Here is a 57450-nt window from a genome sequence, read left to right on the forward strand (position 1 = left end):
CACAAAAATATCAATACAATATCTGGAGATTCATGATGCGCAACGCCACCGGCCCGCTCGCGGCCACTTTCCCTCGTCCATTCATGTTGAAGGCAGCCGTTGCGGCATTGGCCGGTATCGGCTTGCTGAGCACGGCTTCGGTGTGGGCGCAGGAGGCGGTGGCGGCCGATGCCAGTGCCGAGCCTGCGGCGGAAGTGTCGGTCGTGACCGTCAGCGGCGTGCGCCGCTCGGCGCAAAATTCGCAGCAGATCAAGATGCGCTCGGACCAGGTCATCGATTCCATCGTCGCCGACGACATCGGCAAATTCCCCGATAACAACGTGGCCGAGACCCTGGCGCGCATTTCCGGCATCCAGATCCGCCGCGATTCGGGCGAAGCCAGCGCCGTCATGATCCGCGGCTTGCGCGATGTCACGACCCTGCTCAACGGCCGCGAGCTGTTCACCACCACGGGCCGCTATGTCAACCTGGCCGACATTCCCGCCACCATGCTGCAGCGCGTGGACGTGTACAAGTCGCAGGGCGCCGACCAGGTCGAAGGCGGTGTGGCCGGCATCATCGACGTGCGCACCAACCGTCCGTTCGACTTCAAGGAGTTCACGGCCAGCGTGAATACGCGTGCCGTCTACAGCGACAAATCGAAAGCCACGGACCCGAACGTCAGCGGCATGGTGGCGAACCGCTGGAAGACGGGCATCGGCGAGGTGGGCGCGCTGCTGGGCCTGTCGCAGCAGCAACACCGTTACCACGAGGAACGCGCGTTCAATACGGCGCCCGTGGACAAGAGTTATTTTTCGCCCGGCCTGACGGCGCCGGACCAGGTGGGCTTGTTGCCGATCAAGGGCGACCGCCGCCGCACGACCGCCAATGCCGTGTTGCAATGGCGCCCGAACGCCGACGTCGAACTGTATGCCGAAGGCATGGCCACGCGCTTCCTGCTCGATGCCGAGTCCGATTACTTCGTCGGCTTGCCCTGGTGGGGCACGCCCGTGTCGGCGACCAGGATTCCCGGCAGCAACCAACTGCAAACCCTGACCTCGACCAACGTCAACACCATCATGTCGACGCAGGCGAACAAGAACCAGACGAAGACGCACCAGTTTGCCGTGGGCGGCTTGTGGGATATCAACCCGGAATGGCGTTTCACGTCGGAAGTGGCCAGCACCAAAAGCACGTTCACATGGCGCAACCCCATCCTCGATGCCATCACGCAGGTGCCGAATGCCACCATCAATACCAACCAGAACGGTACCCTGCACGTCGACTACACGGGCATCGATTTGCAAGACCCGTCGAATTATTATTTGAAGGGCTTTTTCGACCGTTACGGCAAGGACCAGGGCAGCTCGAACGACCTGCGCGCCGACCTGGCGTACACGCCGAGCGCCGGCGGCATCTTCAAGGAAATCAGCGTCGGCGTGCGCGGCGTCAAGCGCGAAGCCGAATCGATCAAGAGTTTCGAGGGCAATGCGGAAGCACCGGACGTGTCCGGCGCCGCGTTTCCGTTTGGACGCCAGAGCGTGACGTCGATTCCGGGCCTCAATTGCCTGTCGGAATCGATGTCCGGCGGCGGCCCCGACTATGGCTTGAAGCAGTGGTACACGCCGTGCGCCAGCTTCCTGCTCAATAACACAGGCACCGTGCGCCAGGCCGTCACGGGCAGCAGCGCGGCGCGCGCCATGGATCCGGGTTCGTTCTTCAAGGATACGGAAAAAACGTATTCCATCTACACCAAGGCGAAGATCGCTTTTAAACTGGGCACCTACCCCGTCGACGGCACCGTGGGCGTGCGCGTCGTGCGCACGGAGCAAAGCCTGCAAGGCAATACTTCCGAGGATGGGGTCTACACGCCCGTCATCAGCGACACGGCCAGCACCGACGTGCTGCCGAGCGTGGCCCTGAAAATCAAGCTGCGCGCCGACCTGGTCGGCCGCTTCGCCGCGGGCCGCACCATCAGCCGCCCCGGCTTTTCCCAGTTGAACCCGGGCGTGGCCCTGGTCAACTCGACGGAAACGGTGAAGGCGACGGGCGCGGGCGGCAATCCGAACTTGAAGCCGGTAACGGGCGACAATGTCGATGCCGCGCTGGAATGGTATTTCGCGCCGGCCGGGTCCGTGACGGCCACCGTGTTCCACCACAAGTTCGACGGCTATATCCAGCAGCGCATTGCCAGCGAAACCATCGGCGGCAAGACCTACGATGTGGACCGCCCGTACAACACGGCCGCCGGCAAGCTGCAAGGCCTGGAAATCGGCTACCAGCAGTTTTATGACGGCTTGCCCGGCATCCTGAATGGCCTGGGCCTGCAGGCGAACGGCACCTACATGAGCGGCACCACCGACGACGTGACGGGCAGCCATGCCATCACGGGCGTGTCGCGCTATGCCTACAACCTGGTGCTGCTGTACGAAAAAGATGCGTGGTCGGGCCGCCTGGCCTACAACTGGCGCTCGAAATTCATCGACAGCTACAACCAGGGCGGCCCCGGCCTGGACTTGAAAGTGGCGCCGACGGCCCAGCTCGACGGTTCGCTGTCGTACAAGATCAACGAGCAGTTCACGGTGACTCTCGATGGCAATAACTTGCTTGATACCAAGTTCAAGGATTACTGGAACGAGCCGGGCGTGTATGCGCGCGATACGCGGCGTTATGACCGCACGGTAGGGTTATCGCTGCGCTGGAAGATGTAAAACGTCCATGGCTGCGTTGCCTTGCCTCGCCGTACTCCTCGTACTGTCTTCGGCAACGCGCCTTGCCCTGAACGTTTTACATGAGTGAAAAAAGCAGTATCCAAGGGCGTTGCCATGGTTTCGGCCGGCAGCGCCCCTGTCAGTTGGGCAGTCACGCACGATTCATCATCAAAAGAATGGACGGAAAGCATGGAGACGCAAAAATTATCCACCGTTGAAAAGGTCGGCTTCGGCGCCGGCGACATGGCGCTCAACGTCGTCATCTCGTCGATGATGCTGATCATCACCTTTTTCTATACCGATATCTATGGCTTGAAAACCACGGATCTTGCCCTGCTGTTCGTGGCCGTGAAAGTCATCGGCGCCATCGCCGACCTGGTCATGGGCCAGATCACCGACCGCTACAGCTTTGCCTCGGGCCGCTACCGCCCGTATCTGCTGTGGCTGGCCGTGCCGTATGGCGTCAGCGTCTTCTTCGTCTTCAGCACGCCCGAGTGGCAATATGACGCCAAGCTGATCTGGGCATATTCGACGTATATCCTGATGACCATCATGACGGCCGGCGTGGGCATTCCGTATATTTCCCTGATCAGCGGCCTCACCAGCGACCCGCAGGACCGCCTGTCGGCCAACGGCTACCGTTTGTTCTTCGCCAAGATCGGCGCCTTCATGGTGACCATCGTCGTGCCTATCCTGTCGCAACGCTGGGGCGGCGGCAACCCGGCCGTCGGCTACCAGGCGGCCATGGCCGTGATGGCCGTCATGGGCGTGGCCCTGTTCCTGTTCTGCTATTTTTCCACCACCGAGCGTGTCGTGCACGTGGTGGAAAAACAGTCCTTGCTGGAACAGTTGAAAGTGCTGCTGCAGAACGACCAGTGGCTGGTGCTGTGCGGCGTGTGCGTCACGGGCACCATCGGTTATGTGGTGCGCGGCTCCGTCGCCATTTATTACGCGAAATACTATCTGGGTGGCAATACGGAAACGGTGGCCGCCTTTTTGACCACGGGCGTGGTGGCCGCCATCCTGGCCATGATCGCCTCGACCTGGATCACCAAGTTCTACTGCAAGGTAAAGCTGTTCCGCTACACGCAGATCGGCGTCGCACTGATCAGCCTGGCGATCTATTTCTTCGTGAAGCCGAGCGACACCGTGCTGGCCTTCGCCCTGTATTTCCTGCTGTCCTTCGTGGTGGACTTGCATGCGCCCGTGTTCTGGTCGGCCATCGCGGAAACCATCGATTACGGTCAAGTCAAGACGGGCAAGCGCGTCTCCGGCTTCGCCTTTGGCGGCATTTCCGTCTGCCAGAAGGCGGGCATGGCGGTGGCGGGCGGCCTGGTGGGCGTGCTGCTCGCGTATTTCGACTACCAGCCCAACCATGAACAAACGCAATTCGCCCTGAACGGCATCGCCCTGATGCTGTCGGTCATCCCCGGCTTCTTCCACTTGCTGATGGGCTTGCTGATGTTCAAGTACCGCATCAGCGACAGCTATTACACGGGAGTGAAAACCGAAATGCACAAGCGCGGCTACGTGGCTGCGTAAGAATAATTGAATGGAGTAAGCAACATGGCAGACGTCTTGAAACCGCTGATCGAACAGCGCGCCGACCCGCATATCTACCGCCACAGCGACGGCTATTATTACTTTACGGCGTCCGTGCCCCAGTACGACCGCATCGAACTGCGCCGTGCCGCCAGCATCGCCGGCCTGGCCGACGCGCAAACGGTCGACGTGTGGCACAAGCCGGATACGGGGCCGTACAGCGAGCTGGTGTGGGCGCCCGAGCTGCACTTCAACCAGGGCGCCTGGTATGTGTATTTCGCCGCCGCGCCGAGCCGCGAAATCAAGCATAAGCTGTTCCAGCACCGCATGTATGCGATCCGTAACACGAACGCCAACCCGCTCGAAGGCGAATGGGAATTCATGGGACAGATCGACACGGGCATCGACACCTTTTGCCTGGATGCCACCACTTTTACGCACGACGGCGTGCTGTACTACCTGTGGGCGCAGAAGGATGTGGCCATCGAAGGCAATTCCAACCTCTACATCGCGCCGATGGCCACGCCGTGGCAGCTGGCCGGCCCGCCCGTGATGCTGAGCAAGCCGGAATTCGACTGGGAAATCCGCGGCTTCTGGGTCAACGAGGGACCGTCCGTGCTGAAACGCAATGGCAAGATCTTCATCAGCTATTCGGCCAGCGCCACCGATGAAAACTACGCGATGGGCTTGTTGTGGGCCGATGCCACGGCCGACCTGCTCGATCCGGCGGCGTGGACGAAGTCGCCCGCGCCCGTGTTTGCCACCTGCTACGAGCACGGCATCTACGGCCCTGGCCACAACAGCTTTACCACGGCCGCCGATGGCGACGGCGTATTGCTGGTGTACCATGCCCGCACCTACACGGAAATCGTCGGCGATCCCCTGTGGAACCCGGACCGCCATACCTTTGTGAAGCCGCTGCGCTGGGATGCGCAAGGCATGCCCGTGTTTGGCCGCTCATCGACCCTGTAAACCCTGGACCCGACGCCATGACCCCAGTTGATTCTGTTTCAGTGACGCAAGCGCCGTTCGGCGTCCTGCCCGGCGGCGACCACGTCACTGTGTTTACCCTGACGAACCGCCAGGGCATGCAAGTGAAAGTGCTCGACTTTGGCGCCATCATCAGCGAAATCCACGTGCCGGACCGCACTGGTGCCTTTGCCGACGTGGTGCTCGGATTCGAGCGCATCGAGCCGTATCTGCACAACGGCGCTTTCCTGGGCGCCGTCATCGGGCGCTACGGCAACCGCATCGCCGGGGGACGTTTCAGCCTCGACGGCAAGGATTACCAGCTGGCCGTCAACAACGCACCGAATCACTTGCATGGCGGAAACCAGGGCTACCACCAGGTGATGTGGCGGGCCGAACCGTTCACGAAGGAAGACGCCGTGGGCGTCACGTTCACGCGCAGCAGCCCGGACGGCGAAGACGGCTACCCGGGCAAGCTCGACGTCACGTTGACCTATGAACTGGACAACGACAATGCGCTGAGCCTGCGCTACCACGCCGTGACGGACCAGGCCACGCCCGTCAACCTGACCAACCACAGCTATTTCAACCTGGCAGGGCAGGGCCATATCCTCGGCCACGAAGTGTCCATCAATGCGGACCGTTACCTGCCCGTCGATGTCGGTTCGATTCCCACGGGCGAGCTGGCGGACGTCACCGGCACGCCATTCGACTTGCGCCAGAGCACGGTCATCGGCAGCAGCATTGACTTGCCGCACGAGCAAATCCGCATCGGCCGCGGCTACGACCATAACTTTGTGCTGAATCAACAACCCGGTCAGCTGCTGAACCTGGCGGCCACCGTGCGCGATCCGCAATCGGGCCGGGTGATGCAGGTGTACACGCAGGAACCGGGCATCCAGTTTTATTCCGGCAATTTCCTCGACAGCAGCCAGTACGGCAAGCTGCGCGCCATCAGCTACCGCAGCGCGCTGTGCCTGGAAACCCAGCATTTCCCCGATGCGCCGAACCAGGCGCATTTCCCGAACACCATCTTGCGCCCGGGCGAGGAATACCGGACGGAAACCGTCTACCGGTTTTCCGTAGAGTAATCGTCTAACCCCCAATACCTCCACGCCCTGCCGCCACGCGCCCGCAGGGCGTTTTCATTGGTGCATGCCGATATCGTTTTCGATATCGGAACGCATTAAAAATTGATTGGAAAGGCATGGCAGGATTCTTTAGTATTCCAACATCGCTGCCCGGGCCGACGACCTTAGATCCGGCATGGCACAACCAGGAGAATGGCATGTCTGAGACAAAAAAGAAGGTGGCCCTGCGCTCGGCCGAGTGGTTCGGCTCGCAGGACAAGAACGGCTTCATGTACCGCAGCTGGATGAAAAACCAGGGCATACCTGACCACGAATTTCACGGCAAGCCCATCATCGGCATCTGCAATACCTGGTCCGAACTGACCCCCTGCAACGCGCATTTCCGCCAGCTGGCCGAGCACGTCAAGCGCGGCATCCTGGAAGCGGGCGGTTTCCCAGTGGAATTCCCCGTCTTCTCGAACGGCGAATCGAATCTGCGCCCGACAGCCATGCTGACGCGCAACCTGGCGTCGATGGACGTGGAAGAGTCGATCCGCGGCAATCCGATGGACGCCGTCGTGCTGCTGGTCGGCTGCGACAAGACGACACCGGCATTGCTGATGGGCGCGGCCAGCGTCGACATCCCCACCATCGTCGTCAGCGGCGGCCCCATGCTGAACGGCAAGCTGAACGGCAAGGACATCGGTTCCGGCACGGCCGTATGGCAGTTGCACGAGCAGATGAAGGCGGGATCGATCACCTTGCACCAGTTCATGTCGGCCGAATCGGGCATGTCGCGCTCGGCAGGCACCTGCAACACCATGGGTACGGCCTCGACCATGGCCAGCATGGCCGAAGCGCTGGGCACGTCCTTGCCGCACAACGCGGCCATTCCCGCCGTCGATTCGCGCCGCTACGTGCTGGCGCATATGTCGGGCATCCGCATCGTTGAAATGGTGCACGAAGACCTGCGCCTGTCGAAAGTGCTGACGCGCGAGGCGTTTGAAAACGCCATCAAGGTCAATGCGGCCATCGGCGGCTCGACCAATGCCGTGATCCATTTGAAAGCCATTGCTGGGCGCATCGGCGTGCCGCTGGAGCTGGAAGACTGGACGAAAACGGGCCGCGGCACGCCGACCATCGTCGACCTGCTGCCGTCGGGCCGTTTCCTGATGGAAGAGTTTTACTACGCGGGCGGCTTGCCGGCCGTGATACGCCGCCTGGGCGAGGGTGACTTGCTGCCGCACAAGAATGCCTTGACCGTCAACGGCAAGTCGATCTGGGACAACTGCGTCGAAGCGCCGATCTACAACGATGAAGTCGTGCGCACCCTGGACAATCCATTGCTGGCCGATGGCGGCATCTGCGTATTGCGCGGCAACCTGGCGCCGCGCGGCGCCGTCCTGAAACCATCGGCCGCCTCGCCGCATCTGATGCAGCACCGGGGCAAGGCCGTCGTGTTTGAAGACTTTGAACATTACAAGGCGCGCATCGTTGATCCGGATCTCGACGTCGATGCCAATTCCGTGCTGGTGATGAAAAACTGCGGCCCGAAAGGCTATCCGGGCATGGCCGAAGTGGGCAACATGGGCTTGCCGCCGAAACTGCTGGCGCAAGGCATTACCGACATGGTGCGCATTTCGGACGCGCGCATGAGCGGCACCGCCTACGGCACCGTCGTCCTGCACGTGGCGCCGGAAGCCATGGCCGGCGGCCCGCTGGGTATTGTGCGCGATGGCGACATGATCGCCCTCGATTGCCACGCCGGCAGCCTGAACATCGACATCAGCGACGCGGAAATCGCCGAGCGCCTGGCGGCCCGCGAACTGGGCAGTGCGCCCGGACCGAAGAGCGGCTACCAGCAGCTGTACATCGAACACGTGTTGCAAGCCGACGAAGGCTGCGATTTCGACTTCCTGGTCGGCAATCGCGGTTCCGCCGTGCCGCGCCACTCACATTAAGCGGAGAATCCCATGCTGTTGCTGCAATTTACGAATGAACATGGCGGCCGCCTCGTCGGCCTGCTGCAAGACGACGTCATCCGCGTTATCGAAGGCTACAACACGACGTATGCGCTGGCGCAAGACGCCATCCGCAAGAAGGTGAGCCTGGCGGAACTGGTGAACGCCAGCGTCGGCAACGCCACGCATGCGTATGCGGACGTGGCCGCCAGCGGCCGCCTGCTGGCGCCGCTTGACCATGCGGACGAGGCGCATTGCTACGTGACGGGCACGGGCCTGACCCACCTGGGCAGCGCCGGCGCGCGCGACGCCATGCACAAGAAGATCGGCGGCGACGCCGAGTCCCTGAGCGACTCTATGAAAATGTTCCGCCTGGGCGTGGAAGGCGGCAAGCCTGAAGCAGATACGGCGGGCGCCCAGCCCGAGTGGTTCTACAAGGGCGACGGCTCCATCGTGCGCGCTGGCGGCCAGCCCCTGCGCATGCCCGACTTTGCCCTGGACGGCGGCGAAGAGCCGGAAATCGCCGGCCTGTACGTGATCGGCGACGACGGCCAGCCTTACCGGGTCGGCTACGCCATCGGCAATGAGTTCTCGGACCACGTGACGGAACGCCAGAACTATCTGTACCTGGCCCACTCGAAGCTGCGCATGTGCAGCGTGGGTCCGGCCCTGCTGGTAGGCGAATTGCCCGCGCACATCGCCGGCAGCTCGCGTGTGCTCGATGCGGCCGGCAATGTGCGCTGGGAAAAAGCGTTCGTCAGCGGCGAAGACAATATGTCGCACACGATCGCCAACCTCGAGCACCATCACTTCAAGTATCCGCTGTTCAAGCGCCCTGGCGACGTGCACGTGCACTTCTTCGGCACGGCCACCCTGAGCTTTGCCGATGGCGTCAGCGTGGCGCCGGGCGAAACCTTTGAAATCGAAGCGCCGGCCTTTGGCCCTGCCCTGCGCAACCGCCTCGACCTCTTCCCAACCGAATTTGCGAAAGTGAGCACATTATGAGTTTCAATATCACCGGTGAGGCATTGATCGGCGGCGTCGCCGTTAAGGGCAATGGCGGCTCCTTCGAAGCCTGGGATCCGGCCGCGCGCGCGCACATCGCGCCCGCCTTCCACATGGTTGACGTGGCGCAAATCGACGAGGCTTGCCGTCTGGCGCAAGCCGCCTTCGACCCGTTCCGCGCCACCACGGATGCCGAGCGCGCCGACTTTTTAGATACCATCGCCGCGCAAATCGGCGAACTGGGCGATGACTTGATCGTGCGCGCCATGACGGAAAGCGGCTTGCCGCGCGCGCGCCTGGAAGGCGAACGCGGCCGCACCGTGGGTCAATTAAAACTGTTCGCCGGCCTGCTGCGCGAAGGCTCGTGGACCGATGCGCGCATCGATTCGGCCTTGCCCGACCGCGTGCCGCCCCGTCCTGATTTGCGCTTGCGCATGATCGGCCTGGGTCCCGTCGCCGTGTTTGCGGCCAGTAACTTCCCGCTGGCTTTTTCCGTGGCCGGCGGCGATACGGCCTCGGCCCTGGCGGCCGGCTGCCCCGTCGTGCTGAAAGCCCATTCGGCCCATCCGGGCACGTCCGAGCTGGTGGCGCGCGCCATCGTCAAGGCGATTGCCCTCTGCCAGCTGCCGGCCGGCGTGTTCGCCTTGCTGACGGGCACGGGCAATGGCATCGGCCAGGCGCTGGTCGCCCATCCGGCCATCCAGGCCGTCGGTTTCACGGGTTCGCGTTCGGGCGGCATCGCCCTGATGAAGGTGGCGGCCGAACGCCCGCAGCCGATCCCCGTGTATGCGGAAATGAGCAGCATCAACCCCGTGTTTGTGCTGCCGCAAGCTTTGGCCGCTCGTGGCGCGGCGATCGCCAGCGGTTTTGCTGCCTCGCTGACGATGGGCGTGGGCCAGTTCTGCACCAATCCCGGCCTCGTGCTGGGTCTGGAAGGCCCTGACTTCACGGCGTTTGCCGCCGCCGCCGCCGAAGCGCTGGCGCCGGCTCCGGCCGCCACCATGTTGACGGCCGGCATCGCCAGCAGCTATGCCAAGGGCGTGGCCGCGCTGGCGCAGCATGCCGATGTCACGCCGCTGGTGCGAAACACGGGCGACGAAGGCAAGGGCGCCGCGGCCCTGTTCGTCACCTCGGGCGAGGCGTTTTTGGCCAGGCACGATCTGCGCGACGAAGTGTTCGGTCCCGCTTCCCTGCTGGTGGCGTGCCGCGACATGGAGCAAATGCTGGCGATCACGGAAAGCCTGGAAGGCCAGCTGACGGCCACCCTGCAGATGGATGCGGGCGACCTGGAAGACGCGCGCCGCTTGCTGCCCGTGCTGGAACGCCGCGTGGGCCGCATCCTGGCCAACGGTTTCCCGACGGGCGTGGAAGTGTCGACGGCGATGGTGCACGGCGGCCCGTTCCCGGCCACCTCGGACGGCCGCAGCACCTCGGTTGGCACGGCGGCCATCAACCGCTTCCTGCGTCCCGTGTCCTACCAGAACCTGCCGCAGGACTTGCTGCCGGAGTCGCTGCGCGACGATAATCCGCTCAGTATCTGGCGCCGCAAGGATGGCGTGCTGGGCAAGGACTAAAACCTGCTGTGCGGCGGGCCAGCGGGCCTTGCCGCGCCAGTGTGTGTTGCACGTAGTACATAAAAAATAGACAGGTGGAGACAAGATGAAGCAATTGGCGAAATATGGCAGCTTGCAAGGCAAGCGCGTGTTCATCACGGGCGGCGGCAGCGGCATCGGCGAATCCCTGGTGGCGGAGTTTGCCGCCCAGGGCGCCGTAGTGGCGTTTGTCGATATCGCCGTGGAAGCGAGCGAGGCCCTGTGCCGCCGCCTGGCCGAAGCGGGCTGGACGGCGCCCGTGTTCCGTCATTGCGACATCACGGATATTGCCTCCCTGCAAGCCGTCATGGCCGAACTGGCCGATCAACTGGGCGATTTCGATATCCTCGTCAACAATGCGGCCAACGACCAGCGCCACCAGGCGCAGGACGTGACCCTGGAATACTGGAACGAGCGCATTGCGATCAATCAACGTCCCATGTTCTTCACCTGCCAGGCCGTCTTCGAAGGCATGAAGCGCAAGGGCGGCGGTTCCATCATCAACGTCAGCTCGATTTCCTGGCACATGAAGTCGGGCGGCTACCCTGTGTACGCCACCACCAAGGCGGCCGTCGTGGGCCTCACGCGGGGCCTGGCGCGCGACTATGGCGCCCACAATATCCGCGTCAACACGGTCACGCCCGGCTGGGTCATGACGCAGCGCCAGATCGAGCTGTGGGTCGATGACGCGGCGGAAGCGGAAATCAAGAAAAGCCAGTGCCTGCCGAATAAACTGATGCCGCAGGACATCGCCGCCATGGTGTTGTTCCTTGCCTCCGATGACGGCGCGATGTGCTCCAGTCAGGAATTCATCGTCGATGCCGGCTGGGTCTGACAAAACGTCCAGGGCGTTGTTGCAGGGGCGGAAGTCATCGTACTGATGTACTAGCGTACTGTCTTCGACGCTGCGCCTAGCCCTGGGCGTTTTGTCGGGCGCGGGTTTTTCCGCAGCTACCCCTTTCCCTTTTGCAACACCGCTCTTGCCGCCCCAACCCCGCGGCAGGAGAGGCATCGCCACATCCAGATTTTGCCGGGGTTGACCCGGCCCTTGCTTTTCACTAAAAAACAGGAGACAGCATGAAATTCATCCATACCAGCATCGTGGCCCTCAGCCTGGCCATGGCCGTCGGCGGCGCCTTTGCCGCGCCCGTCAAGGTCACCATCGATGTGGCCAAGTCCGGTCCCGTGATCAACAAGAACGTGTATGGCCAGTTCGCCGAACACCTGGGCACCGGCATCTACGAAGGCATGTGGGTGGGGCCGGAGTCCAGCATTCCGAACACCAAGGGCTGGCGCAATGACGTGCTGGGCGCGCTGAAACAGTTGCACGTGCCGCTGGTGCGCTGGCCGGGCGGCTGTTTTGCCGATGAATACCACTGGAAGGATGGCATCGGCCCGCGCGAGAAGCGCCCGACCAAGGTCAATACCAACTGGGGCGGCGTGGAAGAGTCGAACGCCGTCGGCACGCACGAATTCTTCGACCTGGCCGAGCTCTTGGGCGCACAGACCTATATCAACGGCAACCTCGGTTCGGGCACGCCGCAGGAAATGTCCGAATGGCTCGAATACATGACCTCGGACAGCAAATCCACCCTGACCGAGCTGCGCCGCAAGAATGGCCGCGCGCAGCCATACAAGGTCGATTACTTTGGCATCGGCAATGAAGCCTGGGGTTGCGGCGGCAACATGCGCCCGCAGTACTACGCCGACCTGTACAAGCACTATCACACCTTCATGAAGACGCCGGAAAGCGCCCGCCCGAAATTCATCGCCAGCGGCGGCAATGACGACGACATCAGCTGGTCCAGCACCCTGAGCCGCGAAATCAAGCCGAACATGATGGACGCCATCAGTTTCCACTACTACACGGTGCCGACCGGCGTGTGGGAAAAGAAGGGCGCCGCCACGGGCTTTGGCGAAAACGAGTGGATTTCCACCCTGAGCCGCACCTTGCGCATCGATAGCTTGATCAAGAACAATCTCGCCGCCATCGACAAGAACGACCCGTCGAAAAAGACGGGCCTGTACGTCGATGAATGGGGCACCTGGTACGACGTGGAACCGGGCACCAACACGGGCTTCCTGTTCCAGCAAAACAGCTTGCGCGACGCGCTCGTCGCCGCCCTGAACTTCAATATCTTCCACGCCCATGCGGACCGCGTGCGCATGACGAATATCGCGCAAATGGTCAACGTGCTGCAGGCGATGATCATCACGGACAAGGACAAATATTTCCTCACGCCGACGTATCACGCGTTTGAAATGTACGTGCCGTTCCAGGACGCCACTTCGCTGCCGGTCGCCATTCACGGCAATGGCAAGTACAGCCTGGGCAAGGTCAGCATTCCTGAAGTGAGCGCCTCGGCCGCGCGTGGCAAGGATGGCAAGGTGTACTTGTCCCTGGTCAACACGAACCCGCACAAGGCCGTCGACGTCAACGTAGCACTGGCGGGCAAGCAAGTGGCCAGCGTGAACGGCCGCGTGCTGACCGCAGGCAAGATGGATGCCGTCAACAGCTTTGCGCAACCGCAAGCCGTGCAGCCGGTGGCGTTCAATGCCCAGGCGCAGGGCGGCAAGCTGACCGTGTCGGTGCCCGCCAAGGCCGTCGTGGTGGTGGCGGTCGAATAAACCTGCCGATTTTGAGGTATCCAGCCGGCCCGCATGACGGGCCGGCTGGCCATGTGGAGAACACGATGCAATTTTCGACAATGATGGCCTTGGCGGCCATACTTGCCTTCAGCCCCGTCCAGGCGGCCCAGGTCAGCGTACACGACCCCGTGATGGCCAGGGAAGGCGACACGTATTATTTGTACAGCACGGGCCCCGGCATTACCTTCTACAGCTCGAAAAACATGGTCGACTGGCAGCCGGAAGGGCGCGTCTTCGCGGGCCAGCCGACCTGGGCCAAGACGGCCGCGCCATCGTTTGACGACCATATCTGGGCGCCCGACGTCCAGTTCCATGACGGCAAATATTACCTGTACTACTCGGTGTCCGGCTTCGGCAAGAACACCTCCGGCATCGGCGTGACCGTCAACACCACCCTGAACCCCCGCTCGCCCGCTTACCGCTGGGTCGACCAGGGCATGCTGCTGCAATCGGTGCCCGAGCGCGACGAGTGGAACGCCATCGATTCGAACATCGTCACCGATGCCAAAGGCACGCCGTGGATGGCCTTCGGCTCGTTCTGGAACGGCATCAAGCTGGTGAAACTCAACGCGGACTGGAAAACCATTGCGGAACCGCAAGAGTGGCATTCGCTGGCGCGCCGGGCGCCGCTGCCGCCACGGGCCGGCGAATTCAAGCCCGCGCCCGAGGAAATCGAGGCGCCGTTCATCTTCCAGCGTGGCAACGATTACTTCCTCTTCGTCTCCTGGGGCCTGTGTTGCCAGAAGGAAAAAAGCACGTATCACCTGGCCGTGGGCCGTGCCAGCAGCGTGACGGGGCCCTACCTGGACAAGGGTGGCCGCGACATGGCGCAGGGCGGCGGCACGGTGGTCTTGAAAGGCGACAAGGATTGGACGGGCCTGGGCCACAACAGCGCCTATACCTTTGACGGCAAGGATTATCTGGTGCTGCACGCCTACGAGACGGCGGATAACTATTTGCAGAAGCTCAAGATATTGCCCATGACGTGGGACAAGGACGGCTGGCCGCAGGTGGACCCACGCGACTTGAATCGCTACCAGAGCCGTGAATTGCCGGCCGCCAAGCCCTAGGGGCCGCCATGAAAACAACCTGGTTGATGCTGGCGCTGGCCGCCGGCGGGCTGCTCACGCCCGGCTTGCAGGCGGCCCAGCTGTTTCCTCTCTCGTCCGTGCGCCTGGGAGCGGGGCCGTTTCTCGATGCGCAGACGACGGACTTGCAGTATCTGCTGGCCTTCGAACCGGATAGACTGCTGGCGCCATTTCGCCGCGAGGCGGGCTTGCCGCAGATCCAGCCCAGCTATGGCAACTGGGAATCGACGGGCCTCGACGGTCACATGGGCGGGCATTATCTGTCCGCGCTGGCCTTGATGGTGGCGTCCACGGGCGACGCCCAGGCGCGCGCACGCCTCGATTACATGCTGGCGCAGCTGAAGCAATGCCAGGACGCCAATGGCAATGGCTACCTGGGCGGCATCCCGGACGGCGATGCCGCCTGGCAAGCCGTGGCCCGGGGCGAGATGCAGGCCGACACCTTCTCCGTCAACGGTAAATGGGTGCCGTGGTACAACCTGCACAAGGTATTCGCCGGCTTGCGCGACGCCTACCAGTACGCCGGCAATGTCGAGGCGAAGGCCATGCTGATCGCCTTGTCGGACTGGGCCGTGAAACTCTCGGCCTCCTTGTCCGACGCGCAGATGCAGGCCATGCTGCGCGCCGAGCACGGCGGCATGAACGAGGTGCTGGCCGACGTCTATGCGATGACGGGCGAGCAAAAGTATCTGGACCTGGCCGTGCGCTTCTCGCATCAAGCGGTCTTGCAACCGTTGGCGGCGCAACAGGACAAGCTGACGGGCCTGCATGCGAATACGCAAATCCCGAAAGTCATCGGCTTCGAGCGCATCGGCGCCTTGACGGGCCGGCGCGACTGGCAGCAGGCGGCGCAATTCTTTTGGCAAACCGTGCACGACAAGCGCACGGTGGCCATCGGCGGCAACAGCGTCAAGGAACATTTCCACGACGAACACGACTTTTCTTCGATGGTGGAAGAGGTGGAAGGGCCGGAAACTTGCAATACCTACAATATGCTCAAGCTCACGCAGCAGCTGTTCCGCCGAGACGAGCAGGTCCAATACGCGGATTACTACGAGCGCGCCCTGTACAACCATATCCTGTCGTCGCAGCGGCCCGGCACGGGCGGCTTCGTGTATTTCACGCCCATGCGCCCGAACCACTACCGCGTGTATTCGCAAGTGGACAAGGGCATGTGGTGCTGCGTGGGTTCCGGCATCGAAAGCCAGGCCAAATATGGCGAATTCATCTACGCTCACGACGCCGACCTCCTGTACGTGAACCTGTTCATGGCGTCCACCCTGGACTGGCAGGAGCAGGGCGTCAAGATTATCCAGAGCACGCAGTTCCCTGACCGCGACACGACGCGCATCACGCTTGGCCAATTCACGGGCAATAAAACCTTCAGCCTGAAGATCCGCTACCCGCAGTGGGTAGCCAGGGGCAAGCTGCGCGTCAAGCTCAATGGCAAGGCCCTGCGCGTGTCCGGCGCGCCCGGTGAATATGTGACCATTGCGCGCGCCTGGAAAACGGGCGACACGGTTGACGTCACACTGCCGATGACGACGCGCCTGGAGCAGATGCCGGACCAGTCGAATTACTATGCCGTGCTGCACGGCCCCATCGTGCTGGCCGCCAGGACGCAGCCGTACGCGAATGAACAACTGAACTATTTTGCCGATGACTCGCGCATGGGCCATATCGCTCAGGGGCAAGTGTGTCCGCTGGAATCGTCGCCGCTGTTCGTTAGCGATCAGAAGGATTTCATGCGGAGAATCCGCCCCGTGAAAGGCCAGCCGCTGACGTTTACTGCGCCCGGGCTGATCCAGGGCAAGGATGCGGCGGCGATAAAACTGATCCCGTTCTTCCGCCTGCACGACTCGCGCTACATGCTGTACTGGCCTGTCTCCACGCCCGCGAAACTGGCGCAGCTGCAGGACGCCACGCGCCAGGCGGAAGCGCAGCGACTGGCGCTCGACGCGCTCACCATCGACCAGGTGGCGCCGGGACAGCAGCAGCCGGAATCCGACCATTTTTTCCAGGCCGAAGGGGGCGAGAACGGCATCAACAAGGGCCGGCACTGGCGCCATGCGACGGGCTGGTTCAGCTATGACCTCAGCGACCCGAAGAGCGAAGCGGCAACCCTGCGCCTGACCCTGTCCACCCTCGATGCGGGCCGCGTGTTCGACGTGCTGCTCAACGGCGTCAAGCTGCAGACGGTAGCCGTGGCGGCCGATGCGCCGCAGGAACTGTATACGGTGGATATCGCCGTGCCTGCGGCTTTGGTAGCGGCCGCCAAGGGCAAGCTGGTCGTGAAATTTGTCGCCGGCAAGGACTCCGTGGCGGGCGGCCTGTACGGGCTGCGCCTGCTGCGCTGACGGGGAGGGGAGGATGGCCTCCCTCTACCGATACGCAAATCGGTATCGCAAGCGAAAAAGAATTGATTGGATGGCTATGTTGCTTTCTCCTACCATGGGTTCATAAAAAACCGCCCATCCGGCATCCGGCTGTGATGGTATTCCAATAAAAAACTGGAGACAAGAATGACCTTGAGCCGCCGCACCCTCCTCGCCAGCGCCATGCTGCTGGCCGCTTCCGCCACCACCTTCGCCACGCCTTCCGCGTTTGCCGCCAAGCCCCTCGTCATGGGCTTTTCGCAGGTGGGCGCCGAGAGCGAATGGCGCACCGCCAATACCGTCTCCATCAAGGAGGCGGCCAAGAAAGATGGCGTCACCCTGAAATTTGCCGATGCGCAGCAAAAGCAGGAAAACCAGGTCAAGGCGCTGCGCTCGTTCATCGCGCAAAAGGTCGACGTGATCGCCTTTTCGCCCGTCGTGGAATCGGGCTGGGATACCGTCTTGCGCGAAGCCAAGGCCGCCAAGATCCCCGTCATCCTGACGGACCGCGCCGTCAACGTGGCCGATAAATCGCTGTACGTGACCTTCATCGGTTCGGACTTCGTGGAAGAGGGCCGCCGCGCCGGCCAGTGGCTGCTCGAGCACGCCAAGAAAACCCCGGATGCCACGCTGAATATCGTCGAGCTGCAGGGCACGGTCGGTTCCGCGCCCGCCATCGACCGCAAGGCCGGCTTCCTGGAAGTGGTGGGCAAGAATCCGAAGATGAAGATCATCCGTTCGCAAACGGGCGACTTTACGCGCGCCAAGGGCAAGGAAGTGATGGAAGCGTTCCTGAAGGCGGAAGGCAAGAAGATCAACGTGCTGTACGCACACAATGACGACATGGCCATCGGCGCCATCCAGGCCATCGAAGAAGCGGGCATGAAGCCGGGCAAGGACATCATCATCATCTCGATCGATGGCGTCAAAGGCGCGTTCGAAGCCATGATCGCCGGCAAGCTGAACGTCACCGTCGAGTGCAGCCCGCTGCTGGGTCCGCAATTGATGTCCATCGCCCGCGACGTGGTGGCCGGCAAACCCGTGCCGGCGCGCATCACGACGGTGGAAGGCGTGTTCCCTGCCGAGGTGGCCGCCAAGGAATTTCCTAACCGTAAGTACTAAGCTTGCCGCATGATGAACACGCAAGCGCATCACACTGCCGCGCCAGCTCCCTTGCTGGAGTTGCGCGGCATCAGTAAAGCCTTTCCCGGCGTCAAAGCCCTCAGCGATGTTGCCCTGCGCCTGTATCCGGGCGAAGTGCACACGCTGATGGGGCAAAACGGCGCGGGAAAGTCGACCCTGATCAAGGTGCTGACGGGCGTCTATACGCCCGACAGCGGCCAGATTTTACTCGACGGCAAGCCCATCGCCCCCGCGTCCACCTCGGACGCGCAGGCGCTCGGCATCAGCACCGTGTACCAGGAAGTCAATCTGTGTCCGAACCTGTCGGTGGCGGAAAACATCTTTATCGGCCGCTACCCGCGCCGCTTTGGGGCTATCGACTGGCGTTCCATGCAGCAACAGGCGCGTGCCTTGCTGCAACAGTTGCAGATCGATATCGATGTCACGGCGCAATTGTCCAGCTTTCCGCTGGCCATCCAGCAAATGGTGGCCATTTCGCGCGCGCTGAATATTTCGGCCCGCGTGCTGATCCTCGACGAACCCACGTCCAGCCTGGACGAGGCGGAAGTCCATCTGCTGTTCTCCGTGCTGCGCCGCCTGCGCGCACAGGGCATGGCGATCCTGTTCGTGACCCACTTTCTCGACCAGACCTACGCCATTTCCGACCGCATCACGGTGATGCGCAATGGCGAGCGCGAGGGAGAATACGCGTGCAGCGAGCTGTCGCGTCTGGCGCTGGTGAACAAGATGATCGGCGTGGCGGCCGATACCCAAGCGCAAGAGCTTGACCTGGCGCAAGAAGCGGGCGCGGCCAGCTTCGGACCGACTGTGCTGGAAGCGCAGGGCCTCGGCCGCAAGGGCGCCTTGCTGCCCATGGATTTCCACATCCGCCAGGGTGAATTGCTGGGCCTGGCCGGCTTGCTCGGTTCGGGCCGCACGGAACTGGCGCGATTGCTGTTCGGCGCCGACAAGGCCGATTCGGGCACGATCACCATGCAGGGCCAGCCGCGCCAGTTCGCCGTGCCGCGCGACGCGATTGCCCGCGACATCGGTTTCTGCTCGGAAGACCGCAAGCACGAGGGGGCGATCCTGTCGCTGTCCGTGCGCGAAAACATCATCCTGGCCTTGCAAGCCCGCACCGGCTTGCTGCGCGCCATTCCGTTCAAACGCCAGCAGGCGCTGGCCGATGAATACGTGAAGGCGCTCGGCATCAAGACGGCCAGCATCGAAACGCCGATCGGCAGCCTGTCGGGCGGCAACCAGCAAAAAGCCTTGCTGGCGCGCTGGCTGGTGACATCGCCCGCCATGCTGATTCTCGACGAACCGACGCGCGGCATCGACGTGCGCGCCAAGCAGGAAATCATGAGCTATGTGGCCAAACTGTGCCGCAAGGGCATGGCCATCCTGTTCATCTCGTCCGAACTGCCGGAAGTGCTGCGCTGCAGCGACCGTATCGTCGTCATGCGCGACCGCAAGGCGTGCGGCGACTATGCGCGCGGCGAGCTCGATGACAGTTCCGTGCTGCAAGTGATTGCCGGAGAGACCGCATGAGCATGACCACTTCGTCGCCCGCCGCCCCTGCGGCGCGGGCGGCTGCCACCACGGATTCTTCCATTGTGCATACCGTTTTACACCATCCCCTGAGCCGGCCCCTGGCCGCGCTGTTGCTGCTGTTGCTGGTGGCCTTCTGCGCCATCCCCGGCTTTTTCCACCTAGAAATCCGCGACGGCCATTTGTACGGCAGCGTGATCGACATCGTCAACCGCGCCGCCCCCCTGATGCTGGCGGCTCTGGGCATGACGCTGGTGATCGCCACGCGTGGCATCGACATTTCCGTGGGCGCCGTCGTGGCCCTGTCCGGCACCGTGGCGGCCATGCTGATCGGCGGCACCATGGTGATGGAGAACGGCGTGCCCACCTACGTCAGCAACATCCCCATGGGCTGGGCCCTGGCGGCGGCCCTGGGCGCGGCCCTGCTGTGCGGCGCCTGGAATGGCGTGCTGGTGGCCGGTCTCGGTTTGCAGCCCATCGTCGCCACCCTGATCCTGATGGTGGCGGGGCGCGGCCTGGCGCAATTGCTGACGGATGGGCAGATCGTTACCGTCTATTATCAACCGTTCTTTTTCATCGGCAGCGGCTACCTGTTCGGCTTGCCGTTCTCCCTGTTCCTCGTGGCGGCCGTGTTCATCATCACGGCCTTGCTGATGCGCAAAACGGCCCTGGGCCTGTTCATCCAGGCCGTCGGCATCAACCCCGTCGCCGCGCGCCTGGCCGGCATCCGGACGGCGACATTGATCTTTTTCGTCTACGTCTTTTGCGCCGCCTGCGCGGGCTTGTCGGGCTTGATGATCAGCTCGAACATCAAGAGCGCGGACGCGAACAATGCGGGCCTGATGCTGGAACTGGACGCCATCCTGGCCGTCACCCTGGGCGGGACGTCCTTGGCCGGCGGCAAGTTCAGCCTGGTCGGCAGCATGATCGGCGCCCTCATCATCCAGACCCTGACCTACACGATCTATTCGCTCGGTGTGCCGCCCGAAGTCAACATGGTCGTCAAGTCCGTCGTCGTCTTCCTCGTCTGCCTGTCGCAATCGTCGGAATTCAAGCAATTGCTGCATCGGAGAAAAGCATGAAGGGCTTGCTGCACACCCCGTATTTCACTTCGCTCGTCACGGTCTTGCTGCTGCTGGTGATGCTGGGCCTGGGCGGCGCCGTCTACCCGGGCTTGCTGTCCACGCAAGTGATCTTTAACCTGTTGATCGATAACGCCTTTTTGCTGGTGATCGCCGTCGGCATGACCTTCGTCATCGTCTCCGGCGGCATCGACTTGTCCGTCGGTTCCGTGCTGGCCCTGTCGACCATGATCGCCGCCTGGCTGCTGAACGTGGCGCACTGGCCGCCGCTCCTGGTGATCGCTACCGTGCTGGCGCTGGGCGCCGTGTTTGGCGCCGGCATGGGCGCGCTGATCCATTACTTCAAATTGCAGCCCTTCATCGTCACGCTGGCCGGCATGTTTCTGGCGCGGGGCCTGTGCTATTTGATCAGCATCAATTCCATCACCATCGATGATCCGCTGTTCGTCGCCATGTCGCAGACGCAACTGGGCTTTCTCGGCGGCTTTGTCTCGCCCGGCGTCGTGATTGCCGTGCTGACCCTGCTGCTGGCCATCTGGCTGGCGCACGCCACGCCGTTCGGCCGCGCCGTGTATGCGATCGGCGGCAACGAGCAGTCGGCCCTGATGATGGGCTTGCCCGTGGGCCGCACCAAGGTCTTCATTTACGCCTTCAGCGGATTCTGTGCGTCCTTGGGCGGCGTGCTGTTTTCGTTCTACATGCTGTCCGGCTATGGCTTGCATGCGCAAGGCACGGAACTGGACGCGATTGCCGCCGTCGTCATCGGCGGCACCTTGCTCAGCGGCGGCTATGGCTACGTGGCGGGCGCCCTGTCCGGCGTGCTGGTGCTGGGCACCATCCAGACCCTGATCGCCTTCGACGGCACGCTCAGTTCGTGGTGGACCAAGATCGTCATCGGCGGCCTGCTGTTCGTCTTTTGCGTCGTGCAAAGACTGATGGCCATGGGTCAGAAAACCACCAAAGGGAGTTAATCGATGTTCCAGCAACACACACGTGCCGCCATCGGCATGGCGGCGGTGCTCGCCTGCGCGGCATGCGGCGCGCAGGCGGCCAACCCCATCGTGAAAAATATCTACACGGGCGATCCGGCCGCGCTGGTCGACAATGGCAGGGTGTATCTGTACGTGGGCCACGATGAAGCGAGCGCCACGGATACGGATTACCGGATGCACGAGTGGCGCGTGTATTCCTCGTGCGACATGGCCAACTGGACCGACCACGGCTCGCCCGTGCGTTACTCGACCTTCGCCTGGGCCGCCAAGGACGCTTGGGCGGGCGACATCGTCAAGCGCGGCAGAAAATACTATTTTTACTCGACCGTCGACCACAAGACCATCCCCGGCAAGGCCATCGGCGTGGCCGTGTCCGACAGCCCCACGGGCCCCTTCGTCGACGCGCGCGGCAGCGCCCTGATCACGAACGACATGACGCAGCAGACGGCGATCCCGTGGGACGACATTGACCCGGCCGTCTTCATCGACACGGATGGCCAAGCCTACCTTTACTGGGGCAACACGGTCTTGAAGTACGCCAAGCTCAAAGCCAACATGACGGAGCTCGATGGCCCGATCCTGACCTTCGGCATGGATGCGTTCACGGAAGCGGCCTATATGCACAAGCATGCGGGCACGTATTACTTGTCGTACTCGCGCAACTTCCCGGAAGAAACGGCATATTCGACGGGACCCACGCCGACGGGCCCCTGGCATTTTCGCGGCACCATCATGGACAAGAATGCCGTCGTGAAAACCATCCACCAGGCCATCATCGAGTTCAACGGCAAGTCCTACATCTTCTATCACAACGACAAGTTGCCAGGCGGCGGGGAATACCGGCGTTCCGTGGCCGTGGAAGAGCTGAAATACAAGCCCGACGGCACGATCGAATTCATCCACCAAACGGCTGGCCCGGCACCTAATCCCAGCGCCGCATGCAAGGCATCGTGATCGCTGCTTGACGACGCTCAAAAAGGAGACACACCGATATCTGGAATATCGATATTGAGTTAAAACTGATATCGATCATGATATGATTTATTCATGGATACCCTCAACCCCAACTGGTTCTTGCGAGCCCGCCTGAAGACGCGGCAATTGCTGCTGCTGATCGCCCTTGACGAGCAGCGCAACATCCACCGCGCGGCGGAAGAATTGCACATGACGCAGCCGGCCGCGTCCAAGCAAATCAAGGACCTGGAAGAGATGCTGGACGTGCGCCTGTTCGACAGGTTGCCGCGCGGCATGGAGCCGACCATCTACGGCGAAACGATGATACGCCACGCGCGCATGGCCCTGACGAGCCTGTCGCTGGCGCATGACGACATCGTGGCGCTCAAATCAGGCCTGACGGGCCAGGTGGAAGTGGGTGTCATCATGACGCCGGCCATGGCCTTGCTGCCGCGCGCGATTGCCCGCATCAAGCAGCAGGCGCCGCTGATGCGCATCGGCGTGCACCTGGAGCACAGCAATACGCTGATGGACATGCTGCAGCACGGCACCCTGGATTTCATGATCGGGCGCATCCTGGAAAAGGAAAGCAGCGCCGGACTCATCTACGAGGAATTGACGGAAGAGCCGGCCAGCGCCGTGGCGCGCAATGGCCACCCGCTGCTGTCGCGCAAGAATCTGCAATTGAAGGACCTGGCGGGCCAGCCGTGGATCTTGCCGCCGCAAGGCAGCATCCTGCGCCACCGCTTCGACATGATGTTCCGCCGCGCCAGTCTGGAGCCGCCCGTTGACGTGGTCGACACGACCGCCTTGCTCTTGATCACGTCCTTGCTGCAGCAGACGGATTCGCTGCACGTGATGCCGACGGAAGTGGCCCACTACTATGAATCGCTGAACGTGCTGAGCATTTTGCCGATTGAGCTGCCGTGCAAGATGGATGCCTTCGGCATCATCCGCCAGCAGGATCATCTGTTGTCGCCGGGGGCGGATATGTTGTTGAAAGCGGTACGCGCCACGGCCGCCGACATGTATTGACACGAGGCGGTGGTTGTGTCGGATTACGCGTTCCGCTAATCCGACCTACGCATGGTCCGGTGACTGGTAGGTCGGATTAGCCCGCAGGGCGTAATCCGACAATTGCCCGTTACCCCTAATCCGGCACCTCAAAGAAAAACAGCTGCACCAACCGGCCATTTTCCGGCGTGTCGCCAAACACATTGCTGATCGAGTGAAAGTAGTGGCCCTTGTAGACGATCAGGCGGTTATGGCGCATCGGCACTTCCAGCAGGGCTTGCCAACTGTCGCGCTGTTCCTGCAAGTCGTTGAATTTCTGCACTTTACTGTTCGGCAGCCAGCGCTTCTGGAAATCCTTGAAGCTGGCATAGCCGCCCGCTTTCACGTCCGCCTCGGGCAAGCGCCGGTACCAGCCGCTGGGCTGGTGGCGCCAGAACGTGGTGCCGCCCTGGCATTGCTCGGGCGGGTTCAGATACAGCACGCCCGCATAGAAATTGAAGTTATTGCCCGTCTCGTTATCCACGTGGATATCCGTGCGCGCCATCGCGTCCGCATAGCTGAGGCGATACGAGCCGTTGTCGGGCGAGATGAAACGGATGGGGCGGCCCAGCGCCGTGGCGATGCGTTCCATGATGGCCTGGCTGGGCTGGCCCGCCGTCTGGCTGCCCGGATAGTTCTGTCCCGCATAGCGCTGCTGCTCGAACGGCAGCGCCAGCGCCTGGGCGCGCCAGGCGGCCGGATCGGGCAGGAAATCGTCGAGGATGTGCAAGTCCGTTTCACGCAGGAATTCCTCCAGCGATGGCGCGACGTTGATCGGTGTCAAAGTTTCGGCGTATTCCGCTTGCGGGCTGGCAAAGCCGATGCGGCAGGTTTGCGCCAGCGCCGGATGTAGCGCCAGGGCTTGCGCATAGCGGGCCAAGGCCAGTTCCTGCTGTGCCGTGCGGTAATACAGCTCGGCCAGGCCTTGCAGGGTTTGCCAGCGCTGCGGGCGCAGGGCGTGGGCCCGTTCCAGTTCGGCGATGGTCTCCATCAGCCGCTGTTTTCCCATCAGCAATTCCGCATGGCTGATGGCGAAATCGTGCTCGTGCGGCGCCAGCCGCGCCGCCGTGGCGTAGCTGGCCAGCGCCGCCTCGCTGTCCGTGCCGCGCAGCACGTTGCCGAAGTTGTAGTGGAACAGGGCGTTGTCGGGCTGTTGCTTGAGCGACAGTTTCAACAGGCCCAGGCCGATGGTGCCCTGGCCCAGTTCCAGCATCGCCAGGCCCTGGAAATGCTGGGCTTCGGCCAGGGCCGGGTCCTGTTTAAAAGCCGCCTGATAGGCGTTGATCGCTTCGATCAGCTTGCCTTGCTGCTGCAGTTGCCGGCCCTTGGCCAGCTGTTGTTCCGCCAGTGTCTGTTCGCCCATGTCAGTATCCCGATGCAATGTGGCGAACAGTGTAACCGAGCTCGTTCTACAGCGCCTGGCTGACGGGAATTTCCTGTCCGTTCAGCTTGATCGCCACCTTGACGATCTGCGCCTTGACCTGGTTGCTGGCCATGTCCGCTTCCTGGGCATAGGCGTACACGATGATGGCGAAATCCTTGTAGCCGCTGCGCGCCGCCTCGATCTTGCGCGCCGCGTCCTGGTCCACCTTCAGCAGCGAGTAGCCGTCGCCGTTGGTAAATGCCAGCTTGTAGTCGCCGTTGTCGTACATGTAGTAATACGTGCCCGCTTCGGCGAACTTGGCGGGGAAGGCGGCCTTGTCCATGGCGTACGGCGACAGCGCGCCCTGGCCGTTGATCTGGTAGCGCAGGTAGCGTTTCGTCTTCGCCTCATTGACCTTGGCGTCGATCTGCGGTTTCAGCGCGTCCAGCACTTCCTGCTTGCGGAAGGCGTCGTTGCTGCCCGCATATTCGCGCGAGATGCGCTGTGCCACGGCCGCATAGTCGGGCGGCACGCCGGACAGGGCGATGTAGCTGTACATCAGCTGGTTGCCGCTGGTGATGTCGACATAGCTGGCGCTTGGCGTGCCCGGGTCCGCTTGCGGCAGGCTGGCGGCCGCCGCTTTTACCTGGGCTTTGGCGGCCATGTCGGCCACGCTGGTGGCGGGCGTCGAAGCCGCCGGCGTTGCATTCTCGGAGGGCTTGCCGCAGGCGGACAGCAGGATGGCGATGGCGAGCAGGGCGGGCAGGGTACGTTGCATGATATTTCCTTTAAGATCAGTTAAAAGGTAGTGACGGTTTTAATTTTTAGGGTTGTGAAAGTCACGGCAGCGCTGAAAACCGTAGCGAGCAAGCCCAATGCCGGGTTGAGTAGCGGAACCGTACTTTATGTACGGTGAGCAACGCCGACCCGGAAGTGGGCTGCGCAGTAGGTTTTCAGTGCTTGCCTCCCAAGCGTTTGTATTCGCCTACGCCATAGGCCGCGAGGACGATGGAAGCGGCCAGCACCAGGTAAAAGCCGATGCCGAACGAGAGCCCCTGCCACACTTGCCCCAGCATTTCGCTGGCCATCTGTTCGGCCATGCGGGCCGCGCGGTTGCCCATGATGCCGCCCATGGCGTTGCCCGCATCGCTCACGGCGCCCTTGATCTTGATGAACAGCAAGCTGCTGTGGAGGACGATGAACAGCAGCGGCGCGCACTTGCCCAGCGCCGCTTTCGGGTGGCTGCTGGCCATGGTGGCGCAGCAGGCGGCGATGGCCAGCAGGAAGAAAAATTGGGCCGAGGTAAAACCGCTGCCGCCATCGCGGGCAAAGCTCTCCAGGCTGTCGGCGGACAGGCCCAGCAGCTGCCAATAGGTGCGCGAGACGGAGGCGAACAAACGGATGCCGATGGTGTTGAAGATAAAGGCGCCGGCGATCAGCACGCCAAGGCTGGCCAGCACCTGGATGCCGAGCGCCGAGACGGCCCGGCCCCACAGTTGCTGGCCCTTGTCGCGCGCCAGCTTGGCGGCACCGGCCATGTCTTCCTGCGCCAGTTGCTGGGCGGGAATGGCCGTGACGGTGGCGAGGTCGCCGGCATCATCGAAGCGCACGTCGACGACGGCGTTGATGGCGGGCGCCACGTCCGAGCGCCAGTGGGTGGCCACGTCGAAGGCATGCTGGATGCCGGCCACGCTGACGGAACCTTGTCCGCTTGCTTGGTAGGCGAGGATGCGGCCCCGTTGGCCGGTGGTAATGGTTGCTGCCGGGCTGGATGTTTGCATAAGATTTCCCTGGTCACTGTCATGCTGTATTGCATGTACCCACGGATAACGGGGGCAGTTCAGGGAAATCCAAAATTATTTTGAGTTATTTTTTCGGCGGCTGTAATACGTCCTTGGCGGCGCCCTGGTAATCCTTCATCAAGCCCATGAAGGCATCCTGCAGATGGCGGGCCGCATCCTGCGGCGGCGCGCCCGTGCGCCGCGCCAGGTCGAATTTATACGCATGGGCGGGGCTGTAGCCGGCCTGCGAGGCGGCGTCCAGCAGCATGCCCGCCCGTTTCAGCGAGGCGGGGTCACCCTTGACCATCAGCAATTCGGCCAGGTAGGTCTGGGCAATCGGAAAATCCTTGGCGGCCGCCTTTTCCAGCCACTGCATGCCCGCCTTCGGCTGTTTGATTCCCGCATCGCCGCCGCCGATGCCGTAGCCGAGGGCCGTCAGCGCCACCAGATCGCCGCCGCGCGCGCGCTTTTCCAGCTGCTGGCGGGGAAACGGCCGGGCCGCGATCTGCATGCGAATTTCATAGTTGATATCTTGCAGCACATTGCCTGGCCACACCTTGGCACCGGGGGCGGCCGGCTTTTCCACCGCTGGCGAAGGCGCCGGGACCGGTGCGCGCATGCCGCCCTGCGCGCCGGCCAGCACGCCCGGTGCCGGCGGACTGACGCCCTTGCCGCTGCCCATGTTCAGCACCAGCCGCGCCGACGTTTCGCCAAATGACACGCGCGGTTTTTGCACGTCGTGCGTCATGGCGGCGACCCTGGCCGCCACTTGCGAGAACACGTCGCTCATCGGCAAGCCCGGGGCATCGAGCGCGTCGAGCAGGGCGCTGGTGTACGGGCTGTTGCGCGAATCGGGCGACCAGAAATCGCGCGCCAGGGCGCCCGGTCCCGCCGAATAGGCGATCACCACGCCCCGTGGCGCATGCGTGTCGGCAAAGCCGTGGCTGGCCGCATTGCCTCCGCCAGGGACCATCACGGCGCCCCCACGCGTATATTCCTGGCGGCAAGCGTCGAGGATCAGCACGGCGCCGCGCGCGCCCGTGCGCTGCAGGTCGCCCGCCAGGCTGGAGACGGACACGCCCTGCGCGGCGATGGCGGCGGCGCTCAGCGCATGCATGTTCGCGCCCAGCGGCAGCACGTAATTGGCCTCGCCCGCCTGGGCGCCGTGGCCCGCGTAAAACACGAGGGCGATATCGGCGCCGCGTGCCTGCGTGGAAAAATCGGCCGACGCCTTTTGCAGCTGTTGCGCATTGATGTCCGTGCGCAGCAGTACTTCAAAGCCCAGGCGGCGCAGGCGCTCGGCCATGGCACGCGCATCGTTCACAGGATTCAATAGCGGCTGCGGATAGGCCGCGTTGCCGATCACCAGCGCGATGCGCTTGCCGGGAGCCGCCGGCGCGGCGGCGTGCGCGACGTTGCTGAGCAGTAAAAAGAACAGGCTGAAAAACAGGGGAATCAGGCGTTGCATCGGGGTCTCGGGGATTGTCGTGAAAGTAACAAAAGTTAGCGATTTTTACTGTGATATGAGAAAATTGCCTAAATGCATTTTACCTTACTGACAAGTTTCTCTTGTCTGGCCAGCGCATTGCTTGTTTGCCTGTGCGCATCGCCGCCGGCCAGTGGCGCGTGCCGCCCAACACACGATCGGACCGGCTTTGCAATCGGAACAATTTGAACGGATTCATGATTTCTGGACGCGCCGCCAGCGGCTGACACAAGCCGAACTGGGCGAGTTTTACCAGCGCGTCATCGCCGCGCTGACGCCGTGCCGCCCGCGCGAAGCGGCGTCGCTGGGCGATTCGCTGGCCGACTTGCGCCACCAGTTTTTCATTGAAAAAGTCCTGCATGGCGACAGCGACGCCGCGCCCCACCACGTCGGTGCCTTGTTCCTGTACTTCAAGCGCTTCATCATCGACCAGCTGCGCAAGCAGCGCGATGACGAGGATGCCGATGCGCAGGAGGGCTGCGAGCTGCAGGCGCCCGACGCCTATGCGGCGCCGCTGCGCGACTACCAGCTCACGCCGCAGCAAGTGCGCGAGGCGGCCGACGTTTTTCTCGCCACCTTGCCGCAGGATTTGATCTTGCTGCTGCGCCATTGCGGCTGCGGCGGCATGCCCGTCAGGGAACTGGCCGAGCAGATCGCGTCCGCGCATTACCACGGCGGAAAATTAGGCCTCGTGCACCGGCAGAAGGGCGATCCCGCCAGCGCGGGACGGCAGATCGTCGAGCCGGCCCACCGCGCCACCTTGCTGGGCAGCTGGGTCTTGAGCCTGCTCAAGCTGCGCGTGGGCGATCCCCTGGGTACGCGCGATATGCAGGCGGCGCAAATAGTTTTGGATATTCTGTGCGTGGCCGCGTTATCCCTGCACATGGACCCCGTGTCCACCCACCCGAACCTTGATGAAAGGCCAACGGCATGACTGCATTGACGCCCTCGCTGGCCATCGTTGCCGCGCGCCTGCCATCGCCCCCGTCTTCCGCCGAGCTGCTGGACGCGGATGTGGCGGGCACTAGCCCCGACTGGCGCGGCATTGCCGTGCCGGAACACTTGATGGAACGCTTTGCGCGCCGCAGCGACGCGGCGCCCTTGGCCGGGCGGCCCATCGCGGGCGGACAGATCCACCTGCTGGCGCGTTGCCCCGGCTTTGGCGCCGTGCTGCTCGACGCCTGGGACGGCGCGCAACAGCGTTGGCGCGGCTGGCTCGTCACGCCAGATGCGTCGTATGCGGATGCCTGCGGCCTCGTGGTCGAGGAGCGCGACGCGCCCGCCGACCCGCGCGCGGGCCTGGTGCTGTGCGACATGCCCGTGACCGTGGCCGTGACGGACCTGGGCGCCTGCCTGGGCGTGTTCAGCCAGGAGCGCCTGCAGGCGGCGCGCTGGCTGGAAACGCATGGCCGCGCCAATGCCGCCACGGCGGCGCCGGGCGTGATCGCCCGCGTGGCCTTGCCCGGCGACGATTACGCCTTGACGGGCACGCCGCTGTCGAGCGAGCTGGGCAAGGATGGCCGCGTGGCCTACCGGCAATTGCTGCGTCAGGGCTTGCAGCAGTTGCAGATCGCTTCGGCCGATGCCGCCGCGCCACAGATGACGCCAATCAAGGCGGCCAATGCGAATCGCTGGCTGAAGATCGTCACCGCCGTGGCCGCCAGCGTGATGGTGGTGCAATCGGCGTGGCTGTTCCTGCCGAAAGATCAGGCTGTCGTCGGCAATGCGGAATTCCGCAGCGGCAGTGGCAGCGGCGTCGAGACGGGCGTGCGCACGCGCGTGCTGTTCCGTGCCGACGCCACGGAGGCGGAGATCCGCACCTGGCTGCAGCGCGAGCAGCTGGAAATCGTCGCCGGTCCCGATACGCTCGGCGCCTTCACCGTGCTGTCGCGCGACCGCCAGAAAGTCTTGCCGCCGCCAGGCCCGGGCAATCCACTGGCCGTCATCAACCCCTGACCCGAAATAAGAGAAAGTTATCAAGTATGGCAACGTATAAGAATTTTGCATCCGCGCACTGGCGCAAGTTGTGTGCTGGCGTGGCCGCCGGCGTCCTGTTGACGGGCTGCGCCATGACGCCGAATGGCCGTGGCGGCGTCATGGTCGGCCTGGATACGGCAGAGCTGTTCGGCACGCCAATCTCCACTTTCGTGCTGCGCGACGGCACGGAAGGCACCTTGCGCAAGGATCCGCAAGGCAAGTATTCGATCAAGCTGTCGCAGGCGTTTCGCGTCGTGCCGCTGGCCAACGCGATCACGGCCCGCGTGGCGCGCGTGGAGAACGTGGGCGAGCGCACCGTGGTGATCGTCGAAACCCAGGAGCGCGGCTGCGCCTACCGCTATGAAGTGCTGGCGTTCCAGGGCACGGACGTGCTGCAGTGGACGGTGGGCAATTGCAAGGATCGCCCCCGCGTGGAACTGGCGGCGGACGCCAAATCGCTGAACATCGACTTTCCCAACTACAACCGCCTGTCGCGCATGATCTACACGGACAACCGCCTGCTCAACGCCAGCGTGGCCGTGCCGCCCGGCGTCGATACGCGCGCCCAGCCGTTTGCCGACGACGCCTTGCGCGCTACCGGCCCCGTCATTACGACTTTCCCGGCTGGCGACGGCAGCGGCCGCGTGATTCCCGCCCCGCCGGCCGCCGCTCCGGCCCCGGCCGCCGCGCCGAAAACGGGCAGCCGCGCCAGCGCCAAGCCGCGCCGCCAGGAGACCCCGGCCAGGGCGGCGGCACCCGCCATCAGCCTGCCGGCCCCGCGCAGCGCGGCGGCTGCCCCTGCCGCGCCGATGATCTTCCAGGCTGAAGAGATCAAGCCCGTCGTCATCGATCTGAGGAAATAAGATGGCCGTGAGTCTGCGCAGTCTGCAAATCCGGCAGACCTTGATCCTGATCGTCCTGACGATCATTTATTTGTGCTGCGAGCTGGGCTTCAACGCCCGTTTGCTCGATGTGGTGGGCGGCGACGTCAAGCCGCACGACGTGGAGGGTGTGGAATTCTATGGCCGCAGCCTGTCGGGCATCGCCGCCGCGCTGGTGGTGCTGCAACTGATGTGGCGCCGTCGGCTGAAGAACAATGGCAGCGGCCCCAGCTGGAAAAAGATCGTCTTTTGCTGCGTCGCCACGGCCGCGGTCGTGTTCGGCATTCTGAAGACGACGGTCACGGTGCTGGTGGAAACGCGCGATGCGCAATTTCGCCGCCTGGCCTTCAACACCACCCTGATGCAGCGCTCGCTGGTGGGCGGCAGCCTGCAATTGCAGGGCCTGGTCGATGATGCCACCCTGTTTGCCAAGCCCGAAGGCAAGGCTTTCCTTGCCCTGTTCCCGTTCCTGGCCGTCTCGGTGGGCCACCTCGACGAGCGCATGGAGCCGGCGAAGGAGCAGTTGATCAACTTTAATGTCCGCAAGATCGCCGGCGGCGCGGCCGGCTACTACGACAAGTACCGGCAGGCGATCGGCGAAGTGCATGACAAGTGGAAATTGTATTCGGGTATCATTCCCGACGACGATGCGGGCTTGCGCCAGCAGCAGGAATCGGCGTGGAACGATTACCGGCAAAGCCTGTCGCGCCACGGCTGGCAGCCGCATTCCGTGCCGGCGCGGCGCAAGGCGGCCGTGGTCAACAATGTGCGCAAGAAGGTGCCCGTGTCGGCCAACTGGCATCCGGCCGACCAGATTTCGTTCCGCCTGGCCGTCAAGCGCCGCTATGCGTCGGAAGCGGCCGGCAAGGGGTTGACTATCAAGGGCGACCGCATTCCGCCCGGCCTGTCCTTCCCCGCCTTCGTGGCGCGCCCCGGCATCCAGGCCGTGCTGCGAGACGGGCCGGACGGCGGCGACGGCAGCGAAGCGAGCAAGGGCTTGCGGCTGCCGAAGGGCGCCGTGGTGCAGGACGCGTATGCGAGCCCGGCCGAGTTCAGCCGCCTGTTCGACCAGTTCGCCGCGCGCCAGACGGCGGAAAAGCTGGTGGAATACCGCGCCAGCCGCAGCGACTTCGAAGTGCATGGCAAGTATTATGCGGAGGGCAAGGAAGCGGCGCGCGCGGCCATCGTGCCGCCCGTCGCCCTGTTTTTCTCCCTGTTGGGCGCCATCGGCCACTTTTCGAAACTGCTGTACCTGATCGCCACCGTGGGCTTGCTGGTGCTGGCGGCGCGCCGGGGCGAGCAGGCGGGCGCCGATGGCCAGCTGAGCCGGCGTTCCGCCTGGATCGCCACGGGCGTGCTGGCCGGCGCCTTCCTGGGCACCTGGGGTATCTTCAGCCTGTCGGACAACAATGTCACGAAGAGCGAGCTGTTCCGCCAGATGCTGGACTGGAACCGCCAGGCCGACGGCGACAGCACGCGCTGGCAAATCGCCGGCAAGGGCTTGCTGGCCAATATCACGCACGTCGTGGCGGTGGGGCAGGGCTACAGCTACCCCGTCAACGAAGCGATCCGCATCAATATTTTGCAGGGACTCGAATATGGTTATCACCCGGAAAAAAAATAAGGCGGCCGCCCTGGCTTTGCTGCTGTGCATGGCCAGCACGGCCGTCCAGGCCGACTGCCTGGGCATGAAGGTGCATGCCCACCGTGGCGCCGGCAATGCGCCGGAAAACTCGCTGAGCGCGCTGCGCAACACGTATTTCGGCACCTGGGACGGCGTCGAGACGGATTTGCAGCTGCTGGGCGACGGCAGCTGGGTGGTGCACCATGACCTGCTGACGGGCCGGGTCGTCGACACGGGATCGCCCCGCACCGTGAAACAGTTGACGGCCGACGACTGGCGCGCCGCCAGCATGAAGAACCGCGGCGCGGCCACGCCGGAAACGCCGCCCTTCGTCAGCGATGTAGCCGACCTGGCGACGGCTTTTCCGGCGAAAACCCTGAATGCGGAAATCAAGGATGTCGTGGCCTCGTGCGCGCCCATCGCCACCCTGGTGGGGCAGTTGCGCGCCAACATCAAGCATGGCAACTGGTTTTTGACCTCGGGCGTGCCGAACAACCTCGCCTGTGCGCGCCGCGCCGATCCGCAGGGCTACCTGGGCCTGCTCGTGTTTGACGCGCGCAATGCGCAGGCGGCCGGCACCAACCGGGTCAGCCGCTATATCGCGAAAAATGCCCGCCCGCCCAAGCTGGACAAGCCCTGGCTGCAGCGCGTGCAGCAGCAGATCGGCATGCCCGTCGGCGTGCACGTGGACGCGCGCAGCCTGGACGCCAATCCCAGGCTGCTGGACGATGCGGCTGGTCTGAGCATGCCCGTCTTCGTCTACGCCGTCGATGGCGACTCGGCCCTGGCCGCCTCGCTGCTGCGCGCCCAGCAGCGCAGCCACCGCCTGCCCAGCGGCGTCATTCTTGACGGCAATCCCGAGACGTTTTGCGCGATGATGAAATAAGTTGTCGCTGCTTTGCGAGGCGCCGGTTTTGCCGTGCAGCAGAGCGCCTTGCCACCCCAGAAATCGCAGCGTCCAACGGCCCGTACAGGGCCGTTTTTTGCACATCTTTTGCGCATCGCAGCATCGATAATGTTTGCATCGCGCGCCCGACTGGCCTATAAATGTAATCGATTACATTTTATGTGAAAACCCCATGCCGCCAGCCGTCCCGTCTTCCTTGCCGACAGAAACCATCTCCATCAGCGCCGTCGCCGCGCATGCGGGCGTGTCGGTGGCCACCGTCTCGCGCGTGATGAACGAGCAGGCAGGCGTGCGGGCGCCCACGCGCGACAAGGTGCTGGCGTCCGTGGCCGCGCTCGGCTACCGCATGAACCACCTGGCGCGCAGCCTGCGCACGGCCGAGAGCCGCATGCTGCTCACCATGGTGCCCGATGTGGGCAACCCCTTCTATGCGCAGATCGTGCGCGGCATCGATACGGTGGCGCGCGAGCACGGCTACTTCGTCTTGCTGTGCGACACGGGCGCCGATGCGGGCCGCGAGCGTTCCTATTTCGACCTGCTGCGCATGCACCGCGCCGACGGCGCCATCTGCCTCGATCCGGACACGGTGCAGCATGCCTTGTCGCATGAATCCGTCAGCCTGCCGTGGGTGGCGTGCTGCGAATTCGACCCCGCCGTGGCCGTGCCCTATGTCGGCATCGACAACCACCGGGCCGCGTCGGACGCCGTCGCGCACCTGCTGTCGCGCGGCCACACGCGCATCGGCCTGATCAATTCAGACGAACGCTATCTGTATGCGCGGCAACGCCAGCAAGGCTATCTGGACACACTGGCGGGGGCCGGCCTGCCCGTGCGGCCGCAGTGGGTGCACACGGTGCAAAGCCTCGACTATGAAGCGGGCACGGCCGCCACCTTGCGCATGATGGCGGGGCCCGATGCGCCGACGGCCATCTTTGCCGTCTCCGACACCCTGGCCATCGGCGTGCTGAGCGCGCTGCGCCAGTTGAACAAGCGCGTGCCCGAGGACGTGGCCGTCATCGGCTTCGACGATATCGCCATCGCCGCGCAGATCGACCCGGGATTGACCACCATCGCGCAGCCGATGCGCGAGCTGGGCGAGACGGCGGCGCGCTTGCTGCTGCAGCGGCTGGCCAACCCGGCGGCCAGCGTGCCGGGCGTGCTGCTGGAACATAACTTGGTCTTGCGAGGGAGTGCATAGTGAGCGTTGCCGTCGGTTTTGAAGGGGTGTGCAAGGATTTCGGCCCCGTGCGCGTCTTGCATGGCGTCAGTTTTACCCTGGCACCGGGGCGCGTGTATGGTTTGCTGGGCGAAAACGGCGCCGGCAAGTCGACCCTGATGAAAATCCTCGCCGGCTACGAGGGCGTGAGCGAAGGCCAGCTGCTGATCGATGGCCAGCCCCGGCGCTTTGCCAGTTCGCGCGCGGCGGAGTCCGCCGGCATCGTGCTGATCCACCAGGAATTCAACCTGGCCGAACACCTGACGGTGGCGCAGAACATGTTCCTAGGCCACGAAAAGACGCGCGGCTGGCTGCTCGACGAGGCCGCCATGCGCGAGGAAGCGTCGCGCTACCTGAAGCAGGTGGGCCTGGACGTCTCGCCCGACACCAAAATACGCGACCTGATCGTCGCCGAGAAACAGCTGGTGGAAATCGCCAAGGCCCTGTCGCGCCGCGCCCGCTTCCTGATCATGGACGAGCCGACGGCCACCCTGACGTCGTCGGAAACCCAGCGTTTGTTCGCCGTGATGGCGCAGCTCAAAAGCGATGGCGTCACCATCTTGTATATCTCGCACAAGCTCGACGAAGTGGAGCGCAATACGGATGAGGTCATCGTCATGCGCGACGGGCGTTTCGTCACGCGCGAGCCGACGGCCAGCCTGAGCCGCCAGCAGATGGCGAACCTGATGGTGGGGCGCGAATTGTCCGATATGTTCCCCGCGAAAGTGCCGCTGGCGCCGGATGCTCCGATCCTGCTGAAGGTCGATGGCTTGAGCGTGCCCGGCTGGGCGAAAGCGCTGTCGTTCGAGGTGCGCGCGGGCGAAGTGCTGGGCTTTGCGGGCCTGGTGGGCGCGGGGCGCACGGAATCGTTCGAAGCGCTGCTGGGTCTGCGCCCGCGCAGCGCGGGCACGATCCATCTGAATGGCCAGCCCGTGGATATCCGTAGCCCCAAGCAAGCGATGCAGCACGGCATGACCTACCTGAGCGAAGACCGCAAGGGAAAAGGACTGCACGTAAACCTGGGCTTGCGCGAAAACCTCACGATGATGACGATGGAGCGCTATGCGCGGCCGTGGCTCGATGTGAAGGGCGAGAAGCAGGCGCTGGCCAGGGCTGTCGATGATTTCAATATCCGCACGGGCGACCTCGACAGCCGCGCGCGCATGCTGTCCGGCGGCAATCAGCAAAAGCTGGCGCTGGCCAAATACCTGCATTCGGACCCCCGCGTCGTCGTGCTCGATGAGCCGAGCCGCGGCGTGGACGTGGGCGCCAAGCGCGACATTTACTTTTTGATTCACCGCCTGGCCGCCGAAGGGCGCGCCGTGATCGTGATTTCATCGGAATTGATCGAATTGATCGGCCTGTGCCACCGGGTTGCCGTGATGCGCGCCGGCACCCTGCAAGCCACCCTGTCTGCTGACCACCTGACCGAAGAGGAGTTGATTGCCCATGCAACCGGCACGCACTGACACCACCGTATCCCCGCTCGCCAACGCCGTTGCCCGCTTCGGCGCGCGCATCAAGGGCTTGGGCCCCGTGCTGGGCCTGTTATCGCTGTGCATCGCGGGCACCTTGCTCAATGGCGACTTCGCCACCGTGGACAACCTGATGAACGTGCTCACGCGCACGGCCTTCATCGGCATCATCGCCGTCGGCATGACCTTCGTCATCATCTCGGGCGGTATCGACCTGTCGGTGGGCTCCATGGCGGCCCTGATCGCCGGCTGCATGATCTATTTCATGAATGCGCTGGCGCAAGGCGCTGGGGGCAACCTGGCGCCGATCACCATGCTGGTGCTGGGCATCGCCATGGCGCTGGTGCTGGGCGCCGGCTTCGGCCTGATGCACGGCTTGTTGATCAGCAAGGGCAATATCGAACCGTTCATCGTCACTCTGGGCACCCTGGGCATCTTCCGCGCCGTGCTGACGTACCTGGCCGACGGCGGCGCGCTGACCCTGGACGCCACCCTGTCCGAGCTGTACAGCCCCGTCTACTACACGAGCGTGCTGGGCGCGCCGATCCCGATCTGGATCTTTCTGTTCGTTGCGGCGGCCGGCGCCGTCATATTGAACCGCACCACGTTCGGCCGCCACGTGCAGGCGATTGGTTCCAACGAGCAAGTGGCGCGCTATGCGGCCATCAACGTCGACCGGGTGAAAATCGCCACCTACATGCTGCTGGGCATCTGCGTGGGCATCGCCACGGTGCTGTACGTGCCGCGCCTGGGCTCGGCCACGCCGACGACGGGCTTGCTGTGGGAACTCGAAGCGATCGCCGCCGTCGTCGTCGGCGGCACCGCCCTGAAAGGGGGAGAGGGGCGCATCGTCGGCACCGTCATCGGCGCCATCCTGCTGTCCGTGATCAGCAACATCCTGAATTTGACCAGCATCATCAGTGTCTACCTGAATGCCGCAGTGCAAGGCGTGGTGATCATCGCCGTCGCCTTCCTGCAGCGAGGCCGCAAATAAAACAAGAGCGGCGTTCTGAAAGGGCAGCCAACGGGCGCCCACAACCTTGGAGGAGAGCAGCATGAAGAGCTTTATACGGGTAGCAGGGATGGCGGTGCTGGTGATGCAGGCGTGGGCGCTGCCGATGGGGCCGGCGCAGGCCGCTGACAAGCTCGTCGTCGGCGTGGCCATTCCCACGGCCACGCACAGTTTCACGTCCGGCATCGTGTGGTGGGCGAACCAGGCCAAGGCGGAACTGGAAAAGGCGCATCCGGGCGTGAAAATCATCGTCAAGACGGCCGCCACGGCGCCCGAACAGGCGAACCAGCTGCAGGATATGTTGACGGTGAACAAGATCAACACCCTGGTGATCTTCCCCATCGAATCGGCCTCGCTGACGCAGCCCGTGGCGCAAGTCAAAAACAAGGGCGTGTACGTGACCGTGGTCGATCGCGGCTTGACGAACACGCAGTCGCAGGATGCGTACATTGCGGGCGACAACACGGCCTTTGGCAAGCTGCCGGCCGAATACCTGGCGAAAAGTTTACATGGCAAGGGCAATATCGTCGTGCTGCGCGGCATGCCGACCACCCTCGACAACGAGCGCTTTGACGCCTTTTCCGCCGTGATGAAGGGCCATCCCGACATCAAGGTGCTCGACGCCAAGTACGGCAACTGGAACCGCGACGATGCCTTCAAGGTCATGCAGGATTATCTGACCAGGTTCAAGCACATCGACGCCGTCTGGGCCGCCGATGACGACATGGCCATCGGCGTGCAGAAGGCCATCGCGCAAGCCAAGCGCACGGACATCAAGCAGGTGTTCGGCGGCGCGGGTGCGAAGGGCGCGGTGAAAAAGATCATGGACGGTTCCGACCCGCTGATCGTGGCCGACGTGTCGTACTCGCCGAAGTTCATGTACGACGCCATCAAACTGACGACGGAAGCGCGCCTGAAAGGTGATAAATTGCCGGCCAACACGATCATCCCCTCGGTGCTGATCACGCGCGAGAACGCCAAGCAGTTTTACTTTCCGAACTCGCCTTTTTAATTGAACCTCCCCCAGGACCAGAGTCCTGGGGGCTAAAGGATACCCATGAAAACCATCCAGGGCCCGGCCATTTTCCTGGCCCAGTTTCTCGGCGACGAGCCGCCGTTCGACTCGCTCGAGCACCTGGCGCAATGGGCGGCCGGCCTGGGCTACAAGGGCTTGCAGCTGCCGACGGCGCCGCGTTTGTTCGACCTGGAGCAGGCGGCTGTCAGCCAGCAGTACTGCGACGACGTGGCCGCCCTGCTGGCGCGCCACGGCTTGCAGGTGACGGAATTGTCGACGCATTTGCAGGGCCAGCTGATCGCCGTGCATCCCGCGTATGACGCGCTGTTCGACGGCTTTGCGCCAGAACAAGTCCGCGGTGATCCTGCCGCGCGCACGGCCTGGGCCACGCAGCAGCTGCTGTGGGCGGCCACCGCCTCGCAGCGCCTGGGTTTGCAGGCGCACGTGACGTTTTCCGGCGCCCTGGCCTGGCCGTATCTGTACCCGTGGCCGCAGCGCCCGGCCGGCCTGGTGGAAACGGCATTCGCGGAACTGGCGAAACGCTGGCTGCCCATCCTCGATGCGTTTGACGCGGCCGGCGTGGACCTTTGCTATGAATTGCATCCGGGCGAGGATTTGCACGATGGCGTGACCTTCGAGCGTTTCCTGGCCGCCGTCCACGATCACCCGCGCGCATCGATTTTGTACGACCCCAGCCACTTCGTGCTGCAGCAGCTCGATTACCTGGCGTTCATCGACATTTATCATGCGCGCATCAAGGCCTTCCACGTGAAAGATGCGGAATTCCGTCCCAACGGGCGCCAGGGCGTGTATGGCGGCTATGGCGACTGGCAAGACCGGGCCGGACGCTTCCGCTCGCTCGGCGACGGGCAGATCGATTTCAAGGCGATTTTCTCGAAGCTGGCGCAGTACGACTTTCCCGGCTGGGCCGTGCTGGAATGGGAATGTTGTCTGAAACACCCGGAGGACGGGGCGGCAGAGGGCGCGCGTTTTATCCGCGAACACATCATCCACGTGGCCGAACGCGCGTTCGACGATTTCGCGGGCAGCGCGGTTGACCAAGGACAGATCAACCATTTGTTGGGCTTGAAATAAGGAAACGACATGCAGCGACGCTTACGGCTGGGCATGGTAGGGGGCGGGCAGGGCGCATTCATCGGCGCCGTGCACCGCATCGCGGCGCGCATCGACGACCAGTATGCACTGGTGGCGGGCGCCCTGTCGTCCGACCCGCAGCGCGCGCGCGACAGCGGCGCCGCGCTGCATCTTTCTCCGGAGCGTTGCTACAGCGATTACCGCGCCATGGCGCAGGCGGAGGCCGCCAGGGCGGACGGCATCGAGGCCGTGGCCATCGTCACGCCGAACCATTTGCATGCGCCCGTCGCCACGGCGTTCATGGAAGCGGGCATCCACGTGATCTGCGACAAGCCGCTGGGCATCTCGCTGGCGGAAGGCCAGGCGCTGGCCACGCTGGCCGGGCAGAAAAACCTGCTGTTTGCGCTCACGCATACCTACAGCGGTTATCCGCTGCTGCGCCACGCGAAAGCGATGGTCGAGGCGGGCGAGATCGGCGAGCTGCGCCTCGTGCAAGTGGAATATTCGCAGGACTGGCTGGCCGACGCCATCGCGGCGGGCGGCATGAACGAAGGCAACTGGCATAACGACCCGCACAAGGCGGGGCCGGGCGGTACCCTGCTCGACGTGGGGCTGCACGCGTATCACCTGGCGCAATTCGTCAGCGGCCTGACGCCGCACGCCGTGCTGGCGGAACTGTCGACATTCGTTCCACATCGCACCCTGGACGACCACGTGCAGGTGATGCTGCGCTATGCCAACGGTGCCAAGGGCACCCTGTGGGCCAGCCAGGTGGCGACCGGTTGCGAAAACACGGTGCGTTTGCGCCTTTTCGGCAGCAAGGCGCAGCTGGACTTTGACCAGGAACAACCTAATGAGCTGTGGTTCACGCCGCAGGGCGGCAACCGCCAGCTGCTGCGCCCGGGCCGGGTCGACAGCGCGGCCGCGCGCCACGCCACGCGCGTGCCGGCCGGCCATCCGGAAGGGTACCTGGAAGCGTTCGCCCAGCTGTACCTGGATGCTGCCCTGGCCATTCGTGCCCTGCAGGCGGGAGCTGCCGTGCCCAAGGAAGCCAGCTGGCTGCCGACGGTGGCCGATGGCGTGGCGGGCCTGGCCTTTGCCGAGGCCGTGCTGCGCAGCCATGCGCAGGGCGCTACCTGGACCACCCTGGCGGACTGTTAAACTGGGCGCATGAGCGCGCCCCTGACCGTCACCACCTTTACTATCACCATCGTCCCGCAAGGCTGGCAATTCCCGGCCGGGGCGGGCACCACCGTGCTGGCCGCCGCCGAGCTGGCCGGCATCCGCCTGCTCAGTTCCTGCCGCAACGGCACTTGCCGCACCTGCCTGTGCCATATGCCCGAAGGAACGATACGCTACACGGTGGACTGGCCCGGCATCAGCCCCGATGAACGGCTCGACGGCTATATTCTTCCCTGCGTGGCCGTGGCCGAAAGCGACCTCACCGTGCAGGCGCGGGCCGTACGTAAGTAAAGCGTTGCTGTGAGTATTTGTTAGATTTTGACAATATTTCCCATGTTATAACATTCAGTCCAGGTTTCCAGCACACCTCCATTGGGGAGGAAATGAAACCTCAACATGGACATTGCATGCGCACATTATTCCCTTCCTTGTGGCAGGCCGCCGCATTGCCGCTCGCCATCATGACTACCTTGTCCGCCTGTGGCGGCGGTTCCGGCAGTGCCGTTGGCGTGCCGCCTGGCTTGCAGGAAAAACCGGGCATGACGCTGGCGGAGGTGAGCGGCAGCTGCACGGCCCAGCCTGGCGCCACCTGCGATGATATTCGCGTGACAGTGCGCCTGGCCGATGGCGTGAGCGATGCGCGTCCCCAGCTGCAGGAAAAACCCGCCAGCGGCACGGCGCTCGTGCTGCAGGCGGCCGACCGCCAGAAGCAGGCCGATGGCAGCTGGCGGCTGACGTTCAAAACGGTGCCTGGCCTGCTGCCAGGCGAGTACTCGGGCAAGATCGAGCTGTCCTTGCCCGCCACGGCAGGCCTGTACAAGACGGAAAGCATGGATTACAAGGTCACTGTCGCGCCGCTCGCCGGCAGCATGGGCGCCTTGCAAGCCCTGCCCGGCGTGGGCGACTGGGAAGGCGTGAATGGCAATGCCGCGCATACGGGCCTGGTGCCGGCCACCTTCGACAGCCGCCGCTTCACGCGCCGCTGGACCTGGCTGGGCGCCAGCTCCCCGCGCGCGGTCGTCGGCAGTCCCGTGGTGACGGCCAACGGCCTCGTGTATGTCAGCCAGCAATCCGCCGCGCCGGTGGAAGGCAGCAGCAAATATATGACCACGTCGACGGTGACGGCGCTGAGCGAGAGCGACAGCCAGGCGCGCTGGACGCAGTCGCTCACGTCGGACGGTTACCTGGGCGCGCCGGCCGTTTCGGGCGGCAAGCTGGCCATGGCGGGCAGCGATACAGCGTATGTCTTTGACGCGCTCGCTGGTGGCGCGCCGCTCGGCGTGCGTCCGCCGAATACGAATGGCGCACTGCTGGGCGTTTCCCTGGCGACGGCGCCCACCTTTTTGGACGGCAATGTCTACCTGGGCGGGAATAACGACGTGAGCGCCATCGGTGCGGCGACGGGCCAGACACGCTGGTCTGCCAGCCTGGGCTTGTCCAAGCTGGGCAATGTCGATGAGTGGTCACCCGCCGTCAATGCGAGCACGGTGTACAGCCATGCGGCAGGGACATTGACGGCGTTCAATATCGCCGATGGCACGACGCGCTTCAGCGTGGCGGTGCCGGGCCAGGTGCTGGGCGGCTTGAACAAGAGCAGCCTGCGCCAGGCGCCCGTGCTGGCTGAGGCGGGCAGCGTGCTGGTGCTCAATCAGCGGCCGCTGGCCGGCGAGGCGGCGGATAACAGCTTGAGCCTGGTTGACGTGGATAGCCGCGTCGTGCGCTGGACGGTGCAGGGGCAGTTCAGCACGCAGCCAGTGGTGGCGCGGGGCGTCGTGTACGTGGGCAACCAGGCCGGCCAGGCGCTCGAAGCGCGCCAGCTCGCTGACGGTGCGCTCCTATGGCGCTGGCCCCTGGATACGGCCCTTGATGGGTATTTTGGCGGCGATCTGATCGTCACCGGCAATCTGCTGTTTGTTGGCGGGCGTAACAATACTTACGCGATCGACCTGGCCAGCCGCAAGACCGTCTGGACCTACCGCATGGGCGGCAGCCTGGCGCTGTCGCGGCATGGCGTGCTGTACATCCGCCAAGGCACGGATTTACCTGGCAGCAGCATGGTGTTGACCGCCATCAACCTGCAATAGCGGCTTGCCGCGCCGTAGTTAGGGCTTGCCCGGGTTCTTTAAACGCTGCAGCAGCGCTTCCACGCCGTCGCTGACGGGCAAGCCGTGGCGGCGCAGCAGCTGCACGTGCAGCACCAGGTTTTCCAGCACCAGCTTGGCCGCCACGGCCAGCAGGGCCAGGTTGCGGTCTTCCGGGCTGAAGCTTTCCATGGCGTCGGCCATCTCGCACAGGTGGTTGGCGATCAGGCCGCGCAATTCCTGCTCGTTGAAGGGCAGGTCGGCAAAATCGATGGGATCGGCCACTTCCACTTCCTGCATCAGCACCGCTAGTTCTTCCGGGGTAATCGTCATGCCTGGCCTCCTTGTGTGCTTGCCCCTATTTTAATTGTATTGGCGGCAAAGGGGACTAGAATGGGTGCAGGCCGATGACGTCGAAGGCAGCATGGCGCACTTGCATTTTACCCAACAACTGGCGCGTTTCCTGAACGTCCCCACGGTGGAGGTGGCGGCGCCACGCCTGCGTGCCGCCTTGGATAGCGTCTTTGCCCAGCAGCCGCGCCTGCGCGGTTACGTGCTCGACGAGCAGGGCGCGCTGCGTCCGAACGTCGTGGTCTTCATCGACGGCGTGCGCTGCCGCGAGCGGCGCGTGCTGGACGATGCCTTGCGGCCCGACAGCCAGGTGTATATCTTGCAGGCACTTTCCGGAGGTTAATCATGGGACCAGGCAGGGCGCAACGCGCGTATCTCGGCACCCGCAAGGGGCTGTTCCAGTTCGATGTCGATGCGGCCGGCGCCTGGCAGCTGGCGCTGGTGCAATTCGCCGGCGACCCCGTCTCCATGCTGCTGCACGATGGCCGCGACGGCACCGTGTACGCAGCCCTGAACCTGGGCCACTTCGGCGCCAAGCTGCACCGCCTCGACAGGGGCAGTAGCGCGTGGCAGGAAGTCGCCGTGCCCGCCTATCCCGCCAAGCCCGAGGGCAGCAGCGATACGCTGGACTGGACCTTGCGGCAGATCTGGTCGCTGGCGGCCGGCGGCGCGGACCAGCCCGGCGTGCTGTGGGCAGGGACTCTACCTGGCGGCCTGTTTCGTTCCGGCGACCGCGGCGACAGCTGGCAGCTGGTGGAAGCGTTGTGGAACGTGCCGCAGCGGGCGCAGTGGTTTGGCGGCGGCTACGACGTGCCTGGCATCCACAGCATCTGCGTCGACCCGCGCGACAGCAATACCGTGCTGGTCGGCGTGTCCTGCGGCGGCGTGTGGCAAACGCACGATGGCGGCGCCAGCTGGGCCTTGAGCGCGACGGGCATGCGCGCCGACTACATGCCGCCCGAACTCGATGAAAACGAAGCCGTGCAAGACCCGCACCGCATCGTGCGCAGCGCCGGCACGCCCGACGCGCTGTGGTGCCAGCACCATAACGGCATCTGGCGCTCGCTTGACGCCGGCTGGCACTGGCAGGAAGTGACGACGGCGCCGCTGTCGCATTTCGGCTTTGCCGTGGCCGTGCATCCGCGCGATGGCGACACGGCCTGGTTCGTGCCGGCGCAGGCGGATGTGCTGCGCATACCCATCGATGGCGCGCTGGCCGTGACGCGCACGCGCGACGGCGGCAAAACCTTTGAGGTGTTGCGCGCAGGCTTGCCGCAGCAGCATTGCTACGACCTCATCTACCGCCACGGGCTGGCGCTGGCCGACGACGGGCGCAGTTTGGTGATGGCGTCGACCACGGGCGGCGCCTGGTATTCGGGCGACGAGGGCGAACATTGGCAGACGCTGTCTGCCCATTTGCCGCCCGTCTATGCCGTCTGTTTTGCCACGCCGTAGTAGCACAGGAAGATATCGACGGCCAGTGCCGTCACTTCGCGCTGGCGTGCCGGGCTCAGCAGGGGTTCACCGAGGGTGATCTGCGGCCAGAAGGCAAAGGTTTTTAAAGGCGACATCAAGAGGTGCGCCACTTCCAGCGTCTCGCCCGCCTTGATGCGTCCGTCCTGCTGCGCCGCGCGGATCCAGATATTCAGGCCCGTTTCCTTTTCATTCAGGCGCGCCACCATCGCTTGCGCGCGCTCGGGCGAGTGGATGGTTTCGCCAAAGATCACGCGCGCCAGGTCGATGAAGGCCGGGTCGCACAGCAAGGCCATTTTCTGCTCGACCAGGGCCAGCACTTGCGGGCGCAGGGGCTGGTCGGCCACATAGGGCACGGCGGGCTGGGCCATGCTGCTCTCCCACATGCGCTGCAGGATTTCCGCGAACAGTTCGTCCTTACTGGGGAAATGGTTGTACACGGTGCGCTTGGACACGGCGGCCGTGGCGGCGATCTTGTCCATGCTGGTCGCATCGAAACCGTGCTCGCGGAACTCGGCGATGGCGGCATCGACGATGGCGACGCGCTTGCGGTCGGTGAGGCGTTGCGGTGCGGCCATGGCTGAAAATCTCCTTTGAAAACAATATTTTACACCTCCTGGTTTACTTTGCCAGAAATAGGAACTACACTGTGTAGTGTAATTTAATCCTTGTATTTTATTCACCGGGCTGCATATGTACCGCATCTTATTCTTGGGAGTCCTGATCATCATGAGTTCTTGCACCTTGCGCGCCGCGCCTGCCGCGCCGGTTGAATCCTTACAACGCCACGACGGCAAGTTCCGCAATCCCGTGCAGATGCACAAGCTGGGCACGGCAGCAACGCTCAAGCTGCTGTGGACATTTGTCTTTGACAAGCCCGACAGCACGGTGCCGGGCGCTGCCGTGCCCGTGCAAGCCTTGACCCGGGCGCAGCTGCTGGCCGCGCCCGACAACAGCCTTTTTCGCCTCGGCCACTCGACCCTGCTGTTGAAACTGAACAATGAGTTTTTCCTGACGGACCCCGTGTTTTCCGAGCGCGCCTCGCCGGTGCAGTGGGCGGGACCGAAGCGTTTTCATCAGCCGCCCATCAGCATTGCCGACTTGCCGCCGATCAAGGCCATCATCCTGTCGCATGACCATTACGACCATCTCGACCATGCCGCCGTGCTGCAACTGGCCGCCAAGACCGAACATTTTGTGACGCCGCTGGGCGTGGGCGATACCCTGGTCGAATGGGGCGTGCCCAAGGACAAGGTGCAGCAGTTCGACTGGTGGCAGGGCACGACGATTGCCGGCGTGAAACTCGTCGCCACGCCGTCGCAGCACTTCTCGGGACGGGGCTTGTTTGATGGCAATCAAACCCTGTGGGCCTCGTGGGTCATCGACGCGCCCGAAGTGCGCGTGTTTTTCAGCGGCGACTCCGGTTATTTCGACGGTTTCAGGCAGATCGGCGACAAGTACGGCCCGTTCGACGTGACCATGATCGAGACGGGCGCCTACGACAAGCTGTGGCCCGACGTGCACATGCAGCCGGAAGAAACCCTGCAAGCGCACCTGGACTTGCGCGGCAAGTGGCTGATGCCCGTGCACAACGGCACCTTCGATCTGGGTTTACACGCCTGGCACGAACCGTTCGACCGCATCACGGGGCTGGCGGCGAAGCGGGGCGTGCACCTGGCCACGCCGCAGATGGGCGAGGCGGTCGACCTGACGCAGCCGAAGCCGGGAAGTAAATGGTGGCTGGCGATGCTGGAAGAGGAAATGCTTCGGTAATCTACGCCGTCACGTCGATCAGGCGTCCCAGGGTCTGGCCATAGCCGTTCAGCTGGGGCGTGCTCTTCGGCGCGGCCGGGATGGCTTGCTGCGGCACGGCCACCTTGATCGCCTGGTCCAGCTGCGGCGCCTTGATGGCGGTGGGGGCATCGGCCTGCGCTTGCTGGCTGCTGCGTTGCGTCTGGTTCAAGGTTTCCTGTTCCCGCACCAGCGACTGGCGGCTTTGCGCCAGCTGTTCGCTGTCGCGCCGTACCTGGTTCTGGCCTTGCTCGACCCGGCGCTGTGCCGTGGCCAGCGAGGCCTGCAGATTGTTGACGGACGTTAGCGATACCACATTGTTCACCTTTGAAAGTATGCCCAGGCGTGCGCGGCAGTGGACGAATGCAGCCGGGGGGCGCGACATGACTGCTGGTAATCTTTACCTGAGTCAAGAGTAGGACAAATTCTCGCACAGTTCCAGTGAATTATGTTTTCTTGATAATTTTATCGTGCGCTCTTTGGCGTGCCGAAGCGGCATGCCGAACCTGGCCAGACATTTGCCAAAGTGAGTACCCGCTGTGGCTTTCAGTCCTTGTTTGTCTGGCATTGTCGATGCCACGCTGAACAGTTGCTAAAAGTGGTCGGCTATAAAACGTTGCTTTTTAAATAGTCAATATGTTGTTGTTTTTCTACCATGTATGCGCACGCTAATGCGCGGCCTGTTTGGCGCTCTGGGCTATAATGGACGGTCAGAGTTGGTTTCTTTTGCCATACAGACAGGTAGTTAACATGAATCTCAAGAGCCTCGCAATTGCCCTCGGCATGTCGAAAACGACAGTCAGCAGGGCGTTGAACGGCTATCCGGAAGTCAATTCCCGCACCCGTGAAATCGTCCTGGCCGCCGCCAAGAAAGTCGGCTACCGGCCCAACCCGCTGGCGCGCAGCCTGGCCGTCGGCCGCACGAATGTGCTGGGCATGATCTATCCCCTGCTGCCCAGCGACCTGGGCGACAGCGTCTTCCTTTCCGTCGTGAATGGCATGTCGGACGCCGTCGAAGCGTCGAAGATGAGCCTGATCATCGCCCCCGTCTCGCCGCAGAACGAACAGCCCTCGTATGAAACCATGGTGCGCGGGCGCCAGGTCGATGGCCTCGTGGTGGGCCGCACCAAGGTGGTCGACGAGCGCATCGCCTACCTGACGAAGGTGGGCTTTCCGTTTGTGGCGAACGGCCGCACGCGCATCGACGCGCCGTACGCATATTTTGACTACGACAACGACACGGGCATCGACCTGGCCGTGTCTTTCCTGGCGGCGCATGGTCACCAGCGCATCGCCCTGCTGAGCGCGCCGCTGGACCTGCATTTTGCCTATGAGCGCAAGGAAAGCTTTATCCGCTGCATGGCGCAGGCGGGCTTGCCGCTGGACCCCGCCTATCTGCTCGACAATAGTCTCGACCGCCGCAGCGGTTACCAGGCCATGCAGCAATTGCTGGCTTGCTCGCCCCGTCCGACGGCCGTCATCGTCGACAACCACCTGTCCGGCGTGGGCGTGGTGCGCGCGCTGATGGATGCGGGCATCGAAATCGGCAAGGAAATCTCCGTCATCGTCTGGGGCAATGTGGAAGACACCTTGATCGGCATCAACGTCACCACCATCGACCAGCCCGACCTGCGCCGCGCCGGCGCCAAGATGGTGGAGATGCTGCAATCCTTGCTGGCCGGCACGCCGCCGGAACGGCTGCAGGAAATCTGGCAACCGGTGCTGTTGCCGGGTGCCACCGTGGGGCGCTGCGCGGATTGAATCAGGATGGGTTGCAAGTCCGGGACTCATCCCGGACTTGCTTCTACTGTACCTAATGCTATCTCTTATGCTGTTTTCTCTGCATCTTCCGCAGGCAAATGCATCAGGACGGTAGCCTTCAATTGTTCTGCATGGGTGTACAGATCGTCTAGGCTGGCAATTGGAAACTTTTCCTCTTCCCTCTTTTGATTGAACAGGCCAACGGCAAGTTTTTCAGTATTGTTAAAGCGTAGGCGACAAACTGGCTTTCGATTATTGTCGTCTAGCAAAATTGCACAGTAGCTCTGCGAATCACGCATGACAATGCGGCGTGAGCTGACGACGCCACGCAGTATCGCACGAATGATGTGCAAACCTTCGATCTCTTCTGGTGTCGTGATAATCGGGTTCTCAACGACACCTTCAGGAGAAATGACTGGCGCCAGTTCTTGTGCTGGCGATGATTCCGGTGTCATCGCACCCTTGAGGCGATCATTGATACGCTCCCCCAACAATTGCTCAAATGCCCGTTTAGTAATGACGGTAAATTGATCTTTGACAGCAGGTGTAAAGCGCTTTCCTCCGAGTAAATCTGACGACAGTATTTTGACAAAATCTTCGGAGGGATTGTGCATCCATTCTGCCAGACGATTCTGGATGGCTCGCGTATATTTTAGATCGTTCGCTGTCGTTAATATGGTATCGACGTCGAATAAAGATTTTGCAAATTTCTTGAGCTCATCCACATCCCGCTCTTTAAAATCCAGAATATTGAACTCAAAGAAGGGCTTTTCGTCCATCTTGTTGGGTTGTTCAAGATCGGTGAAGAATTTATAGGTAAGCCCATTTGTCAATACACCGAATCGTGCTGCGGTGACATGGAAATATCTGAAAAGTTGCCCAGCATGATTGATGCTCAGGTCACCGCCACTTTTCTTGCATTCGAAGAGAATAATCGGTTTTCCATCACTGAGAATCGCGTAATCGACTTTTTCTCCCTTTTTTGTTCCCACGTCGGCAATTAGTTCTGGTGTCACTTCCGTGGGGTCGAATACGTTGTAACCCAGCATCTGGATGAAGGGCATGATCATTGCGTTTTTTGTAGCCTCCTCCGTCTGAATAATATCCTTGGTTGTTGCAATTCTGGCGGCAAGTGCTCTGAGCTGGTCGATTAAATCCATTGCTTTTCCTATGACGTTGGTAGAAATGCGTGAACGTACTCGTTCCTGTTGAAAGTACAGAATGAACGGATAAGTTTTGCACGAATTTCATCTTCATGGCAATGAAAATCGAATTTTATGGAAAAGGAAAATTCAGAGAAAAATTATTAGGTGACTTCGATAATTTAAATGAAATTATTTTTATTGAAAATATGAATAATTTAACATTATTGAAAAGTCACCGTCATGAGGCTTATTGGGATTAGTAAAGGCAATCAGATGCTCGATCAGCCGCTCTTTATTGCCAGACAGTCTCAGCTTCCAGTCCAATTCATTGATCTCATGGGGCACGGGATCCCGCCTGGACTTAAGCAGCGCTATTGCCTGGACGACCCAATGTTTTACATGTGATTGTAAGTGGCTGATTTTTATGGTTATTTTGCGTCTGTCGTTTTTCTGGTGTGATAAAAATGTGCAGCCTTGAATAAAAATGCGCTATGCCGGCAGTGTGTACTGCTGCCGGCATAGCGCATCGCTAATCAAGCGCTGTAGCTTAGAGTCTTAGGCCACGTGTTGCGTTCCATCAGCCAACAAACCCAGCAACCTCGCCTTGTCCTTGCGGTAAGTGGCGACGGCCGCTTCCTTGACGTGGCCGAAGCCGCGGATTTTCTCGGGCAAGGATGCCAGTTCCACGCAGGTACCGAGGTTGTCCGCCGTCAGGTTGACCAGCAGTCCTGCCAGCAGTTCGCGGTATTCGACGATCAGGGCCCGTTCCATCTTGCGCTCGGCCGTATAACCGAAGACGTCGAAGGTGCCGCCGCGCAAGCCTTTTGCTTTGGCCAGCAGCTTGAAGGCGCGCCACATCCAGGAACCGAACTCCGCTTTCACCAGGTGCCCCTTCGCATCTTTCTTGGCGAACAGCGGTGGCGCCAGGTTGAATTTCACGGAGAAGTTGCCCTCGAACTGCTGCTGCAATTGCTCCACGAAACGGCCATCCGTGTACAGGCGCGCCACTTCGTATTCATCCTTGTAGGCCAGCAACTTGAAATAGCTCTTGGCGACGGCCGTCGACAGCTTCTGGCCCAGTCCCAGGGTATTTTCGCGGTCGCGTACCTGTTTGACCAGGGTCAAGTAGCCATCCGCATACGCGGCGTTTTGATACGCGGTGAGGAATTCCACGCGCTTTTTGATGACGCTATCGAGGCTTTGCGGCATTTGCACGATGATCGCCTGCGACGGCGTGGCGATCTGGGTCACCTTGCGCACGTCGACGGCGGCGCGGCGGCCCCACAAAAAGCTCTTCTTGTTCGACTCGATGCCCACGCCATTGAGTTCGATGGCACGCAGCAGGGCCGCTTGCGTCAACGGGATGCGGCCCTTTTGCCAGGCGTAGCCGAGCATGAACAGGTTGGCGGCAATCGAATCGCCCATCAGTGCGGTGGCCAGCTTCGTCGCGTCGATGAAGTCGGCCGCGTCCGCGCCGCCCACGGATTCTTCGATCAGCTGGCGTACTTCCGCCGTTGGATATTGCCAGTCCGCATTTTGCGCAAACGTGCCCGGCGGCTGCTCGTGCAGGTTGACGACGGCCAGGCTTCTACCCGGGCGCATTTTCGACACGGCATCCTGCGCGCCGGCCGTCAGCATGTCGCAGCCCAGAATCAGGTCCGCTTCGCCCGTGGCGATGCGCTGGGCGCGGATGTGCGCCGGGGACTTGGCGATTTTCACGTGCGAGGTGACGGAACCATTCTTTTGCGACATGCCCGTCATGTCCAGCACGGAGGCGCCCTTGCCTTCCAGGTGGGCGGCCATGCCCATCAGCGCGCCGACGGTGATGACGCCCGTGCCGCCGATGCCGTTGATGAGGATGTTGTACGGCGCGTCGCAGGCGGGCAGTACCGGTTCCGGCAGCGGGCCGAAGTCGTCCGTCTCGCCCGGCTTGCCCGCGCCTGTCTTGGTCTTCTTCAGGCTGCCGCCCTCGACGGTGACGAAGCTGGGGCAGAAACCCTTGGCGCACGAGTAATCCTTGTTGCATGAGGATTGGTCGATGGTGCGCTTGCGGCCAAATTCCGTCTCTTTCGGCAAGATCGACACGCAGTTCGACTGCACGCCGCAGTCGCCGCAGCCTTCGCAGACGGCGTCGTTGATGACCATGCGCTTCGGCAAATCGGGATACTCGCCTTTCTTGCGGCGCCGGCGTTTCTCGGCGGCACAGGTCTGGTCGTAGATCAGCACGGACACGCCCGGTACTTCGCGCAATTCGCGCTGCACGGCATCCATGTCCTTGCGGTCGTGCAAGGTCAGGTGGGCGGGCAGGTTGCTGCGGTCGCTGTAGCGTGATAAATCTTCCGTGACCAGCGCGATGCGGGCGATGCCTTCGGCCGCCACCTGCTGCGCCATCATCGGTACGGTAATCAAGCCGTCCACGGGCTGGCCACCCGTCATGGCGACGGCGTCGTTGTAGAGAATCTTGTAGGTAATATTCACCTTGGCCGCCTGTGCGGCGCGGATGGCCAGGTAGCCGGAATGAAAGTAGGTGCCGTCGCCCAGATTCTGGAACACGTGCGGCAGTTCGGAAAACGCGGCTTGGCCGATCCACGGCGCGCCTTCGCCGCCCATGTGCGTGGTCAGCTTGTTCATTTCCGGATAGATCGAGGTCGCCATCACGTGGCAGCCGATGCCGGCCAGCGCCAGGCTGCCGTCCGGCACCTTGGTCGACGTATTGTGCGGGCAGCCGGAGCAGTAGAACGCGGGGCGGAACGGCGTGTTCACGGCCTTTTTCAGGACCGCATCCTTGGCGTCGAGGAAACTCAGTCGCGCCTTGATCAGGTCGCAGGTGACGGGATCGGAAATCAGGCGCGCGATGCGGCTGGCGATGACCCTGGCCACTTGCGAGACGGAAAAATCCGCCTTCGAGGTGAGCAGCCATTCGCCGCGCGGCGCCACCCATTCGCCTTTTTCATCGAACTTGCCGATCACGCGCGGACGCACGTCGTCGCGCCAGTTGTACAACTGCTCCTTGAGCTGGTATTCGACGATCTGACGTTTCTCTTCTACCACGAGAATTTCATCGAGACCTTGCGCGAATTCGCGTACGCTGTCCGGTTCCAGCGGCCATGGCATGGCCACCTTGAACAGGCGCATGCCCACGTCGGCCGCCATCTGCTCGTCGATGCCCAGCTCTTCCAGCGCTTCCAGCACGTCCAGATACGATTTGCCGGAGGCGATGATGCCCAGCTTGGCGTTCGGGCTGTCGATGGTGGTGTGGTTGAGCTTGTTTTCGCGCGCATAGGCCAGGGCCGCATAGATCTTGTAATCCTGCATCAGCGCTTCCTGGTTGCGCGCCTGCTGGCCCAGCGGGATGCTCGACAGGCGCGCGTTCAGGCCGCCTTCGGGCATGACGAAGTCTTGCGGAATCTTCACTTCCACGCGGAACGGGTCGGCATCGATGGAAGCCGACGATTCGACCGTGTCGGCCAGGGCCTTGAAGGCTACCGTGCAGCCGGAAAAGCGCGACATGGCCCAGCCGTGGATGCCCAGGTCCAGGTATTCCTGCACATTGCACGGATACAGGACGGGGATCATCGAGGCGGAGAACAAATGGTCGGACTGGTGCGGCAGGGTCGATGAGTATGCGCCATGGTCGTCGCCGGCCACCAGCAGCACGCCGCCCAGTTTGGATGTGCCCGCATGGTTCATGTGCTTGAAGACATCGCCGCAGCGGTCCACGCCCGGACCCTTGCCGTACCACATGGCGAACACGCCGTCGTATTTGGCCGGGCCGATCAAGTCCACCTGCTGCGAACCCCAGACGGCCGTGGCGGCCAAGTCTTCGTTGACGCCGGGCACGAACTGCACATGGTGCGCTTCCAGCTGCTTCTTGGCTTTCCACAGGTTTTCATCGAGGCCGCCCAGGGGCGAGCCGCGGTAGCCGGAAATGAAACCAGCCGTGTTGAGGCCCGCGGCCTGGTCGCGCAGGCGCTGCATCATGGGCAGGCGCACGAGGGCCTGGATGCCGGACAGGAAGATTGCGCCGGATGTGGCCGTGTATTTGTCGTCGAGGCTGACGGTGGTCAAACGGGAAGTGTCGGGGGGTGTAGATGGCGCGGCACCGGCGTTTCTAGCGAACGCTGCGGAGCCGTTTTCCGTGGTCACGGACATGGCTGTCTCCAAAAGGGTGTTTCAGATAGCGGCTGTACAGGGGGCGCGCCCGGTAAGGCGCGCGCTGTGCAGACGGGACGGCCGCGTGTGGGCGGCACATAACTATTTTAAATTTAAAATAGTTAATGTGGTCAGTGTAGAACGAGTCAGGAGAGGGGGCAAATACGCTTTGGCGATGGGGGTATAAGAAATACTTATGTCATAGGCGAGAGCACGTGCGCCCCCACCCAGCGCCCGCTGCCGCACAGCTCGGCGGCCACTTGCAGCACCAGGTTTTTCACGGCGTTGCCCGCATTGGTGAGGGGAATGTTCTTCGACGCGCACAGGGCCACCGTGCGCGACAGCACGGGGCTGTGGATGGCGTAGCTGCGCATGGCGCCGCTGTCGAGTTCGGCCAGCAGGGGCGCGGCGGGCAGGATGGTGGCGCCCATGCCGGCCAGGATGGCCGATTTCAGGATGGCGATCGAGTTGATCTCGATCACGTTCGCCGTCTCCAGGCCCAGTTCGCGGGCGCGGCTGTCGATGCGCGGGCGCACGCCATGCTGCAGGCCCGGCAGGATCAGGGTGGCGCTCAATGCCTGCGGGAACGACAGCGCCTGTCCGGCGGGCGCGAAGGGCGAATCGCTGCGGCAGATGAAACGCATCTCTTCCTCCACCAGGGGGCAGCAGGAAAACGGCGTGAGCTGGCCATCGTCGAACAGCACGGCCAGGTTGATGCGGCCCGATTTGAGCTGTTCATTGAGGTTGCCCGTGATTTCTTCCGTCAGCTGCAGGGTGATCTCGGGATAGCGTTCGCGCGCGGCCAGCAGCAGGGGCAGGGCCAGGGCGCCGGAGATGCTGTGCGGCAAGCCCAGGGTCACATTGCCGGACGGCCGCGTGGCGCTTTGCGTGACGGCCGAGCGGGCGTCGGCCACCTGTTTCAGGATCGCCTGCGCATGTTCGTAGAACACCTTGCCCGCGTCCGTGCTGAGCACGCCCTGGGCCGAGCGGTGCAGCAGCTGCACGCCCAGTTCCTCTTCCAGCTGGCGCAGCTGCTGCGTCAGGGCCGGTTGCGCCACGTGCAGGATCAGGGCCGCGCGCGACAGCGAACCGTGATCGACGATGGCAACAAAGTAGCGTAATTGGCGCAGTTCCATGGGTCCCAATAGCGGTGCGTTGAGGGTGCGTTGAGCGGAAAAAACTGGGTGTTGCGCCGCAGCGCCGAACGCGGCCAGCAGAATAACAATTTTGTTATACTCATTCTAGCGCCTTCGGTGCTCCAGCCGCGTATTTGTGGGATGACCGCATGCTCAAGAAAGTTGATTCGTCTCAATTAAAAGTGGGCATGTACATTCATGACCTCAGCTGCGACTGGATGACGCATCCGTTCGTGCGCAACCGTTTCCTGTTGCGCAGCGACGATGAAATCCGCAAGATCATGCAGGCCGGCATCCACGACGTGGTGATCGACAGCGGCAAGGGCCTCGACGTGCAGGACGCGCCCACGGTGGCGCAGGCGCAGGCCGCCACCGAGCGCGAACTGGTGCAGATCGCCGCGGCGCCGCAAGTGGTCACGCGCGTGTCGCTGGGCATGGAGCTGGCGCGCGCCACCCAGGTGCGGCGGCAGGCCGCGAGCCTGGTGCGCACGGTGATGGCCGACGTGCGCCTGGGCAAGGCGGTCGAGCTCGACCGCGTGCAGCATACGGTGCAGGATATTACCGAATCGATCCTGCGCAATCCCGGCGCCCTCGTCGGCTTGTTGCGCATCAAGACCAAGGATGACTACACCTTCCTGCATTCCGTCAGCGTGTGCGCGCTGCTGGTGGCGTTTTGCCGCTCGCGCGGCATCGATGCGGCCACCACGCACCAGGCGGGCCTGGGCGGCTTGCTGCACGACACGGGCAAGGCCCTGGTGCCCGACAGCGTGCTGAACAAGCCGGGCCCCCTCACGTCCGAGGAATTTGCCCTGATCAAGCGCCATCCGCGCGATGGCTACGAGATTCTGCTGCAGTCGCCCGAGGTGGGCGCCATTCCGCTCGACATCGCCTTGCACCACCACGAGCGGCGCGACGGCAGTGGCTACCCGGACCAACTGGCCGGCGACGCCATCAGCGAGCTGGCGCAGATGGCCGCCATCGTCGACGTCTACGACGCGCTGACGTCGGACCGCAGCTATCACAAGGGTATTCCCGCCGCCGAAGCCCTGCGCAAGATTTATGAATGGAGCAAATTCCATTTCAACCCCGTGTTCGCACAGGATTTCATGCGCTGCGTGGGCATCTACCCGGTCGGCACCATGGTGATGCTGGAATCGGGCCGCCTGGCCGTCGTCGTCGAGGCACACGAAAGCAATCTGCTGGCGCCGAAAGTGAATGTGTTTTTCAGTACGAAGAGCAAGACCTACATCAAGCCCGAGACGGTCGACCTGTCGCGCGGCTTCGGCTTTGGCGGCGCCGACAAGATCGTCGGCCATGAGTCGGCGGCCAAGTGGCAGGTCGATCCCATGCGTTTTATCTCGCTGGCGGATGCCTAGAAGAATTCCGCCGTATCGTTCGAGGCGATGGTCGTTAATAAACCTTTCGCTACCAGCTCGTCGTAATGGCAAGCCAGGTTGCGGCCATGGCTTTTCGCGTAATACAAGGCCTGGTCGGCGCGGCCGAGGATGATGACGGGCGCCTCGTAGGCGTTGATGCTGACGAAGCCCACGCTGACGGTGACTTTGCCCACTTGCGGGAAGTCGTGCGCTTCGACATTGGTGCGGAAGCGGTCGATGATTTTCTGCGCATTTTCCAGGGTGATCGAGCGCAGCAGCACGACGAATTCCTCGCCGCCGAAGCGGAAGATGCGGTCTTGCGAGCGGAACGACGATTGCAGCTGGTTGGCGATCAGGATCAGCACTTCATCGCCATACAGGTGGCCGAACTTATCGTTGACCAATTTAAAATGATCGACGTCGATCACGGCCAGCCATTGCCGTTCCGTGTCCGTATGGTGGCGCCGTTCTTCATCGACGGGACGCGGCTTGTCCGCTTCCGGTTCGCCGCGGCTATGCAGGATTTTCGCCAGCTGGTCGTCGAAGGTCTTGCGGTTCAACAGGCCGGTGAGCGAATCGCGCTCGCTGTAGTCGAGCAGGTTCTGGAAATTGCGGTACACGCTGACGATGCCGCCGATCACCTGGATCGTGGCGCCCGTGTACGGCGTGGGGTTGGTGATTTCCAGGCAGGTCGTGACCTGGTCGCCGATCCAGATGGGCAGCCACAGCAGGTGGCGGCCGTCGGCACACAGGGTGTCGGCGCTCGCTTCATGGCGCTTGATGCAGGCGGCCAGCGCCGGGTAGTCCGACAGCGGTTCGCCGGGCAGGGTAGGGTCGGTATGCTCTTCCATGCGGGCCACGCTGCCCGCCACGATGATGGCCCGCGACCGCACGAACACCTGGCCACGCACGGTGGTCAGGGCCAGCACACGGGTCTGCGACGCGGCAGCGAGTTCCTGGACCGCCGAGATCACGGAAATGTCGAGCATCGTGTGGTCGCGGTGCCCGGTCATGTCCACCATGTGTTTCAGTAGGGAATCCATTGTCGTTCTCTGGAAAGTAGTCACACAAGTGTCGTCATACCAGCATTGCATCAAGCAAGAGCATGTTCGCGTCCGTCTACAAGAAGCCAAGATTTATTTGGTGGCATGACGCTCTTTACCGCCGGGCGAGAGGCCTTTCCAAAGAAGAGCTAAGCAGGATAATGTCTTTTTGCCTAATAGGCAATTAACGTATGCAATATTTCATGTAAATACATGATATTCATGCAGCACATTGTAAAAAACTTGCCTTGACGAAGGCTTTCAATCCGGATCGCAACAGTTGCTTGCGCCAGCCGTCATTTCAACAGGGTTTGATAATTTCCATATGGAAACTTGTGGCGCGTCAATTTGCCAAAACGTGGACGCTTTATAGTCAATGCAATGGCGCAGAAATTTACGGCAGGAAACATATTAGCAGGAATGGGCAATGTT

The 57450-nt window shown here is 62.8% G+C and carries 47 protein-coding genes; 36 read left to right on the top strand and 11 right to left on the bottom strand.

Going from position 1 to position 57450, the window contains the following annotated elements:
• Positions 1–32: 32 nt before the first annotated feature.
• The 17 genes from AC0V2Y_RS23965 to AC0V2Y_RS24045 all read left to right on the top strand — a co-directional run bounded on the left by AC0V2Y_RS23965 (position 33) and on the right by AC0V2Y_RS24045 (position 23677).
• Entirely contained in the window at positions 33–2690 is a 2658-nt protein-coding gene (locus tag AC0V2Y_RS23965) for a TonB-dependent receptor (protein WP_475417092.1), read from the top strand.
• A gap of 189 nt (positions 2691–2879) precedes the next feature.
• The gene (locus tag AC0V2Y_RS23970; protein ID WP_475417091.1) at positions 2880–4232 is read left to right on the top strand and encodes an MFS transporter; all 1353 of its coding nucleotides are present in this window, start codon (positions 2880–2882) and stop codon (positions 4230–4232) included.
• Between the two features lie 24 nt (positions 4233–4256).
• The gene (locus AC0V2Y_RS23975) at positions 4257–5204 is read left to right on the top strand and encodes a glycoside hydrolase family 43 protein (protein WP_475417090.1); all 948 of its coding nucleotides are present in this window, start codon (positions 4257–4259) and stop codon (positions 5202–5204) included.
• A 17-nt stretch (positions 5205–5221) separates the two neighbouring features.
• Positions 5222–6292 carry an aldose epimerase family protein gene (locus AC0V2Y_RS23980; protein WP_475417089.1) on the top strand — a complete coding sequence of 357 codons (1071 nt, stop codon included), beginning with the start codon at positions 5222–5224 and terminating at the stop codon, positions 6290–6292.
• 197 nt (positions 6293–6489) lie between these two features.
• Positions 6490–8232 (top strand): IlvD/Edd family dehydratase, encoded by a 1743-nt coding sequence (locus tag AC0V2Y_RS23985; RefSeq protein WP_475417088.1) that lies wholly within the window; start codon positions 6490–6492, stop codon positions 8230–8232.
• 12 nt (positions 8233–8244) lie between these two features.
• Positions 8245–9237: an AraD1 family protein gene (gene araD1 / locus AC0V2Y_RS23990; RefSeq protein WP_475417087.1), complete on the top strand. Its 993-nt coding sequence runs from the start codon at positions 8245–8247 to the stop codon at positions 9235–9237.
• A complete protein-coding gene (locus AC0V2Y_RS23995) occupies positions 9234–10811 on the top strand; it encodes an aldehyde dehydrogenase (NADP(+)) (protein ID WP_475417086.1) in 1578 nt (525 codons plus the stop codon). The genes araD1 and AC0V2Y_RS23995 overlap by 4 nt, the downstream gene beginning before the upstream one ends.
• 85 nt (positions 10812–10896) lie before the next feature.
• Positions 10897–11664 carry an SDR family NAD(P)-dependent oxidoreductase gene (locus AC0V2Y_RS24000; protein ID WP_475417085.1) on the top strand — a complete coding sequence of 256 codons (768 nt, stop codon included), beginning with the start codon at positions 10897–10899 and terminating at the stop codon, positions 11662–11664.
• Positions 11665–11906: 242 nt separating this feature from the next.
• Positions 11907–13457 (top strand): alpha-N-arabinofuranosidase, encoded by a 1551-nt coding sequence (locus AC0V2Y_RS24005; protein ID WP_475417084.1) that lies wholly within the window; start codon positions 11907–11909, stop codon positions 13455–13457.
• Positions 13458–13522: 65 nt separating this feature from the next.
• Positions 13523–14548: a family 43 glycosylhydrolase gene (locus AC0V2Y_RS24010; protein ID WP_475417083.1), complete on the top strand. Its 1026-nt coding sequence runs from the start codon at positions 13523–13525 to the stop codon at positions 14546–14548.
• Between the two features lie 8 nt (positions 14549–14556).
• Complete coding sequence (locus AC0V2Y_RS24015) at positions 14557–16923, top strand: beta-L-arabinofuranosidase domain-containing protein (protein ID WP_475417082.1); 2367 nt, start codon at positions 14557–14559, stop codon at positions 16921–16923.
• Positions 16924–17088: 165 nt separating this feature from the next.
• The gene (locus AC0V2Y_RS24020; RefSeq protein ID WP_475417081.1) at positions 17089–18063 is read left to right on the top strand and encodes an ABC transporter substrate-binding protein; all 975 of its coding nucleotides are present in this window, start codon (positions 17089–17091) and stop codon (positions 18061–18063) included.
• Positions 18064–18072: 9 nt separating this feature from the next.
• Positions 18073–19614: a sugar ABC transporter ATP-binding protein gene (locus tag AC0V2Y_RS24025; RefSeq protein ID WP_475417080.1), complete on the top strand. Its 1542-nt coding sequence runs from the start codon at positions 18073–18075 to the stop codon at positions 19612–19614.
• Positions 19611–20696 (top strand): ABC transporter permease, encoded by a 1086-nt coding sequence (locus AC0V2Y_RS24030; RefSeq protein WP_475417079.1) that lies wholly within the window; start codon positions 19611–19613, stop codon positions 20694–20696. Before AC0V2Y_RS24025 ends, AC0V2Y_RS24030 begins: the two co-directional genes overlap by 4 nt.
• A complete protein-coding gene (yjfF, locus tag AC0V2Y_RS24035) occupies positions 20693–21667 on the top strand; it encodes a galactofuranose ABC transporter, permease protein YjfF (protein ID WP_475417078.1) in 975 nt (324 codons plus the stop codon). Before AC0V2Y_RS24030 ends, yjfF begins: the two co-directional genes overlap by 4 nt.
• Before the next feature lie 3 nt (positions 21668–21670).
• Positions 21671–22642 (top strand): glycoside hydrolase family 43 protein, encoded by a 972-nt coding sequence (locus AC0V2Y_RS24040; protein ID WP_475417077.1) that lies wholly within the window; start codon positions 21671–21673, stop codon positions 22640–22642.
• 93 nt (positions 22643–22735) lie between these two features.
• Positions 22736–23677: a LysR family transcriptional regulator gene (locus AC0V2Y_RS24045; RefSeq protein WP_035823672.1), complete on the top strand. Its 942-nt coding sequence runs from the start codon at positions 22736–22738 to the stop codon at positions 23675–23677.
• A 115-nt stretch (positions 23678–23792) separates the two neighbouring features.
• Here AC0V2Y_RS24045 and AC0V2Y_RS24050 read toward each other — a convergent pair whose 3' ends face one another.
• The 4 genes from AC0V2Y_RS24050 to AC0V2Y_RS24065 all read right to left on the bottom strand — a co-directional run bounded on the left by AC0V2Y_RS24050 (position 23793) and on the right by AC0V2Y_RS24065 (position 28307).
• A complete protein-coding gene (locus tag AC0V2Y_RS24050) occupies positions 23793–25058 on the bottom strand; it encodes a DUF6445 family protein (protein WP_475417076.1) in 1266 nt (421 codons plus the stop codon).
• A gap of 46 nt (positions 25059–25104) precedes the next feature.
• Positions 25105–25836 (bottom strand): hypothetical protein, encoded by a 732-nt coding sequence (locus AC0V2Y_RS24055; protein WP_475417075.1) that lies wholly within the window; start codon positions 25834–25836, stop codon positions 25105–25107.
• Positions 25837–26011: 175 nt separating this feature from the next.
• Complete coding sequence (locus AC0V2Y_RS24060) at positions 26012–26839, bottom strand: hypothetical protein (protein WP_475417074.1); 828 nt, start codon at positions 26837–26839, stop codon at positions 26012–26014.
• A gap of 85 nt (positions 26840–26924) precedes the next feature.
• Entirely contained in the window at positions 26925–28307 is a 1383-nt protein-coding gene (locus AC0V2Y_RS24065) for a caspase family protein (RefSeq protein WP_475417073.1), read from the bottom strand.
• A gap of 187 nt (positions 28308–28494) precedes the next feature.
• Here AC0V2Y_RS24065 and AC0V2Y_RS24070 point away from each other — a divergent pair, with 187 nt between their 5' ends.
• The 13 genes from AC0V2Y_RS24070 (at position 28495) to AC0V2Y_RS24130 (ending at position 42793) form a co-directional block, all read left to right on the top strand.
• Positions 28495–29259, top strand: coding sequence for a hypothetical protein (locus AC0V2Y_RS24070; RefSeq protein ID WP_475417072.1), 765 nt, complete (start codon positions 28495–28497; stop codon positions 29257–29259).
• Positions 29256–30281 carry a hypothetical protein gene (locus AC0V2Y_RS24075; RefSeq protein ID WP_475417071.1) on the top strand — a complete coding sequence of 342 codons (1026 nt, stop codon included), beginning with the start codon at positions 29256–29258 and terminating at the stop codon, positions 30279–30281. The genes AC0V2Y_RS24070 and AC0V2Y_RS24075 overlap by 4 nt, the downstream gene beginning before the upstream one ends.
• Before the next feature lie 26 nt (positions 30282–30307).
• Positions 30308–31165: a hypothetical protein gene (locus tag AC0V2Y_RS24080; protein WP_475418383.1), complete on the top strand. Its 858-nt coding sequence runs from the start codon at positions 30308–30310 to the stop codon at positions 31163–31165.
• A 1-nt stretch (position 31166) separates the two neighbouring features.
• A complete protein-coding gene (locus AC0V2Y_RS24085; protein WP_475417069.1) occupies positions 31167–32807 on the top strand; it encodes a hypothetical protein in 1641 nt (546 codons plus the stop codon).
• Positions 32782–33693, top strand: a complete 912-nt coding sequence (locus AC0V2Y_RS24090; protein ID WP_475417068.1) for a glycerophosphodiester phosphodiesterase — start codon at positions 32782–32784, stop codon at positions 33691–33693. Before AC0V2Y_RS24085 ends, AC0V2Y_RS24090 begins: the two co-directional genes overlap by 26 nt.
• Positions 33694–33886: 193 nt before the next feature.
• Entirely contained in the window at positions 33887–34912 is a 1026-nt protein-coding gene (locus AC0V2Y_RS24095; RefSeq protein WP_475417067.1) for a LacI family DNA-binding transcriptional regulator, read from the top strand.
• Positions 34912–36399, top strand: a complete 1488-nt coding sequence (locus AC0V2Y_RS24100) for a sugar ABC transporter ATP-binding protein (protein WP_475417066.1) — start codon at positions 34912–34914, stop codon at positions 36397–36399. The genes AC0V2Y_RS24095 and AC0V2Y_RS24100 overlap by 1 nt, the downstream gene beginning before the upstream one ends.
• Positions 36380–37399, top strand: coding sequence for an ABC transporter permease (locus tag AC0V2Y_RS24105; protein WP_475417065.1), 1020 nt, complete (start codon positions 36380–36382; stop codon positions 37397–37399). Before AC0V2Y_RS24100 ends, AC0V2Y_RS24105 begins: the two co-directional genes overlap by 20 nt.
• Positions 37400–37460: 61 nt before the next feature.
• Positions 37461–38429: a substrate-binding domain-containing protein gene (locus AC0V2Y_RS24110; RefSeq protein ID WP_475417064.1), complete on the top strand. Its 969-nt coding sequence runs from the start codon at positions 37461–37463 to the stop codon at positions 38427–38429.
• Between the two features lie 45 nt (positions 38430–38474).
• Positions 38475–39527 carry a sugar phosphate isomerase/epimerase family protein gene (locus tag AC0V2Y_RS24115; protein WP_475417063.1) on the top strand — a complete coding sequence of 351 codons (1053 nt, stop codon included), beginning with the start codon at positions 38475–38477 and terminating at the stop codon, positions 39525–39527.
• 9 nt (positions 39528–39536) lie between these two features.
• Positions 39537–40688 (top strand): Gfo/Idh/MocA family protein, encoded by a 1152-nt coding sequence (locus AC0V2Y_RS24120; RefSeq protein ID WP_475417062.1) that lies wholly within the window; start codon positions 39537–39539, stop codon positions 40686–40688.
• 9 nt (positions 40689–40697) lie between these two features.
• Entirely contained in the window at positions 40698–41000 is a 303-nt protein-coding gene (locus AC0V2Y_RS24125; protein WP_475417061.1) for a 2Fe-2S iron-sulfur cluster-binding protein, read from the top strand.
• Between the two features lie 116 nt (positions 41001–41116).
• Positions 41117–42793 (top strand): outer membrane protein assembly factor BamB family protein, encoded by a 1677-nt coding sequence (locus tag AC0V2Y_RS24130; RefSeq protein WP_475417060.1) that lies wholly within the window; start codon positions 41117–41119, stop codon positions 42791–42793.
• A gap of 18 nt (positions 42794–42811) precedes the next feature.
• Here the strand turns inward: AC0V2Y_RS24130 and AC0V2Y_RS24135 are convergent, their stop codons facing one another.
• Complete coding sequence (locus AC0V2Y_RS24135; RefSeq protein WP_070219056.1) at positions 42812–43123, bottom strand: hypothetical protein; 312 nt, start codon at positions 43121–43123, stop codon at positions 42812–42814.
• Positions 43124–43214: 91 nt separating this feature from the next.
• On the opposite strand from AC0V2Y_RS24135, the gene AC0V2Y_RS24140 reads away from it, so the two are divergent.
• Positions 43215–43484, top strand: coding sequence for a MoaD/ThiS family protein (locus AC0V2Y_RS24140; RefSeq protein ID WP_475417059.1), 270 nt, complete (start codon positions 43215–43217; stop codon positions 43482–43484).
• Between the two features lie 2 nt (positions 43485–43486).
• Entirely contained in the window at positions 43487–44596 is a 1110-nt protein-coding gene (locus AC0V2Y_RS24145; protein WP_475417058.1) for a WD40/YVTN/BNR-like repeat-containing protein, read from the top strand.
• Here the strand turns inward: AC0V2Y_RS24145 and AC0V2Y_RS24150 are convergent.
• Complete coding sequence (locus tag AC0V2Y_RS24150) at positions 44569–45192, bottom strand: TetR/AcrR family transcriptional regulator (protein WP_475417057.1); 624 nt, start codon at positions 45190–45192, stop codon at positions 44569–44571. The genes AC0V2Y_RS24145 and AC0V2Y_RS24150 overlap by 28 nt on opposite strands.
• 151 nt (positions 45193–45343) lie before the next feature.
• Here AC0V2Y_RS24150 and AC0V2Y_RS24155 point away from each other — a divergent pair, with 151 nt between their 5' ends.
• Positions 45344–46387 (top strand): MBL fold metallo-hydrolase, encoded by a 1044-nt coding sequence (locus AC0V2Y_RS24155; RefSeq protein ID WP_475417056.1) that lies wholly within the window; start codon positions 45344–45346, stop codon positions 46385–46387.
• Between the two features lies 1 nt (position 46388).
• Here the strand turns inward: AC0V2Y_RS24155 and AC0V2Y_RS24160 are convergent, their stop codons facing one another.
• On the bottom strand, positions 46389–46721 hold the full coding sequence (locus AC0V2Y_RS24160) for a hypothetical protein (RefSeq protein ID WP_475417055.1): 333 nt from the start codon (positions 46719–46721) through the stop codon (positions 46389–46391).
• 434 nt (positions 46722–47155) lie between these two features.
• On the opposite strand from AC0V2Y_RS24160, the gene AC0V2Y_RS24165 reads away from it, so the two are divergent.
• Positions 47156–48166 (top strand): substrate-binding domain-containing protein, encoded by a 1011-nt coding sequence (locus AC0V2Y_RS24165; protein ID WP_475417054.1) that lies wholly within the window; start codon positions 47156–47158, stop codon positions 48164–48166.
• Between the two features lie 65 nt (positions 48167–48231).
• On the opposite strand, the gene AC0V2Y_RS24170 is transcribed toward AC0V2Y_RS24165, so the two are convergent.
• Positions 48232–49326 (bottom strand): type I restriction endonuclease, encoded by a 1095-nt coding sequence (locus tag AC0V2Y_RS24170; protein WP_475417053.1) that lies wholly within the window; start codon positions 49324–49326, stop codon positions 48232–48234.
• A 95-nt stretch (positions 49327–49421) separates the two neighbouring features.
• Between AC0V2Y_RS24170 and AC0V2Y_RS24175 the strand changes: the two genes are divergently transcribed.
• Complete coding sequence (locus AC0V2Y_RS24175; protein WP_475417052.1) at positions 49422–49571, top strand: hypothetical protein; 150 nt, start codon at positions 49422–49424, stop codon at positions 49569–49571.
• 295 nt (positions 49572–49866) lie between these two features.
• On the opposite strand, the gene AC0V2Y_RS24180 is transcribed toward AC0V2Y_RS24175, so the two are convergent.
• Together AC0V2Y_RS24180 and AC0V2Y_RS24185 are read right to left on the bottom strand one after the other, a co-directional pair.
• Positions 49867–53463 carry an indolepyruvate ferredoxin oxidoreductase family protein gene (locus tag AC0V2Y_RS24180; protein WP_475417051.1) on the bottom strand — a complete coding sequence of 1199 codons (3597 nt, stop codon included), beginning with the start codon at positions 53461–53463 and terminating at the stop codon, positions 49867–49869.
• Between the two features lie 194 nt (positions 53464–53657).
• Complete coding sequence (locus AC0V2Y_RS24185; protein WP_475417050.1) at positions 53658–54599, bottom strand: LysR substrate-binding domain-containing protein; 942 nt, start codon at positions 54597–54599, stop codon at positions 53658–53660.
• A gap of 149 nt (positions 54600–54748) precedes the next feature.
• Here AC0V2Y_RS24185 and AC0V2Y_RS24190 point away from each other — a divergent pair, with 149 nt between their 5' ends.
• Entirely contained in the window at positions 54749–55975 is a 1227-nt protein-coding gene (locus AC0V2Y_RS24190; RefSeq protein ID WP_475417049.1) for an HD-GYP domain-containing protein, read from the top strand.
• Here AC0V2Y_RS24190 and AC0V2Y_RS24195 read toward each other — a convergent pair.
• Positions 55972–57018 (bottom strand): GGDEF domain-containing protein, encoded by a 1047-nt coding sequence (locus AC0V2Y_RS24195; protein WP_070219064.1) that lies wholly within the window; start codon positions 57016–57018, stop codon positions 55972–55974. The two genes, AC0V2Y_RS24190 and AC0V2Y_RS24195, sit on opposite strands and share 4 nt — an antisense overlap.
• Positions 57019–57450: the final 432 nt, after the last annotated feature.

This window comes from Janthinobacterium sp. BHSEK (assembly GCF_056174685.1).

Bases quoted from the DNA above. Each gene is read 5' to 3' on its own strand.
- AC0V2Y_RS24150 (WP_475417057.1), bottom strand. From the start codon at position 45,192: ATGGCCGCACCGCAACGCCTCACCGACCGCAAGCGCGTCGCCATCGTC.
- AC0V2Y_RS24105 (WP_475417065.1), top strand. From the start codon at position 36,380: ATGCAACCGGCACGCACTGACACCACCGTATCCCCGCTCGCCAACGCC.
- AC0V2Y_RS24125 (WP_475417061.1), top strand. From the start codon at position 40,698: ATGAGCGCGCCCCTGACCGTCACCACCTTTACTATCACCATCGTCCCG.
- AC0V2Y_RS24145 (WP_475417058.1), top strand. From the start codon at position 43,487: ATGGGACCAGGCAGGGCGCAACGCGCGTATCTCGGCACCCGCAAGGGG.
- AC0V2Y_RS24130 (WP_475417060.1), top strand. From the start codon at position 41,117: ATGCGCACATTATTCCCTTCCTTGTGGCAGGCCGCCGCATTGCCGCTC.
- AC0V2Y_RS24005 (WP_475417084.1), top strand. From the start codon at position 11,907: ATGAAATTCATCCATACCAGCATCGTGGCCCTCAGCCTGGCCATGGCC.
- AC0V2Y_RS24115 (WP_475417063.1), top strand. From the start codon at position 38,475: ATGAAAACCATCCAGGGCCCGGCCATTTTCCTGGCCCAGTTTCTCGGC.
- AC0V2Y_RS24075 (WP_475417071.1), top strand. From the start codon at position 29,256: ATGACTGCATTGACGCCCTCGCTGGCCATCGTTGCCGCGCGCCTGCCA.
- AC0V2Y_RS24195 (WP_070219064.1), bottom strand. From the start codon at position 57,018: ATGGATTCCCTACTGAAACACATGGTGGACATGACCGGGCACCGCGAC.
- AC0V2Y_RS24090 (WP_475417068.1), top strand. From the start codon at position 32,782: ATGGTTATCACCCGGAAAAAAAATAAGGCGGCCGCCCTGGCTTTGCTG.
- AC0V2Y_RS24095 (WP_475417067.1), top strand. From the start codon at position 33,887: ATGCCGCCAGCCGTCCCGTCTTCCTTGCCGACAGAAACCATCTCCATC.
- AC0V2Y_RS24085 (WP_475417069.1), top strand. From the start codon at position 31,167: ATGGCCGTGAGTCTGCGCAGTCTGCAAATCCGGCAGACCTTGATCCTG.
- AC0V2Y_RS24155 (WP_475417056.1), top strand. From the start codon at position 45,344: ATGAGTTCTTGCACCTTGCGCGCCGCGCCTGCCGCGCCGGTTGAATCC.
- AC0V2Y_RS24175 (WP_475417052.1), top strand. From the start codon at position 49,422: ATGGCAATGAAAATCGAATTTTATGGAAAAGGAAAATTCAGAGAAAAA.
- AC0V2Y_RS24010 (WP_475417083.1), top strand. From the start codon at position 13,523: ATGCAATTTTCGACAATGATGGCCTTGGCGGCCATACTTGCCTTCAGC.
- AC0V2Y_RS24185 (WP_475417050.1), bottom strand. From the start codon at position 54,599: ATGGAACTGCGCCAATTACGCTACTTTGTTGCCATCGTCGATCACGGT.
- AC0V2Y_RS23985 (WP_475417088.1), top strand. From the start codon at position 6,490: ATGTCTGAGACAAAAAAGAAGGTGGCCCTGCGCTCGGCCGAGTGGTTC.
- AC0V2Y_RS23975 (WP_475417090.1), top strand. From the start codon at position 4,257: ATGGCAGACGTCTTGAAACCGCTGATCGAACAGCGCGCCGACCCGCAT.
- AC0V2Y_RS24120 (WP_475417062.1), top strand. From the start codon at position 39,537: ATGCAGCGACGCTTACGGCTGGGCATGGTAGGGGGCGGGCAGGGCGCA.
- AC0V2Y_RS24000 (WP_475417085.1), top strand. From the start codon at position 10,897: ATGAAGCAATTGGCGAAATATGGCAGCTTGCAAGGCAAGCGCGTGTTC.
- yjfF (WP_475417078.1), top strand. From the start codon at position 20,693: ATGAAGGGCTTGCTGCACACCCCGTATTTCACTTCGCTCGTCACGGTC.
- AC0V2Y_RS24165 (WP_475417054.1), top strand. From the start codon at position 47,156: ATGAATCTCAAGAGCCTCGCAATTGCCCTCGGCATGTCGAAAACGACA.
- AC0V2Y_RS24040 (WP_475417077.1), top strand. From the start codon at position 21,671: ATGTTCCAGCAACACACACGTGCCGCCATCGGCATGGCGGCGGTGCTC.
- AC0V2Y_RS24135 (WP_070219056.1), bottom strand. From the start codon at position 43,123: ATGACGATTACCCCGGAAGAACTAGCGGTGCTGATGCAGGAAGTGGAA.
- AC0V2Y_RS23965 (WP_475417092.1), top strand. From the start codon at position 33: ATGATGCGCAACGCCACCGGCCCGCTCGCGGCCACTTTCCCTCGTCCA.
- AC0V2Y_RS24060 (WP_475417074.1), bottom strand. From the start codon at position 26,839: ATGCAAACATCCAGCCCGGCAGCAACCATTACCACCGGCCAACGGGGC.
- AC0V2Y_RS24050 (WP_475417076.1), bottom strand. From the start codon at position 25,058: ATGGGCGAACAGACACTGGCGGAACAACAGCTGGCCAAGGGCCGGCAA.
- AC0V2Y_RS24140 (WP_475417059.1), top strand. From the start codon at position 43,215: ATGGCGCACTTGCATTTTACCCAACAACTGGCGCGTTTCCTGAACGTC.
- AC0V2Y_RS24170 (WP_475417053.1), bottom strand. From the start codon at position 49,326: ATGGATTTAATCGACCAGCTCAGAGCACTTGCCGCCAGAATTGCAACA.
- AC0V2Y_RS24180 (WP_475417051.1), bottom strand. From the start codon at position 53,463: ATGTCCGTGACCACGGAAAACGGCTCCGCAGCGTTCGCTAGAAACGCC.
- AC0V2Y_RS24110 (WP_475417064.1), top strand. From the start codon at position 37,461: ATGAAGAGCTTTATACGGGTAGCAGGGATGGCGGTGCTGGTGATGCAG.
- AC0V2Y_RS24030 (WP_475417079.1), top strand. From the start codon at position 19,611: ATGAGCATGACCACTTCGTCGCCCGCCGCCCCTGCGGCGCGGGCGGCT.
- AC0V2Y_RS24045 (WP_035823672.1), top strand. From the start codon at position 22,736: ATGGATACCCTCAACCCCAACTGGTTCTTGCGAGCCCGCCTGAAGACG.
- AC0V2Y_RS24025 (WP_475417080.1), top strand. From the start codon at position 18,073: ATGATGAACACGCAAGCGCATCACACTGCCGCGCCAGCTCCCTTGCTG.
- AC0V2Y_RS24190 (WP_475417049.1), top strand. From the start codon at position 54,749: ATGCTCAAGAAAGTTGATTCGTCTCAATTAAAAGTGGGCATGTACATT.
- AC0V2Y_RS24080 (WP_475418383.1), top strand. From the start codon at position 30,308: ATGGCAACGTATAAGAATTTTGCATCCGCGCACTGGCGCAAGTTGTGT.
- AC0V2Y_RS24015 (WP_475417082.1), top strand. From the start codon at position 14,557: ATGAAAACAACCTGGTTGATGCTGGCGCTGGCCGCCGGCGGGCTGCTC.
- AC0V2Y_RS24055 (WP_475417075.1), bottom strand. From the start codon at position 25,836: ATGCAACGTACCCTGCCCGCCCTGCTCGCCATCGCCATCCTGCTGTCC.
- araD1 (WP_475417087.1), top strand. From the start codon at position 8,245: ATGCTGTTGCTGCAATTTACGAATGAACATGGCGGCCGCCTCGTCGGC.
- AC0V2Y_RS24020 (WP_475417081.1), top strand. From the start codon at position 17,089: ATGACCTTGAGCCGCCGCACCCTCCTCGCCAGCGCCATGCTGCTGGCC.
- AC0V2Y_RS23970 (WP_475417091.1), top strand. From the start codon at position 2,880: ATGGAGACGCAAAAATTATCCACCGTTGAAAAGGTCGGCTTCGGCGCC.
- AC0V2Y_RS23995 (WP_475417086.1), top strand. From the start codon at position 9,234: ATGAGTTTCAATATCACCGGTGAGGCATTGATCGGCGGCGTCGCCGTT.
- AC0V2Y_RS24065 (WP_475417073.1), bottom strand. From the start codon at position 28,307: ATGCAACGCCTGATTCCCCTGTTTTTCAGCCTGTTCTTTTTACTGCTC.
- AC0V2Y_RS23980 (WP_475417089.1), top strand. From the start codon at position 5,222: ATGACCCCAGTTGATTCTGTTTCAGTGACGCAAGCGCCGTTCGGCGTC.